Annotated in this window: 49 protein-coding genes and 1 rRNA gene (2 of these 50 running past the window's edge); 34 read left to right on the top strand and 16 right to left on the bottom strand. The window is 74.1% G+C overall.

Annotated features, from left to right (window positions below; genetic code table 11):
- The 3 genes in view from mnmA to AAG742_RS07525 are tightly spaced (at most 10 nt apart) and all read left to right on the top strand, a layout consistent with a single transcriptional unit that may run on beyond the window.
- On the top strand, positions 1–817 hold the 3' portion of the coding sequence (gene mnmA / locus AAG742_RS07535; RefSeq protein ID WP_248117201.1) for a tRNA 2-thiouridine(34) synthase MnmA. The gene continues 320 nt to the left of window position 1, outside the view; the window shows 817 of its 1,137 coding nt (coding positions 321–1,137); its start codon lies beyond the left edge, outside the window; it ends in the stop codon at positions 815–817.
- A gap of 10 nt (positions 818–827) precedes the next feature.
- Positions 828–1,244 carry a chorismate mutase gene (locus tag AAG742_RS07530; protein ID WP_248117199.1) on the top strand — a complete coding sequence of 139 codons (417 nt, stop codon included), beginning with the start codon at positions 828–830 and terminating at the stop codon, positions 1,242–1,244.
- Positions 1,237–2,343 (top strand): hypothetical protein, encoded by a 1,107-nt coding sequence (locus AAG742_RS07525; RefSeq protein WP_248117197.1) that lies wholly within the window; start codon positions 1,237–1,239, stop codon positions 2,341–2,343. Before AAG742_RS07530 ends, AAG742_RS07525 begins: the two co-directional genes overlap by 8 nt.
- A 20-nt stretch (positions 2,344–2,363) precedes the next feature.
- On the opposite strand, the gene AAG742_RS07520 is transcribed toward AAG742_RS07525, so the two are convergent.
- Positions 2,364–2,951, bottom strand: coding sequence for a hypothetical protein (locus AAG742_RS07520; protein ID WP_248117195.1), 588 nt, complete (start codon positions 2,949–2,951; stop codon positions 2,364–2,366).
- A 310-nt stretch (positions 2,952–3,261) separates the two neighbouring features.
- The gene (locus AAG742_RS07515) at positions 3,262–3,978 is read right to left on the bottom strand and encodes an RNA polymerase sigma factor (protein WP_248117193.1); all 717 of its coding nucleotides are present in this window, start codon (positions 3,976–3,978) and stop codon (positions 3,262–3,264) included.
- Positions 3,979–4,146: 168 nt separating this feature from the next.
- Here AAG742_RS07515 and mtrA point away from each other — a divergent pair, with 168 nt between their 5' ends.
- From mtrA to secA, 6 genes are all read left to right on the top strand, one after another.
- Entirely contained in the window at positions 4,147–4,827 is a 681-nt protein-coding gene (gene mtrA / locus AAG742_RS07510; protein WP_248117191.1) for an MtrAB system response regulator MtrA, read from the top strand.
- Positions 4,824–6,584, top strand: a complete 1,761-nt coding sequence (mtrB, locus tag AAG742_RS07505) for an MtrAB system histidine kinase MtrB (protein ID WP_343282422.1) — start codon at positions 4,824–4,826, stop codon at positions 6,582–6,584. The genes mtrA and mtrB overlap by 4 nt, the downstream gene beginning before the upstream one ends.
- Positions 6,581–8,365: an LpqB family beta-propeller domain-containing protein gene (locus AAG742_RS07500; protein ID WP_248117175.1), complete on the top strand. Its 1,785-nt coding sequence runs from the start codon at positions 6,581–6,583 to the stop codon at positions 8,363–8,365. The genes mtrB and AAG742_RS07500 overlap by 4 nt, the downstream gene beginning before the upstream one ends.
- 98 nt (positions 8,366–8,463) lie before the next feature.
- The gene (locus tag AAG742_RS07495) at positions 8,464–9,255 is read left to right on the top strand and encodes a ComF family protein (protein WP_298713783.1); all 792 of its coding nucleotides are present in this window, start codon (positions 8,464–8,466) and stop codon (positions 9,253–9,255) included.
- A 209-nt stretch (positions 9,256–9,464) separates the two neighbouring features.
- On the top strand, positions 9,465–10,154 hold the full coding sequence (raiA, locus tag AAG742_RS07490) for a ribosome-associated translation inhibitor RaiA (RefSeq protein WP_298713780.1): 690 nt from the start codon (positions 9,465–9,467) through the stop codon (positions 10,152–10,154).
- 200 nt (positions 10,155–10,354) lie between these two features.
- On the top strand, positions 10,355–13,090 hold the full coding sequence (gene secA / locus AAG742_RS07485) for a preprotein translocase subunit SecA (RefSeq protein WP_298713777.1): 2,736 nt from the start codon (positions 10,355–10,357) through the stop codon (positions 13,088–13,090).
- Positions 13,091–13,105: 15 nt separating this feature from the next.
- Here secA and AAG742_RS07480 read toward each other — a convergent pair whose 3' ends face one another.
- Together AAG742_RS07480 and AAG742_RS07475 are read right to left on the bottom strand one after the other, a co-directional pair.
- Positions 13,106–13,624, bottom strand: a complete 519-nt coding sequence (locus AAG742_RS07480; RefSeq protein WP_298713775.1) for an Rv3235 family protein — start codon at positions 13,622–13,624, stop codon at positions 13,106–13,108.
- 83 nt (positions 13,625–13,707) lie between these two features.
- Entirely contained in the window at positions 13,708–14,481 is a 774-nt protein-coding gene (locus tag AAG742_RS07475) for a hypothetical protein (protein WP_298713773.1), read from the bottom strand.
- A gap of 187 nt (positions 14,482–14,668) precedes the next feature.
- On the opposite strand from AAG742_RS07475, the gene AAG742_RS07470 reads away from it, so the two are divergent.
- A complete protein-coding gene (locus AAG742_RS07470; RefSeq protein ID WP_298713771.1) occupies positions 14,669–15,232 on the top strand; it encodes a hypothetical protein in 564 nt (187 codons plus the stop codon).
- A gap of 21 nt (positions 15,233–15,253) precedes the next feature.
- Here the strand turns inward: AAG742_RS07470 and AAG742_RS07465 are convergent, their stop codons facing one another.
- Positions 15,254–15,490 (bottom strand): helix-turn-helix domain-containing protein, encoded by a 237-nt coding sequence (locus AAG742_RS07465; protein WP_248117160.1) that lies wholly within the window; start codon positions 15,488–15,490, stop codon positions 15,254–15,256.
- A 257-nt stretch (positions 15,491–15,747) separates the two neighbouring features.
- Between AAG742_RS07465 and AAG742_RS07460 the strand changes: the two genes are divergently transcribed.
- The 3 genes from AAG742_RS07460 to AAG742_RS07450 are packed head-to-tail and all read left to right on the top strand — an operon-like array spanning position 15,748 to position 19,495.
- Entirely contained in the window at positions 15,748–16,389 is a 642-nt protein-coding gene (locus tag AAG742_RS07460; RefSeq protein ID WP_248117267.1) for a flagellar biosynthesis protein FlgA, read from the top strand.
- A gap of 2 nt (positions 16,390–16,391) precedes the next feature.
- Positions 16,392–18,017 (top strand): ATPase, encoded by a 1,626-nt coding sequence (locus tag AAG742_RS07455; protein ID WP_298713768.1) that lies wholly within the window; start codon positions 16,392–16,394, stop codon positions 18,015–18,017.
- Entirely contained in the window at positions 17,987–19,495 is a 1,509-nt protein-coding gene (locus AAG742_RS07450; protein ID WP_298713765.1) for a sensor histidine kinase, read from the top strand. The genes AAG742_RS07455 and AAG742_RS07450 overlap by 31 nt, the downstream gene beginning before the upstream one ends.
- A 15-nt stretch (positions 19,496–19,510) precedes the next feature.
- Here the strand turns inward: AAG742_RS07450 and AAG742_RS07445 are convergent, their stop codons facing one another.
- Entirely contained in the window at positions 19,511–19,759 is a 249-nt protein-coding gene (locus AAG742_RS07445; RefSeq protein ID WP_248117155.1) for a WhiB family transcriptional regulator, read from the bottom strand.
- A gap of 369 nt (positions 19,760–20,128) precedes the next feature.
- Here AAG742_RS07445 and AAG742_RS07440 point away from each other — a divergent pair, with 369 nt between their 5' ends.
- A complete protein-coding gene (locus tag AAG742_RS07440; protein ID WP_298713762.1) occupies positions 20,129–20,548 on the top strand; it encodes a hypothetical protein in 420 nt (139 codons plus the stop codon).
- Between the two features lie 87 nt (positions 20,549–20,635).
- On the opposite strand, the gene AAG742_RS07435 is transcribed toward AAG742_RS07440, so the two are convergent.
- Positions 20,636–21,007, bottom strand: coding sequence for a DUF1844 domain-containing protein (locus AAG742_RS07435; protein WP_248117151.1), 372 nt, complete (start codon positions 21,005–21,007; stop codon positions 20,636–20,638).
- A gap of 285 nt (positions 21,008–21,292) precedes the next feature.
- Here AAG742_RS07435 and infC point away from each other — a divergent pair, with 285 nt between their 5' ends.
- The 4 genes from infC to AAG742_RS07415 all read left to right on the top strand — a co-directional run bounded on the left by infC (position 21,293) and on the right by AAG742_RS07415 (position 24,242).
- Complete coding sequence (gene infC, locus AAG742_RS07430; protein WP_298713845.1) at positions 21,293–22,471, top strand: translation initiation factor IF-3; 1,179 nt, start codon at positions 21,293–21,295, stop codon at positions 22,469–22,471.
- Positions 22,472–22,588: 117 nt separating this feature from the next.
- The gene (gene rpmI, locus AAG742_RS07425; RefSeq protein WP_248117147.1) at positions 22,589–22,783 is read left to right on the top strand and encodes a 50S ribosomal protein L35; all 195 of its coding nucleotides are present in this window, start codon (positions 22,589–22,591) and stop codon (positions 22,781–22,783) included.
- An 86-nt stretch (positions 22,784–22,869) separates the two neighbouring features.
- Entirely contained in the window at positions 22,870–23,256 is a 387-nt protein-coding gene (gene rplT, locus AAG742_RS07420) for a 50S ribosomal protein L20 (RefSeq protein WP_298713759.1), read from the top strand.
- Positions 23,257–23,375: 119 nt separating this feature from the next.
- Positions 23,376–24,242, top strand: a complete 867-nt coding sequence (locus AAG742_RS07415; protein ID WP_298713756.1) for an RNA methyltransferase — start codon at positions 23,376–23,378, stop codon at positions 24,240–24,242.
- A gap of 97 nt (positions 24,243–24,339) precedes the next feature.
- Here the strand turns inward: AAG742_RS07415 and AAG742_RS07410 are convergent, their stop codons facing one another.
- Positions 24,340–24,618 carry a GlsB/YeaQ/YmgE family stress response membrane protein gene (locus AAG742_RS07410; RefSeq protein ID WP_248117141.1) on the bottom strand — a complete coding sequence of 93 codons (279 nt, stop codon included), beginning with the start codon at positions 24,616–24,618 and terminating at the stop codon, positions 24,340–24,342.
- Between the two features lie 119 nt (positions 24,619–24,737).
- A complete protein-coding gene (locus AAG742_RS07405) occupies positions 24,738–25,967 on the bottom strand; it encodes an MFS transporter (RefSeq protein ID WP_298713753.1) in 1,230 nt (409 codons plus the stop codon).
- Positions 25,968–26,023: 56 nt separating this feature from the next.
- Here AAG742_RS07405 and AAG742_RS07400 point away from each other — a divergent pair, with 56 nt between their 5' ends.
- Positions 26,024–26,506, top strand: coding sequence for an NUDIX domain-containing protein (locus AAG742_RS07400; protein WP_298713750.1), 483 nt, complete (start codon positions 26,024–26,026; stop codon positions 26,504–26,506).
- A gap of 18 nt (positions 26,507–26,524) precedes the next feature.
- On the opposite strand, the gene AAG742_RS07395 is transcribed toward AAG742_RS07400, so the two are convergent.
- A complete protein-coding gene (locus tag AAG742_RS07395; protein WP_298713747.1) occupies positions 26,525–27,637 on the bottom strand; it encodes an Rv2578c family radical SAM protein in 1,113 nt (370 codons plus the stop codon).
- A 72-nt stretch (positions 27,638–27,709) separates the two neighbouring features.
- On the opposite strand from AAG742_RS07395, the gene AAG742_RS07390 reads away from it, so the two are divergent.
- Positions 27,710–28,366 carry a pyroglutamyl-peptidase I gene (locus AAG742_RS07390; RefSeq protein WP_298713745.1) on the top strand — a complete coding sequence of 219 codons (657 nt, stop codon included), beginning with the start codon at positions 27,710–27,712 and terminating at the stop codon, positions 28,364–28,366.
- A gap of 56 nt (positions 28,367–28,422) precedes the next feature.
- Here AAG742_RS07390 and AAG742_RS07385 read toward each other — a convergent pair whose 3' ends face one another.
- Positions 28,423–28,857 carry a hypothetical protein gene (locus AAG742_RS07385; protein WP_298713742.1) on the bottom strand — a complete coding sequence of 145 codons (435 nt, stop codon included), beginning with the start codon at positions 28,855–28,857 and terminating at the stop codon, positions 28,423–28,425.
- Complete coding sequence (locus tag AAG742_RS07380) at positions 28,854–29,276, bottom strand: CHY zinc finger protein (RefSeq protein ID WP_298713739.1); 423 nt, start codon at positions 29,274–29,276, stop codon at positions 28,854–28,856. Before AAG742_RS07380 ends, AAG742_RS07385 begins: the two co-directional genes overlap by 4 nt.
- 86 nt (positions 29,277–29,362) lie before the next feature.
- On the opposite strand from AAG742_RS07380, the gene pheS reads away from it, so the two are divergent.
- Genes pheS through AAG742_RS07365 form a run of 3 tightly spaced genes read left to right on the top strand, consistent with a single transcriptional unit; the run spans position 29,363 to position 33,691 of the window.
- Entirely contained in the window at positions 29,363–30,445 is a 1,083-nt protein-coding gene (pheS, locus tag AAG742_RS07375; protein WP_298713736.1) for a phenylalanine--tRNA ligase subunit alpha, read from the top strand.
- A gap of 4 nt (positions 30,446–30,449) precedes the next feature.
- Complete coding sequence (gene pheT, locus AAG742_RS07370) at positions 30,450–33,026, top strand: phenylalanine--tRNA ligase subunit beta (RefSeq protein WP_298713733.1); 2,577 nt, start codon at positions 30,450–30,452, stop codon at positions 33,024–33,026.
- An 11-nt stretch (positions 33,027–33,037) separates the two neighbouring features.
- Positions 33,038–33,691 (top strand): 4'-phosphopantetheinyl transferase superfamily protein, encoded by a 654-nt coding sequence (locus tag AAG742_RS07365; RefSeq protein ID WP_298713730.1) that lies wholly within the window; start codon positions 33,038–33,040, stop codon positions 33,689–33,691.
- Between the two features lie 28 nt (positions 33,692–33,719).
- On the opposite strand, the gene AAG742_RS07360 is transcribed toward AAG742_RS07365, so the two are convergent.
- The 3 genes from AAG742_RS07360 to AAG742_RS07350 form a co-directional block, all read right to left on the bottom strand.
- The gene (locus AAG742_RS07360; RefSeq protein WP_298713725.1) at positions 33,720–35,120 is read right to left on the bottom strand and encodes a M1 family metallopeptidase; all 1,401 of its coding nucleotides are present in this window, start codon (positions 35,118–35,120) and stop codon (positions 33,720–33,722) included.
- Complete coding sequence (locus AAG742_RS07355) at positions 35,117–39,118, bottom strand: Pls/PosA family non-ribosomal peptide synthetase (RefSeq protein ID WP_298713723.1); 4,002 nt, start codon at positions 39,116–39,118, stop codon at positions 35,117–35,119. Before AAG742_RS07355 ends, AAG742_RS07360 begins: the two co-directional genes overlap by 4 nt.
- A 196-nt stretch (positions 39,119–39,314) precedes the next feature.
- Entirely contained in the window at positions 39,315–40,319 is a 1,005-nt protein-coding gene (locus AAG742_RS07350) for a quinone oxidoreductase (RefSeq protein WP_298713720.1), read from the bottom strand.
- A gap of 62 nt (positions 40,320–40,381) precedes the next feature.
- Between AAG742_RS07350 and argC the strand changes: the two genes are divergently transcribed.
- The 6 genes from argC (at position 40,382) to argR (ending at position 46,366) form a co-directional block, all read left to right on the top strand.
- Positions 40,382–41,422 carry an N-acetyl-gamma-glutamyl-phosphate reductase gene (argC, locus tag AAG742_RS07345; protein ID WP_298713717.1) on the top strand — a complete coding sequence of 347 codons (1,041 nt, stop codon included), beginning with the start codon at positions 40,382–40,384 and terminating at the stop codon, positions 41,420–41,422.
- Positions 41,419–42,579, top strand: coding sequence for a bifunctional glutamate N-acetyltransferase/amino-acid acetyltransferase ArgJ (argJ, locus tag AAG742_RS07340; protein WP_343281968.1), 1,161 nt, complete (start codon positions 41,419–41,421; stop codon positions 42,577–42,579). Before argC ends, argJ begins: the two co-directional genes overlap by 4 nt.
- An 11-nt stretch (positions 42,580–42,590) precedes the next feature.
- Positions 42,591–43,562 (top strand): acetylglutamate kinase, encoded by a 972-nt coding sequence (gene argB / locus AAG742_RS07335; protein ID WP_298713712.1) that lies wholly within the window; start codon positions 42,591–42,593, stop codon positions 43,560–43,562.
- A complete protein-coding gene (locus AAG742_RS07330; protein ID WP_343281967.1) occupies positions 43,559–44,818 on the top strand; it encodes an acetylornithine transaminase in 1,260 nt (419 codons plus the stop codon). The genes argB and AAG742_RS07330 overlap by 4 nt, the downstream gene beginning before the upstream one ends.
- A gap of 73 nt (positions 44,819–44,891) precedes the next feature.
- Positions 44,892–45,878, top strand: a complete 987-nt coding sequence (gene argF / locus AAG742_RS07325; protein WP_298713707.1) for an ornithine carbamoyltransferase — start codon at positions 44,892–44,894, stop codon at positions 45,876–45,878.
- The gene (gene argR / locus AAG742_RS07320) at positions 45,878–46,366 is read left to right on the top strand and encodes an arginine repressor (protein WP_298987419.1); all 489 of its coding nucleotides are present in this window, start codon (positions 45,878–45,880) and stop codon (positions 46,364–46,366) included. Before argF ends, argR begins: the two co-directional genes overlap by 1 nt.
- A 135-nt stretch (positions 46,367–46,501) precedes the next feature.
- Here the strand turns inward: argR and AAG742_RS07315 are convergent, their stop codons facing one another.
- The gene (locus tag AAG742_RS07315) at positions 46,502–47,464 is read right to left on the bottom strand and encodes a transglycosylase family protein (RefSeq protein WP_298987422.1); all 963 of its coding nucleotides are present in this window, start codon (positions 47,462–47,464) and stop codon (positions 46,502–46,504) included.
- Positions 47,465–48,039: 575 nt separating this feature from the next.
- Here AAG742_RS07315 and AAG742_RS07310 point away from each other — a divergent pair.
- The 5 genes from AAG742_RS07310 to AAG742_RS07290 form a co-directional block, all read left to right on the top strand.
- Positions 48,040–49,281 carry an argininosuccinate synthase gene (locus tag AAG742_RS07310; RefSeq protein WP_248117101.1) on the top strand — a complete coding sequence of 414 codons (1,242 nt, stop codon included), beginning with the start codon at positions 48,040–48,042 and terminating at the stop codon, positions 49,279–49,281.
- Positions 49,282–49,297: 16 nt separating this feature from the next.
- Positions 49,298–50,758 (top strand): argininosuccinate lyase, encoded by a 1,461-nt coding sequence (gene argH / locus AAG742_RS07305; protein ID WP_343281966.1) that lies wholly within the window; start codon positions 49,298–49,300, stop codon positions 50,756–50,758.
- A 186-nt stretch (positions 50,759–50,944) separates the two neighbouring features.
- Positions 50,945–53,233 (top strand): UvrD-helicase domain-containing protein, encoded by a 2,289-nt coding sequence (locus tag AAG742_RS07300; protein ID WP_298713702.1) that lies wholly within the window; start codon positions 50,945–50,947, stop codon positions 53,231–53,233.
- Between the two features lie 77 nt (positions 53,234–53,310).
- Positions 53,311–54,654 (top strand): tyrosine--tRNA ligase, encoded by a 1,344-nt coding sequence (tyrS, locus tag AAG742_RS07295; RefSeq protein WP_298713699.1) that lies wholly within the window; start codon positions 53,311–53,313, stop codon positions 54,652–54,654.
- Positions 54,655–55,380: 726 nt separating this feature from the next.
- A 16S ribosomal RNA gene (locus tag AAG742_RS07290) occupies positions 55,381–56,460 on the top strand (it continues 441 nt past the right edge of the window).

Genomic DNA, 56,460 nt, shown 5'->3' with positions numbered 1-56,460 from the left:
CGCGGCCCTGCTCGAGCGTGCCCTCGAGCTCGGCTTCGACGCCGTCTGCACGGGCCACTACGCCGCCGTGCGCCCCGGCGCGGACGGGGCGCTCGAGCTCCACCGCGCCGCCGACGACGCGAAGGACCAGTCGTATGTCCTCGGCGTGCTGACCGCGGACCAGGTGGCCCACTGCCTCTTCCCGCTGGCGGACACCCCGTCCAAGGCGCTCGTGCGCGCCGAGGCGGCCGAGCGCGGCCTCACGGTCGCCCAGAAGCCGGACTCCCACGACATCTGCTTCATCCCTGACGGGGACACGCGCGGCTGGCTCGCCGAGCGCATCGAGCTCGAGCCCGGCCCCATCGTCGGCCCCGACGGCGAGCGCCTCGGCACCCACGCCGGCGCCCAGGCCTACACCGTGGGCCAGCGCAAGGGGCTGGCCATCGGCCGCCCGGCCGCCGACGGCCGGCCCCGCTTCGTCCTGGAGGTGCGCCCGAAGGACAACACGGTGGTGGTCGGCGGCCGCGACCTGCTGGACGTGGACCGCATCACCGGCATCCGCCCGACGTGGGCGGGGTCGCCGCTGCCGGAGGCCGCCGCCGGGCACTGGTTCGACTGCGAGCTGCAGTTCCGCGCCCACGGCGAGATCGTCCCGGCCCGCGCCCGCCAGGCCGCCGGCGACGACGGCGCCCCCCGTTGGGAGATCGAGCCCGCCGCGGCACTGCGCGGGGTCGCCCCCGGACAGTCCGCCGTGCTCTACCGGGGCACGCGCGTGCTCGGCCAGGCCACCATCGACGCCGCGCGCAACGCCCGCCTCGCCGCTCCCGCGGGTGCGTAGTCTTCCCGTCATGAGCGCCGACTACGACCCGCATGCCAGCTCCCTCGACGCGTCCACCGACCCGGCCGTCCTCGACGAGCTCTTCGCGATCCGCGGAAGCATCGACAACATCGACGCCTCGCTCGTCTACCTCCTCGCCGAGCGCTTCAAGTTCACGCAGCGCGTCGGCCGGCTGAAGGCCGAGCACGACCTCCCTCCCTCGGATCCGGGACGAGAGGCCGCGCAGATCGAGCGCCTCCAGCGCCTCGCCCACGACGCCGAGCTCGAGCCCGCGTTCGCCCAGAAGTTCCTGAACTTCGTCATCGCCGAGGTCATCCGCCACCACCGCGCCATCGCGGCGGGCGAGGACGTCGGCCCCCGCACCGGAACGGTCCCCGTGGTCCGGCAGGACGCCGCCCGTGATGCTGACGGAGGGGCCCGTGCCTGAGCCGGTCGCCACTGAGCCACCGTCGGCGACGTCGGTGCGCGCCCTCGGCGGGTCCCCGTGGTCCGGGTCCGATGCCGCGGAGGCCCACCGCGCGACCCACGGGGAGCTCGAGGGCCAGCACTGGCCCGTGCTCCCCGAGCTGCCGGACCGCGGCCCCGGCGCGGACGACGTGGGACGCTCGGCCGCCCTCCTGCACGAGCTCCCCGTGGACCTGCAGCCCCACGGCTGGCGGGTGAGCCCGCCCGGTGTCGTCGGCTCCGGCATGGACCGGCGGCGGGCGGTGTCCTTCTGGCGCGAGGACGCCCACCGCTGGGCAGACACGGCCGGCGCCGAGGGGGTCTCCACCGAGCGCCTCGCGGTGCGCGTGCGCGGGCCGCTGAGTCTGCTCGGGGCGCTGTGGCTGCCCGGCGGTGAACGCGTGCTCATCGACGCCGGTGCACGCCGCGACGTCGCCGAGTCCTACCGGGAAGGGCTCATCGAGGCGCTCGGGCGCCTGCGGGAGACCACCGGGGCGCGCCGCCTCGGCGTCGTGCTGGACGAGCCGTGGGCCGCCGCGGTGCTCGCCGGAGCCCTGCCCACCGCGAGCGGATACCGCACCGTGCGCTCGATGCCCCGAGACGAGGCGCGGCACGTGTGGCGCGAGCTGCTCACCGGGCTCATGGCGCGCGGGGGGATCGAGGATGCGTGGCTCGCTCCGGGCCGGGCGGGCGTGGGGTCCGAGGACGGCGCGCCGGACCACGCCGCGCTGGCTGCGCTCGCGGCCGAGGCGCTCCCGGACGCGCCGCCCCCGTCGGAGTCGGGGACGACGCGGCAGCCGGTGTCCCTCGTGCTCCCCGTGGGCGCGCTCGAGGGGCCGGGCGCCACGCCTGAGGAGTGGGGCGTCGTCGCGGGCTGGGCCGACGCCGGCCGCCGCGTCACCCTGCGCACCGCCGAGCGGCCCGCGACGATCGTCCGGACGTGGGACCGGATGGGCATGGACCCCGCCCTGCTGCGCCGCGTGACGCTGACGGTCGGCGGGCGGCACGACGCAGCCGTGCTGCGCCGGCTGCGCACCGACGCCGAGGAGCTCGACGCGCGGGTCGGCGAGCTCCTCGGCTGAGACGACGGGTGTCCCGGGGTTCAGGGGAGGTGGGTGATGTCCTCCCCGTTCGGTCCCCTGTGGTCGTCGATGTGCACCTGGGCCCTCGGGGCCTCGTCGACGATCGAGAGCCGGGTGGTCGACTCCGAGACGACCTCCGTCGTCCCGAACTCCCCGACGCCGAATCCGACGAGATCGCGCTCGCCGATCACCTGCCCCGTGGTCGGGTCCAGCACCATCTGCTCGACGGCGCCCATCCGCAGGACTTCGGCGCGGCTCACGCCGACGCCCGTGCGCCCATCGGACAGCGTGACCGCCTCCTCCACCCGGACCCCGGGTGCCTGGGCCAGGGCCGCGACGAGGCCTCGACGCAGGTCGGCGGGGAGGCCGGGCTCGCGCAGCGTGTCGGTCAGCTGCACGAACAGGTTCTCGTCCCTCGAGGCGGAGCCGCCGTGATACCGGTCCCGGAAGAACCGGATCAGCTGGTCGGGATCCCGGGGCACCTCCTCGAGACTGTCGACCTCGAGCCTCTGCGGCAGGCTGCCCGGCCCCATCGCGTCCGCCCGGTAGGAGGTCGAGGGCTCCTGGGAGAGCACGCTGCCGTCCGCCGCGAGCGTCGGATCGGGCACGTCGACGGCGTCGCGGCCGTGTCGGCGAGGACCTGGCTCGCCTCCGCCTCCGCGACGTCACCCGGCACCACGCCGAGGCCCGTGACGACGACGGCGCCGACGGCGGCCGCGGCGAGCCACCGCTGAGCGCGGGGACGGCGCGAGGAGTCGGTCTCCGAGGCCGGGAGGACCGCCTCCGACGAGGCGTCCTCCAGGATGCGATCCCGCAGCGCCGCGACCCGATCGGGGGAGGGGGAGCGGTCTGCGCGGCCGAGCAGTGCGGAGTCGAGGGCGGGGCCGAGCGCGTCGGCAGGGGGCTGGTGACGGGTGCTCACGGACATGAGGCGGTCCTCTCGGTGAGGGTGGGCGACGCGGGGCGGGTGACGATGCGAGGCGTGTCGGAATGGCGGGCAGGGACGGGGCCGGCGGCCGGCACCGAGGGGAGGGCGGTGACGGGGGCGTCCGGTGCGGTGTCCTCGAGGGCCCGGCGCAGGCTGCGCCGGGCCCGGTTCAGCCGTGACTTCACGGTGCCGACGGGACAGCCGAGCACCTCGGCCGCAGCGGCCATCGGGTGGTCCTCCAGCACGCAGAGGGTCAGGACGTCCTGGGCGATCGGGTCGAGCCGCGCGAACGCCCGCCGGACGGTGTCGGCGCGCCGCTCGGCGTCGACGAGCTCGGCGACGTCGTCCGCGTGGTCGGGGGCCGACATCGCGCTGCGGCGGCGCAGCCGCTCCATGGCACGGCTGCCGCGCACGGCGGAGCGGGCACGATTGCGCTGGACGTTGTTGGCGGCGGCGAGGAGCCAGGGGAGGACGGATCCGTCCACGACGCTCACGTCCTCCCGGCGGCGCCATGCCTCCAGGACCACTGCGGCCACGAGGTCGTCGGCGTCGTGCGGCGTGACCGTCCAGCGCCGGGCGTGACGGTGCACTCGCGCCTGATGGCGATCGAAGACGGCGGCGAAGGCGCCGGCGTCGTCGCCCCGCACGCGGGCCCAGAGGGCGTCGTCGCCGAGGTCCGTCAGCGGCGGAGTCGAGGAGGTGTCCATGCCCCATCATGTCCGCGGGCGGCGCAGGGTTCCCACCGGGGTCGGCCGTCGTCACGAATCGGTGACGTTCCGGGCGGCGGTGACGGCCGAGGGCGCCCGGCGTCCGCCCGGGGCGCTACGATCCGAAGTGTCGGGGACGCCCGGACGTGAAGCGGACGAGGAGGAACGATGAGCAGGGCCAAGATCCTGGTGGTGGACGACGACGAGGCGCTCGCGGAGATGATCGGCATCGTCCTGACCAACGACGGCTTCGAGCCCGCGTTCGCCGCCGACGGCACGTCCGCTCTGCCGACGTTCCGCGCCGAGCGCCCGGACCTCGTGCTGCTGGACCTCATGCTGCCCGGCATCGACGGGATCGAGGTCTGCAAGCTGATCCGCGCCGAGTCGGACGTGCCGATCGTGATGCTCACGGCCAAGTCCGACACCGCGGACGTGGTCCGCGGGCTGGAGTCCGGCGCGGACGACTACGTGCCCAAGCCCTTCAAGCCGGCCGAGCTCGTGGCCCGGGTGCGCGCGCGCCTGCGCGAGGGCGAGACCCGCCCCGCGGAGCTGCTGCGCATCGGGGACGTGGAGATCGACGTGGCCGGCCACCAGGTCACCCGCGGCGGCACCGCCCTCTCGCTCACGCCCCTTGAGTTCGACCTCCTCGTGGCGCTGGCCCGCAAGCCGCGTCAGGCCTTCACGCGCGAGATGCTGCTCGAGGAGGTCTGGGGCTACCGTCATCAGGCGGACACCCGCCTCGTCAACGTCCACGTCCAGCGCCTGCGCTCGAAGGTGGAGCGTGACCCCGAGAACCCGTCCGTGGTGCTGACCGTCCGCGGCGTGGGGTACAAGGCGGGCCAGTCCTGACGCGCGCGTGGACGGCACTGCGCCACCGCTGGGCCCAGTCCCTCCGGCTGCGCAGCGCTGTGCTCGCCGCCCTGCTGACACTCGTGGCCGGCCTGGCCCTCTCCGGGCTCCTCACGCAGCAGATCACCCAGGCCCTCTTCCAGTCCCGGTACCAGCAGGTGGAGGCCGAGGCCCGGCGCGGTCTGAGCCGGGTGCACGAGACCTTCGCGGGCTCCACCGCCTCGGACGACCAGAGCACGGACGCGCTCGTGAGCCAGACGCTGCGTGCGCTCGAGGGGGACACCGGCACCACGATCCGCCGTCGCTTCCACCTGACGCCGCTGCCCGAGTCCGAGTCCGCCTATGTCGGCACCATCTCCTCCGCGCAGTTCGATCCGTCCGTGATCCCGGAGGACCTGCAACGGGCCGTGGCCCAGGGCCCCGGGGTGTACGACGCGAGCATCTCCCTGCCCGACGCCGCCGGCGTCCCGCGGCCCGCGCTCGCCTTCGGCACCCAGGTGGTGCTGCCCCCGGGGGCCGGCTACGCGCTGTACCTCGTCTACGACCTCTCCGACGTCCAGGAGTCCCTCGACTCCGTGCTGCGGGTCCTGCTCGTGTTCGGCGCGGGCTTCATCGTCCTCAACGTGGTGCTGTCCACGTGGGCGGCGGGCCGTCTCGTTCGCCCGGTCCAGGAGGCCGCCAGCGCCGCCGAGGCGATCTCCGGCGGGAACCTGGCCGTGCGGATGCCCGTGCGCGGCGAGGACGAGCTGGCGCGTCTGGGGACCTCGTTCAACCGGATGGCGGACAGCATCCAGGATCAGATCACCCAGCTGGCCCAGCTCTCCCAGACGCAGCAGCGGTTCGTCTCCGACGTCTCCCACGAGCTGCGCACCCCGCTCACCACGGTGCGGATGGCCGCCGACGTGCTCTACGGCTCCCGCGAGGACTTCGACCCCGTGAACCGACGCTCCACCGAGCTGCTGCACCACCAGGTGGACCGCTTCCAGGCCATGCTCGCGGACCTGCTGGAGATCACCCGCTTCGACGCCGGCGCGGCCTCGCTCGCGCTCGAGCGCACCGATCTGCTGGAGCTGGCGCGTGACGTGGTGCTCACCGCCCAGCCCCTCGCCGAGCAGGCGGAGGTGCCCGTCTACCTCGTGCCGCTCGGCCGGGCGGAGGGGCAGACCTTCGAGGCCCAGGTGGACCCTCGACGCATCGAGCGGATCCTGCGCAACCTCGTCAACAACGCGATCGAGCACGCGGACGGCGCGCCCGTCGACGTCGTGGTGGGCGCCGACGTCAAAGTGGTCACGGTGGCGGTCGTGGACCACGGCGTCGGGATGAGCCCCGAGCAGGTCCAGCGCGTGTTCGACCGCTTCTGGCGGGCCGACCCGTCGCGCAAGCGCACGACGGGCGGCTCCGGTCTGGGCCTCTCCATCGCGACGGAGGACACCCGGCTGCACGGCGGCCGCCTCGAGGCGTGGGGCGAGCTGGGCGTGGGATCATGCTTCATGCTCTCCCTGCCCCGCCGGCGGTCCGCCACCCCGGCCGGGATGGAGGCGCCCGAGCCGCTCGTGCGCGCCGCGATGAGCACCCCGCCCCAGTACTCCGAGTCCGGCCGGCGGCGCGCCGACGACCTGGACCGCCCGCTGCCCGAGACGCGCTGGAACGCCGTGATCGCCGCGGCGGCCGCGGACGGCCGGAGTCCGGGGGGCGACCCCTCGGGGGCCGGATCCCACCCGATCCCCGCCCCGCCCCTGTCCGAGGAGGAATCGTGAGCGATCCACATCGAGCCGAGCCGCGCCGCCGAGCCCCGCTCCGCCCGCCCACCTCCCGCGGGCGACACACGGCCGCCCTGTCCGCGACCCTCGCGGCCTGCCTGGTGCTGGCGGGCTGCACGCAGATCCCCCAGTCCTCCCCGGTGCGCACCGGAGAGCCCCTCGCGGACAACCGTGCCTCCGCCGACACCCCGCAGTTCCGTCCGCCCGGCCCCGCCGACGGGGCGGACGCCGAGGAGGTGATCCGCGGGTTCATCCTGGCGGGCACGAGCCCGCAGGACGACTACGAGATCGCCCGCGAGCACCTCACCGGTCCCGCCACGCGGCAGTGGAACCCGGCCCAGCGCACGGTCGTCTACTCGGCGCAGCCCACCATCACGCGGGTGGCCGAGGACTCCTACCAGATCCAGGTGGAGGTGGACTCCGAGGTGGACGAGTACGGGCTGCGCACCATGGCCCCGCCCGGCAGCACACGCGCCTGGGAGATCACCCTCGACGAGACCGAGCAGGGCCCGCGGATCTCGGCGGTCGACGACGGCACACTGCTCTCCCTCTCCCAGTTCACCCAGGTCTACGCTCCGCACGACCTGGTGTTCTTCGACCAGACCATGACCTACGCCGTCGCGGACGTGCGGTGGTTCGTCAATCGCGGGACCACGGTGACGGCCGCGACGCGCGCGCTGCTCCACGGCCCCGCGCCCTACCTCACGGGGGCCACGGTGTCCGCGTTCCCCGTGCGCTCCGGGACCGACCTGACCCACCCCGCGGTCCCCGTGGACGAAGCCGGCGTGGCCCGCGTGGACCTCGTGGACGCCGCCGTCGAGGGCGCGGACGCGGAGGCGCGCTACCGCATGGAGGAGCAGCTGCGGCTCACGCTCACGGGCCTGGCCTCCGTGAACCGGGTGGAGGTCTCGGTGGAGGGCGCCCCCCTGGCCTCGAGCGGCGGCGACGCCACCCCCGTCCCGGTCCAGGTCGACCCGCCCGCCGAGTCGGTGCAGGTGGGCGTCGCCCCCTCCACCGGCGGACTCGCGTTCTTCCAGGGTCTGAGCGTGACGCCCGTGGGCGGGGTCCCGAACGTCGCCGACCTGCACCCCGCGGTCCCCGCGATGAGCCGTGACCGCACCCGGTTCGCGTTCCTCACTCAGGACCGGACCTCCCTCTACCTCGCCACCGCGGAGGGCAGGCTGGAGCAGGCCGTGAGGGGCACCGGCCTGACCCCGCCGAGCATCGACGCGCTCGGCTGGGCCTGGACGGTCGACGCCGGCGGGTCCGCGCGGATCCAGGCGAGCCCCCTCGAGCCAGGAGGAGACGGCTCCGGGCGCGTGGTCACCGCCCCGTGGCTGGAGGACGGCGAGCGCATCGTCGCCCTGCGGATCTCCCGCGGCGGCGCCCGGGCCGCGCTCGTGGTGGACGACGGCGAGCGGCGCACCGTGCGGGTGGCCGGCGTCGTGCGAGGCTCCGACGGCGTGCCCGCCTCCCTGACCGAGCCGCTGCTGCTGCCGAGCCAGGAGGATCCGGACCTGGTGGAGTGGGTGGGGGACACCAGCCTGATCGCCAGCGCGACAGCCAGGGACGAGGACGACCGGGTGACCCCGGAGATCATCGACCTCGACGGCACGACGCGTCAGCTCAACCCGCTCTCCGGGCTCACCGGCGTCTCGGCCGGGGACCGCGGCACACTGTACGCCGAGACGCAGGACACCGTGTTCATGCTGGTCGGGTCCTCGTGGCGGGCACAGGAGCTCAGCCGGCCCGTGCGCGATCTGGCCTTCCCCGGCTGAGCCGCGAGGCCCCTGCACAGGAGTCACCGGGGGCGCCCTCGTCCCCAGCGGGGGCACGCGCGGGGGCGGGCCGTCCACGGCGGTGCTTGCCTGGTCCCATGCGGGGGAGTGAGAGCCGGCACGGGGGCGGTGCCGGAGGAGTCGGCGCGATCGTCGAGGGGCTGGTGGACCTGGTCCTGCCCGCGGAGTGCGTCGTGTGCGGGGAGCCGGCCACCCGGCTGTGCCCGGTGTGCCGCCGTGACCTGGAGGCGGCGCTCGCACGGCCGCGGCGCGTGGAGGAGGGGGCGCTGGCGCTCCCGCTCGGCCCCGGCGGCGCACCCCTGCCCGTGATGGCCGCCGGGGTGTACGAGCCGCCGTTGTCCACCGCGCTCCTGGCCTTCAAGGACCACCACGCCCTGCACCTGCGTGCGCCGCTGGGGGAGGCCCTCGCCCTGGCTGCGGCGGCCCTGCGGTGCGACCCCGGCGTGCCGGACGCCGCTGCCGCCCTCCTCCTCCCCGTGCCGGGCAGCGCGGCCGGATTCCGCCGGCGCGGCTACGACCCGGTGGCGGAGCTCGCCCGTGGTCTCCCGCCGGAGTGGGTGCGCTCCGACCTCGTGATGGCGCCCCGGGGCGCGGTCGCGGCCCTGCCGAGCTGGGCGGGCGGTGCGCCGCAGCATGCGGGATCCGGCGCCACGCAGCGCCGCCGCCGTTCCCGTCGCTGGCGGCCGATGCCCGGTCGCGTGCCCGCGGGGACGCCGGTGCTCCTGGTGGACGACGTGGTCACCACCGGAGCCACCCTCAGGGCGCTCGCCGCGGCCGCGTGGGAGGCCGGCGCCCGGCCCGTGGGGGCGGTGGTGGTGGCCGGGGTGGAGCCGGGGCGGCGGGGGACCACGACGAGACCTGGACCGTGAGGCGCGTCACGAAACCACTGGAATGCGGGAGCCCCGCGGCGTAGGGTGGCGGGCACGGAACCGGTTCCCCGGTTCCCGTCCCGCCGGCGGCTGGAAGGAGGTCTCCCCTCTGACCGGTCGCCGACCTGCAGGGTCGGGAGGCGGTCCGAGAGGTCGTCCACCCCTTCTGCGCGGCGGGGCGTCTGTGACCGTCGGACCAGGAGGACGCCATGACCATGGATGTCAGCTACATCGCCCACGACCTCAAGCTCACGGACGGGTTCCGCGAGCATGTGGCGGAGCGAGCGGCACGGCTGGAGCCGCTGGCCGGCGACGCCACCCAGCTCGAGGTGAAGGTCACCAAATGCTCGCACCACCGACACTCCGAGGAGTCCGTGACCGTGGAGCTCACCGTGCGCGGGCCGCGGGACGTGATCCGGGCCGAGTCCTCGGCGGACGACAAGCTGGCCGCCTTTGACCTGGCCTGCGGGCGACTCGCCGAGCGCCTGCGCCGCCTGCGTGACCGTCGCAAGGACCGCCGGACGGGCCGCGGCGCGGCGTCCTCCCGCGGTGCCGGGGAGGTGGCCTTCGTCCCGCCGCTGCCCGCGACCGGAGCGGACCTTCCGACCGCCGGCGAGGACGCCGCCGACGACGGCGAGCCCCAGCCCGGCACGCCCGTGCGGATCCGCGAGAAGGCGTTCCCCGCCACCCCGATGGGCGTGGACGAGGCGGTGGACGCCATGGAGCTGGTGGGCCACGACTTCTACCTCTTCCAGAACGCGGAGACCGGCGTCCCCTCCGTGGTCTACCGCCGCCGCGGGTGGAGCTACGGCGTCATCCGCCTCGACGAGTCCCTGCCGGCCGACCACGTGGCCGGCCAGAGGGTCCAGGAGCGGGAGTACCAGGCCTCCGCCGACTGAGCACGGGCACCCCGGCGGCAGGCACGTCGTCGCCGGGGTGCTCCGCGGACTGCCCCGTGCGCCGCGGCACCCGCGCCACCGAGCGGGCGCCGCGGCGCGTCCGGGCTCGGACCGTAGACTGTCGCAGAAGACCGCGCATCGGCCGGCCGAGGGTGCGCTCCCCGCGTGCTCGGCCACACCGCTAGGGAGCAGAGGAACCAGTGCCTTCGATCATCGACCGCGTCCTGAAGATCTCCGACAACCGTGTGCTCTCGCGCATGAGGGGGACGGTGGACGCCGTGAACCTGCTCGAGGAGGACTTCCGAGCGCTCAGCGATGCCGAGCTGCGCGCCGAGACGGACGCGCTCAAGGCGCGGCACGCGGACGGCGAGTCCCTGGACCTGCTGCTGCCGGAGGCGTTCGCCGCCGTCCGGGAGGCCTCGGGACGCACCCTCGGCCAGCGGCACTACGACGTGCAGCTCCTCGGCGGCGTCGCCCTGCACCGCGGCAACATCGCGGAGATGAAGACCGGCGAGGGCAAGACCCTCGTGGCCACCGCGCCGGCCTTCCTGAACGCCCTGACCGGCAAGGGCGTCCACGTCATCACCGTGAACGACTTCCTGGCGTCCTACCAGGCGGACCTCATGGGCCGCGTGTTCCGCTTCCTCGGCATGGAGACCGGCGTGATCCTCTCCGGCCAGGACCCGGCCACGCGCCGCGCGCAGTACAACGCGGACATCACGTACGGCACGAACAACGAGTTCGGGTTCGACTACCTGCGGGACAACATGGCCTGGTCCCTCGACGAGCTGGTCCAGCGCGGCCACCACTACGCGATCGTGGACGAGGTGGACTCGATCCTCATCGACGAGGCCCGCACGCCGCTGATCATCTCCGGGCCCGCCCAGGGCGAGGCCAACCGGTGGTACGCGGAGTTCGCCCGCGTGGTGCGGCGCCTCGAGGAGGGCACCCACTACGAGGTGGACCACAAGAAGAAGACGGTGGGCATCCTCGAGCCGGGCATCGAGGCCGTGGAAGACCACCTCGGCATCGTGAACCTCTACGAGTCCCAGAACACCACCCTCATCCAGTTCCTGAACAACGCCGTGAAGGCCAAGGAGCTGTTCAAGCGGGACAAGGACTACGTGGTGCTGGACGGCGAGGTCCAGATCGTCGACGAGCACACCGGCCGCGTGCTCGCGGGCCGACGCTACAACGAGGGCGTCCACCAGGCGATCGAGGCCAAGGAGGGCGTGGAGGTCAAGCCCGAGAACCAGACGCTGGCCACCGTGACGCTGCAGAACTACTTTCGCGGCTACGACAAGCTCTCCGGCATGACCGGCACCGCGGAGACCGAGGCCGCCGAGTTCACGTCCACCTACGGCCTGGGCGTCGTGGTGATCCCCCCGAACAGGCCGAAGCAGCGCGTTGACCGCAACGATCTCGTGTACAAGAACGAGAAGGTCAAGTTCGACGCCGTCGTCAAGGACATCGTCGAGCGCCACGCCGCCCGGCAGCCCGTGCTCGTGGGCACCACGTCCGTGGAGAAGTCCGAGTACCTCTCCACGCTCCTGGCCAAGGAGGGCATCCGCCATGAGGTGCTCAACGCGAAGAACCACGCGCGCGAGGCCGCGATCGTCGCGCAGGCCGGCCGCCCGGGCGCGGTCACCGTGGCCACCAACATGGCCGGCCGCGGCACCGACATCATGCTCGGCGGCAACGCCGAGTTCGCGGCCGTGGCCCGCATGCAGGAGCTCGGCCTCGACGCCACCGAGCATCCGGAGGAGTACGAGGCCCGCTGGCCCGCCGTGCTCGAGGAGGCGACGGCGGCCGTCCGGGAGGACCACGACGCCGTGATCGAGGCCGGGGGCCTCTACGTGCTCGGGACCGAGCGCCACGACTCCCGCCGCATCGACAACCAGCTGCGCGGCCGCTCCGGCCGCCAGGGCGACCCGGGCGAGTCCCGCTTCTACCTGTCCCTGACGGACGAGCTGATGCGCAACTTCAACCCGGGCGCGGCGCAGCGGATCATGAACAGCTCCTCCATCCCGGACGACATGGCCCTCGAGTTCAAGATGGTCTCCGCGGCCATCCAGAACGCGCAGACCCAGGTGGAGGGCCGCAACGCGGAGCAGCGCAAGAACGTCCTCAAGTACGACGACGTGATGAACCGCCAGCGTGAGGCCATCTACGCGGACCGCCGCTCCATCCTCGAGGGCGAGGACCTCGCGGCGCGGGTGCGCCAGTTCGTGGAGGACGCCGTCGGCGGCATCGTGGACGCCGCCACCCAGCACGGCCACCCCACGGAGTGGGACCTGGACGCCCTGTGGGCGGACCTCGCCCAGCTCTACCCGGTGGGCATCAGCCAGGAGGACGTGCTCGCCGAGACCGGCGGACGGGGCCGCCTCAAGGCCACGACCCTGCGCCGCGAGCTGGTCTCCGACGCCCTGCTGGCCTACGAGGATCGCGAGGCGCAGGTGGGCTCCGAGGCGCTGCGCGAGGCCGAGCGGCGCGTCGTACTCTCCGTGATCGGGCGCAAGTGGCAGGAGCACCTCTACGAGATGGACTACCTCAAGGAGGGCATCGGCCTGCGCGCGATGGCCCAGCGAGAGCCGCTGGTGGAGTACCAGCGCGAGGGCTACACCCTGTTCCAGGCGATGCTCGCCGCGATCCGCGAGGAGTCCGTCCGCACCCTCTTCCAGGCGCAGATCTCCGCCGCCCCGGCCCCGACGAGCCTGCCGGGGATCAAGGACGCCCGCGCGGCCACCATGACGCCGCAGATCAGCGTGGAGGGCGTGGACGCCCCGCGGCAGCCCGCGCAGCTGCGCCTGAGCGGTCCCTCGGAGGACGGCACGGCCACGGCCACCCAGGTGACCACGGAGTCCGGGGCCACTGTGGAGGCCGGCACGAACCGCCGGTCCCGCCGCGCCGCCCAGCGACGCGAACGCCGCGACTGACGGGGCGGGCCGGCGTCAGCCCATCTCGACCGTGGTCACCTTCCACCGGCTGAGACGGCGCTCGAGACGAAGGGCGAAGGCCCGGGCGCGCCCGTCGGTGAACACCGTGGCGCTGGCCTCGATCCGGCCGGGGGCGACCTCGCACACCCGTGCGCCCACCGGTCGGGGCGGCGGCGTGCCGGTGCCGCGCGTCGCCGGAGACGAGGCGAGCAGCTCCAGCCGCCGTGCGACCTTGTCGTAGACCTCCGGGGAGAGCCAGCCGGCGAGGTCGCGCAGCGGACGCCGACCCGCCTCCACCTCGACGCACGCGACGGCGACGACCGCGACGAGCGACCTGGCGCGACGCAGCTCCTCACGTCCCTGCTCCGCGGCGGCCCGCCGCGCCAGCTCCTCCGTGCCGGGCAGTGCGGAGGGCCGGCGGGCAGGGCCGTGCAGCAGGCTCTCCTGGCCAGGGCGGCCCTGCCCTCGGACGGGTGGTGCGGACGACGGGCGGGACATGGCGACGGGCGGGCGGGCGGCGGCGAGAGCGGTCATGGGATCCTCCGGGAGGCTGAGGGCAGGGGGACGGCGGGCGGAATGGTCGAGACGGGTGCCGGGGTCGGAGTGGACCGTGCGTGTCATCGGCGGGCTCCGCCGGCCTCGGGGACATGGGGGGAGAAGACCGGGGCCACCAGCACGGTGCCCGGCAGGATCAGGTGGGGGTCCTCGCCGATGACCGCCCGATTGGCCCGGTACCACTCACGCCAGCGCAGGTCGACCTCGCGCAGCGTCGCGTCCGGGCCGAGCTCCTCCTCGGCGATGTCCCACAGGCAGTCCCCGGACCGCACGGTCACCGTGGGCCGATCCTGCGTCGGCCGCTCCGCGGAGCCGGGCGGGGCAGGGGCGGGGGAGCGCGGCATCCAGCCAGCGTCGGGCAGCGGTCCGGGGACCGTGCCGATTCGAGGCGTGGGGCTCGGTGCGGCTGTCCACGACGCATCGGCGAGCGCCGCCGCCGTGGCGGGGGCCGGCGCGGGTGCGGCCCAGGCGGCGGGGGCACCGATGAGGTGGAGCCCCAGGACGGCGCAGGCCGCCCGCCGCATCACGGCGGGGGCCATGCGGGAGCCGATCCGGGTGAGCCCGCGGTGGCCCGCGCGCTCACCGAACGCCATGAGGGCGATGCCGAGCGCGCCGAGACACCACCACAGGAGGAGGAGGGCACCGGCGCCCCCGGCCGCGAGGCCGAGGGCGTGCGTCAGCTGAGGGCCGGGGCCGTGCGGAGCGGACGCCGTCAACGTGGCGGCCGAGAGGAGCAGGACGGGCCCCGAGAGGGTCAGCAGGACGGTCCCCGCCACGTCGGTGCGCGTCGCGGACCCCGCTGTGTGGGCGGCGTGATGGTCAAGGATGTGCGGCATGGTCCCCTCCAGGCCTGGTGCGGTGCCGGCCCCGTGGCCGGTGTCGCTTGACGATCCATAGTCAAACCTGGTCCCGTTCGATTGTCAATGGTGTCCTTTGATGTCGTTTGCTGTCGTTCGGTGACGTGGCGACGTCGGACGGACGGCGCACCTCATCCCGCCGCTGCCGCACCCCTAGGCTGGCGGCATGCGGTGGGACGGACTGTTCGAGGACATCGAGGCGCGCTGGGCAGACCTCGGGTGGCAGGGCACGGTAGCCGAGGCCGCCGAGCTCACGCGCGCGGAGTGGGCCGGGATCACGCTGGCGGACCGGCTCCGCGGCGCCCGCGGCGCGGACCTCCGCGTGCACCTCGTGGAGGGACAGGCCCTCCACGTCCGGGTGCGGACCGTGGGGCGGACGTGGTTCGGCGTCGACCTGACCGGAGGCGGCTCCGCCGTCGTGCGGACGGCCGCGGTGGCGGCCGTCGAGGGGTCGCTGGGCGCCGCCGTCCCCGAGCCTGCCGGCGTGGCCGGCGAGATCGGGCTGGCGGCGGTGCTGCGCGGCGTGGCGCGTTCGCGTGCCGCCGTCACGGTGGTCGGCCTGCGGGGCGATGTGATCGTGGAGGGGACGGTGGACCGGGTCGGCGCGGACCACCTGGACATCGCCCGCCACGCCCGCGACGAGGCGCGCCGCCGCGGAGCGGTGCGGGGCGTGCTCGTGGTGCCGTTCTCCGCGGTCGGGCTCGTGCGGGGCGCGGAGGGGCTGGAGTGAGGACGGGACCGACGGGCCGGCTCAGCGCACGTCCGCGTCCATGTCCGTCCCGGACTCCGCCCACTCCCGCACGCGGGCCTGCGTGCGCTCCATCTGGCGCTGGATGAACTCGTCCAGCCAGGACTGCTCGATCCGCCACTGGCCGCGGCCTCCGACCTGGATGGCCTGGAGCTCTCCGCTGCGCACGAGCGCGCGAGCCTGCCCGGCCGAGACGTTGAGGACCTCGGCCACGTCCGTCAGGGTCAGAAAGCGCTGCACGATGCTCCTCCACGGGTCGTCGCCCCGGAGCTCCGAGGCGGGCGGACGCGGTCGGGGTCGCGACCGCGTCGTCGTCCCCCATTGAATCGTGACCGGGACGGTTCCGGACACTTTTCCACACCCAGGCGCCAGGCATGGGATCCCGCGCCGTCGGTGGATACCCTGGTGCCAGCGCGGAGCGGGGGAGGCACCGACGGGGTGCTCAGGCCCGCGCGGCCCCTCGCCGGGCCCGTCCTGAAGGGGGACCCACCGTGTCCATGCACGTCAACGCGCCGGCCGAGGGCACGCGACTGCGTCGTCCGCGGTGGCGGGATCCGCGTCTGATCGTCGGGCTCGTGCTGGTGCTCGCCTCGGTCGCGGGGGTCGTCGCCCTGGTCTCCGCCTCCCAGCGCACCCACTCGTACTGGGCGGCCACGCGGGACATCGTCCCCGGAGCCCCCGTCGAGGCGGAGCAGTTCGCGCCCGCGGAGGCCAACCTCGGCGACGCCGGGCACCTCTACCTGCGCGCGGACGGGCCGCCGCCCGCGGGCCGCGTGGCGTCGGGGACCGTGCGGGCGGGCGAGCTGGTGCCGCTGCGCCTGCTCGGAGAGGTCGACCCCCAGCGTCGCCGGCCCGTCGGGGTGGAGCTCGACGAGCCGCTGCCAGACGGCGTCGGGGTCGGTGACCGGGTGGACGTGTGGGTCGCCGCGCCGGTGGAGGGCGGCCGCGGTCACGCGGACCCGCAGCGGCTCGCGGAGGGGATCGAGATCATCGAGCTCGCCGAGGACCAGGGCGCCCTGGGGGGAGGACCCGCCGCACGCGTGCAGCTCATGGTGGACGAGGACGTGCTGCCTCGCCTGCTTGACGCGAAGGTCACGGACGCCCGCATCACGGTGGTCCCTGCCCTCGGGGCGGCCTGACCGTGCGGATCTCCCTGGCCGTCACCGTGGCGCCCGGCACGGACCTCATCGGGGTCCTCGAACGCAGTCAGAGGGAGGTCACGGTCCTGCGTCGCGCCGCCGACCTCGCCGAGCTGATCGCGGCCGCACGCTCCGGCATGGTGGACGCCGTGCTGGTGGCCGGTGGATCGGACGAGCTGACCCGCGCGTTCCTGGACGAGCTCGAGGCGGCCCCGCGGCCCGTGGGCATCGTGGCCCTGAGCGACATCCGCTCCGAGCGGGTCCGCCTCCGCGGGCTCGGCGTGCCGTGCCTGCGCGCCGACGCCGCGCCCCTCGAGCTGGCCCGCGCGATCCAGGACGCGGCGCGCGCCGCCGCACTGGGGGTGCAGCCCACGGCCGGCCTGGCCGAGGAGGAGCCGGATGGAGTGGAGGCCCTCGTGGACTCCGTGGACGCCGTCCCCGGCACCGTGGAGGTCGACACCGGATCCCTCCCGGTGGGCGTCGATCCCACGGCGCGCTGGGATCTCGCAGGGCAGCCCGTGCCGGACTCCGCGTTCTCCGAGGTGTGGGGCGGCCCCGCGCCGGATATCGGCGAGGGTGCCGCCACGACGGACGGCGGTGCGGCCCCCACGGTGCTGACCGAGGACGTGGGGGACGATGCGCCGAAGGCGGCGACGGACGACGGCGGCCCGGGCGACGGTGCCTCGGGACGGGGGCCGAGTCGGGTCGTCGTGGTCTGGGGGCCCACGGGCGCCCCGGGCCGCACCACCGTCGCGGTGAACGTGGCGGCCGAGCTGGCGCTCACGGGGCTGGCCACCCTCCTGGTGGACCTGGACACCTACGGACCGGCCGTCGGCGCACATCTGGGCCTGGCCGACGAGACGGCGGGCGTGTCCCGGGCAGCACGACGGGCGGACCGTGAGCGCATCACGGCCGCCGACCTCGTGGAGGCCGCCGTGCGCGTCCGTGTGGCCGGCGCGGAGATGGACGTGCTCACGGGCCTGTCCCGGCCGGACCGCTGGCCGGAGGTGCGGGGCTCGGCCGTCGAGCGCATCCTGGCCGCGGCACGCGAGCACTGGGACCGCGTGGTCGTGGACGTGGGCTTCAGCCTCGAGGAGGACGAGGAGCTCTCCTTCGACGTCCCCGCCCCACAGCGCAACGCCGCCACGCTCGCCGCGCTCGGCGCCGCGGACCGGGTGCTGGCGGTGGGGACGGCGGACGCCGTGGGCCTCCCGCGCCTCATCCGAGGGGTCGAGGCCCTCGGCCGCGCGGTGACCGCCGAGGGCGTCGGCGTGGTGGTGAATCGCACGCGGGCCGGGGCGTCCGGGGTGTCGCCGCGGGCCCAGGTGAGCTCGGTCTGGGCGCGCTACGGACCTCCCGTGCCCGTGGCCGCGTTCCTTCCGTGGGACCCGGGCGCCGCGGACCGTGCACTGCTGGGCGGGCAGGTGCTCGCCGAGGCGGCCCCGTCCAGCCCCCTGCGCCGGGCCGTCGCGTCCCTCGCGCGCAGGGAGGGGGCCGTGCCGCCGGGGGACGGGCGCCGTCGGCGGCGGGCGACGCGGTCGGGCACGGAGGACGACGCTGCCGCAGGGCGGCGGGGGAGCGGCCGTAGGCTGGTCCCATGGTCAGCACTCTCGCGTCGGACCCCCTGAACTCGCACCCCGACCTGGGGGAGCAGGAGCGCTCCTGGCTGCAGATGCTCGTGGGGGACTGGCAGCTCGTGGCCGATCTCGGCCTCGCCGACCTCGTCCTCTGGTACCCCGTGCCGCACACCGAGCCGGCCGGCGGCTACGTGGCCGTGGCCCAGGTGCGTCCCTTCACGGCCCCCACGCTGTTCCAGCGCGACATCGTCGGCTCTCGGGTCCGCGCCGACCTGCGTGCCCTCGTGGACCGGGTGTGGTGGGCCGACGCCCCGGGCGAGGGCGTGGAGCCCGTGGTCGCTCCTGGCGGCACCCTCCAGGTGCGGCTGTGGCCCGTGGTCCGCGAGGGGCGGGTGATCGGCGTGGTCAGCGCCCACGCGGACCCGAACAGCCGGCCCGCCCGCTCGGCGATCGAGGAGAACTACGGCGCTGCCGCGGACCAGCTGCTCGACATGATGCAGCATGGCCGCTGGCCCGACCCGGAGGATCCGCCGGCCTTCTGGATCGGGGGGACCCCGCGCGTCGGCGACGGGCTCGTGGTGCTGGGCGCGGACTCGCGGGCGCGCTTCACGAGCCCGAACGCGGTCTCGGCCCTGCGACGCCTCGGCGTGACCGCACCGCTGCTCGGTCGTGCGCTCACGGACATCCTGCTGAGCACCGCCGCGGCTCGGCGTCCCGTGGAGGAGGGCGCGTGGTCCATCCTCGGCGGCCGGCGGGCCGGGCGCACCGAGGTGCAGGCGGGCGGCGCCACCCTGACGGTGCGCAGTGTCCCCCTGCGTGGCGGTGACGGCTGGACGGGCGCGCTCCTCATGCTCCGCGACGTCACTGAGCTCCGCCGTCAGGAGCAGCGTCTCGTGAGCAAGGACGCCACGATCCGCGAGATCCACCACCGCGTGAAGAACAACCTGCAGACCGTGGGCTCGCTGCTGCGGATCCAGGCCAGGCGGATGGACTCCACTGAGGCCGGGCGTGCACTGCGTCAGGCGATGCAGCGCGTGGACACCATCGCGCTCGTGCATCAGACGCTCAGCGAGGAGATCGACGGCCACATCCCCGTGGACGGCCTCCTGCAGCGGCAGTTCCGGCTCGCGGTGGAGGTGGCGGGCGACGGCCGGCCGCTCGCCACGGAGGTGACGGGGGAGTTCGGCGAGCTCCCGACGCACGTGGCCACGCCGCTGGCCCTCGTGCTCAACGAGCTGGCCACGAACGCGGTGGAGCATGGGACCGGGCCGGGCGGGGGGCACGTCGCGCTGCGCGCGCGTCAGGAGGACACGCCCTCGGGCCGTGTCCTGGTGGTCACGGTGGAGGACGGCGGAACAGGGGCTCCCCTCGAGGGGGAGGCGGGCGACTTCCAGCCGGCGCCGACGTCGTCGGGGCTCGGGCTGCGGATCGTGCAGACGCTGGTGGAGGGGGACCTGCGGGGCGCCATCCGCTGGGAGCGGCGCCCCGACGGCGGCACGCGTGTCAGCGTGCGGGTGCCAGCGTCCTGACGCCGCGTCGGCGGGTCAGGACGCGCGGCGCGCGCGGGCGGCCCGGCGCTTCATGGCCCGGCGCTCGTCCTCGCTCATGCCGCCCCAGACGCCGGAGTCCTGGCCGGACTCCATGGCCCACTTGAGGCACGTGTCGATCACGTCGCACGTGCGGCACACGGCCTTGGCCTCCTCGATCTGGAGGAGGGCCGGGCCGGTGTTGCCCACCGGGAAGAAGAGCTCCGGGTCCTTGTCGAGACACGCGGCCTTGCTGCGCCAATCCATGGGGATGCTCGCTTTCTGTCTAGTGTCCCGGGTCCGTCGTGGGTCCCCGGGGAGTCGTGGCCGCGGCCTGAAGTGGGCGCTCGGGGCTCCACGGGCTCTGGGCCGGGCCCCGGGGCGTGCACGACCCGGTCATCAGAACGGGGACCGAGTCTTGGCGATTCGGCCCCCGTCGATTGCATTGGGAACAATCCTCGCACGGGGCCCCAGTGTGAACAAGAGGTGAATGACAACGATCACAGGCCGCGAGGGTGAGTCGTTCGTCACCTCGGTGACCGGCATCCGCGGCCGGGAGCGCGTAGCGTGGAGCCGGCCGCGCGCACCGCTGCCGACCGCCCATCGTCGTCTCGACCACCCGAAGGGGAGTCCGCCATGGCCCCGTCCCGTCGCCGCCCGCCCGCGGCCGTCCTGCTGGTGGCGGGCGTGCTCGCCGCCCAGTCGATCGCCCTGCTGTGGCTCGCCGTGGACGCCCTGGCCCACGTGGGCGGCGGCGTCCTGCCGTCCGGAGCCCAGGTGTTCCTCGCGGTGCTCTACCTGCTGCTCGGGGTGTGGGTCGGCGCCGCCGCCGTGGCCATGGTGCGCGGGCGTGCCTGGAGTCGGGGCGCCACCACCGCGGTGCAGCTGTTCGCCGTGCTGCTCTCGTGGTGGCTCATCAGCATGGGCGCCGCACCGCTGGGGGCGGGGCTGCTGGTGCTCTCCGGCGCCGCCCTCATCGCGCTGTTCACGGGTCCGGTCACCCGGCACCTCTCACCCGCCTCCGATGGGACGCCCGCCGGCGCGGACCGCCGCTGAGGCGTCAGCCGGCACGGACCCGGGCTCCGGGACGACGACGGGCCGCCGCCTCCGAGGGAGGCGGCGGCCCGTCTGTGGTGGGCGCGGTCAGTTGACCGGGCCGGTGAGCTTCTCGCCCGGGCCCTTGCCCGGCGCGTCCGGGAAGGGGGAGGCCTCGCGGAAGGCGAGCTGCAGGGAGCGCAGGCCGTCGCGGAGCGGGCCGGCGTGCTGGCTGCCGATCTCGGGGGCGGCGGACACCACGAGGCCGGCGAGGGCTGTGATGAGCTTGCGGGCCTCGTCGAGGTCGATGAGCTCTCGCGCGTCCGGGCTGTCGGCGAGTCCCACCTTCACGGCGGCGGCGGTCATGAGGTGCACGGCCGTGGTGGTGATGACCTCCACGGCGGGGACCTCGTGGATGTCGCGGATCTCGGCCGGCGCGCCGGCGTCCTGCGGGGCCTGGGGGTGACGTTCATCGGTCATGGTGGTAAGCTTCCCACAGACCACTCCCGGTCTGTGCACGCAGCAGTCTGGCCCACGGGCCCGGTGCCGCGGCGCCAGCCCCGGGAGGACAAGTGGAGGCCTCCTCCCACCCGCGTCAGCAGCATGTCCGGCACCGCCGGGCCGAGTTGCCGGGTCACCGATCGGTCCGCCGGGCGCGTCTCGCCCGTCGCGTCCCGTTGTCGAGGGTCCCGTCCGTCGGGATCGCGTCGAGGCCTCCGTCTGCGTCACCGCAGGGGAGGCCTTCTCTGGTTTCAGAGGCCCGTCCTGTCGCGCCGCGCGGAGTCCACCCCGTCGTCTCAACACAGGAGTAGCGCCATCAGCGATCCCCGCATCAACGAGCGTATTCGCGTTCCGGAAGTCCGCCTCGTCGGCCCGAACGGCGAGCAGGCCGGCATCGTCCGCATCGAGGACGCACTGCGGCTCGCGGCCGAGGCCGACCTCGACCTCGTGGAGGTGGCCCCCACGGCCAAGCCTCCGGTGTGCAAGCTGATGGACTTCGGCAAGTACAAGTACGAGGCCGCCGTGAAGGCCCGTGAATCGCGCAAGAACCAGGTGAACACGGTCCTCAAGGAGGTCCGCTTCCGCCTGAAGATCGACACGCACGACTACGAGACGAAGACCGGCCACGCCAAGAAGTTCCTGGGCCAGGGTGACAAGGTGAAGGCCATCATCCAGTTCCGCGGCCGCGAGCAGCAGCGCCCGGAGCTCGGCATCAAGCTCCTGCACAAGTTCGCGGAGGACGTTGCGGACCTGGGCAGCGTCGAGTCGCAGCCGCGCCAGGACGGTCGCAACATGGTCATGGTCATCGGCCCGCACAAGACCAAGGCGGAGGCCCGCGCCGAGCAGCGCAAGGACTCCGGCGAGGGTCATCGCGAGCGTGCCGACGGCGGCTCGCGCCGTGACCAGGCCGCCCGTGAGGCGCGTGCCGCCGCGGAGAAGAAGGCCAAGGAGAACGCCGCGCCCGTCTCGAACTCGGTGGGCGACGCGTTCCCGGAGGAGCTGCGCCGTCTCGCGGCCGAGCCGCGCACCACCCCGTCGGCTCCTGCGGTGGAGGCCCCCGAGGCCCCGGCGTCGCAGGCGCCCTCCGAGTCCGTGAAGGCCCCCGCGCCGCAGGCGCGCCCGGCGGCCCAGGAGCGGCCCGCCCGCCCGCAGGCGGCTCCGCGTCCGCAGTCCGCGCCCCGCTCGGCCGCGCCCCGCTCGGCCGAGCCGCGCCGCGGCGCCGCGCCGACGTCGGAGTCCGCTCCGCGCCCCGCGGCCCAGCCGAGCGCCCCGGCACCGGTCACCCAGCCGGCGTCGGCGCCGAAGCCCGCCGCCGCCCCCAAGCCCGTCGCGGCCCCGAAGCCCGGTGCCCCCAAGCCGGGCGCCGTTCGGCCGATGCCCACCCCGCCCAAGCCCGGCGTCCCGCGTGGCGGTGCGCCGAAGCCGGGCGCCAAGGGGGCCTGAGCGTCGACGTCGGCCCTCGGGCCGCCCCAGTCCAGCCCATCCCGCACGGGATGGGTGAGCACAGCACTGCCGCACCACCCGTGTCCGGCAGCTGAAGAACGAAGGAGAACGGCAGCCATGCCGAAGATGAAGACCCACAGCGGTGCCAAGAAGCGCTTCCGCGTGACCGGCTCCGGCAAGATCATGCGCCAGCAGGCCAACCGCCGCCACTACCTGGAGCACAAGTCCTCGCGCCTGACCCGCCGCCTCGCCGGCGACAAGGTCGTCTCCAAGGGCAGCATCAAGACCATCAAGCGGATGCTCGGCATCTGATCACCCCCGTCCGGCCCTGTGCCGGGCACCCTCCCGCCGACGTGCTCTCGGACGCACCGGCGGGGCATCACAGATAGGAGTCGCACGTGGCACGTGTGAAGCGGGCAGTGAACGCCCACAAGAAGCGTCGGACCATGCTGGACCGCGCGTCCGGCTACCGCGGTCAGCGGTCTCGCCTGTACCGCAAGGCGAAGGAGCAGCTGCTCCACTCGTTCACCTACAACTACCAGCACCGTCACAAGCGCAAGGGCGACTTCCGCCGCCTGTGGATCACCCGCATCAACGCGGCCGCCCGCGCCAACGGCATGACCTACAACCGCTTCATGCAGGGCCTGAAGCTGGCCGGCGTCGAGGTCGACCGCCGCATGCTGGCCGAGATCGCCGTCTCGGACGCCGCCACCTTCACCGCCCTGGTGAAGACCGCGCGCGCCGCGCTGCCCGAGGACGTGAACGCTCCGGCCGCCGGCCGCTGAGCCGACGCCGCCGCGCGAGCGACGACACCACGCCGTAGGGGGCGGGCCGACCGGCCTGCCCCCTTCGTCGTCCCCGCCGCCGGGTGATCCCACCCGTCCTTCCCTCCAAGGAGCCCCGCATGACCGCCGAGTCCGCCCTCATGGACAACCCGCGCGCGGACCGCGTCCGCGCGGTCGCCGCCCTGGCCACCCGGCCCGCCCGACGCCGGACGGGCACCTTCCTCGTGGAGGGTCCCCAGGGCTGCCGGGAGGCGCTGCGGGCCCACCTGGGCGAGGGACCGAAGGCAGCGGCGCGCGCCTGGCCCGCCGGGCGCGTGCTCACGCAGGTCTTCGTGTCCGAGGCCCTGGCGGGGCGGGACCCGGAGCTCGCCCGCCTCGTGGAGCGCCTCCGGGACGTCCCGGTGCGGACGGCCACGGAGGAGGTGCTGGGCGCGATGTCGGACGCGGTCACGGCCCAGGGGATCGTTGCCGTGGCGCGGATCCCCGGGGAGGGCGCCGGTCTGCGCGTGCTCGAGAGCGCCCGGCTCGCCGCGGTCCTGTGCCGGGTGCAGGACCCGGGCAACGCCGGCACCATCCTGCGCGCCGCGGATGCCGCCGGCGCCGGCGCCGTGGTGCTGACCGCCGGCTCCGTGGACCCGTTCAACCCGAAGGTGGTCCGCTCCACCGCCGGCTCCCTCTTCCACGTGCCCCTGGTGCTTGGGGAGGAGCCCGCCGCCACCGCCGGCGCGGCGCGCGCGGCCGGGCTGCGGGTCTGGGCCGCGGACGGCTACGCGCCCGACCGGCTGGACACGATGGGTGCCGAGGAGCTCGGCGCCCCCACCGCGTGGCTGTTCGGCAATGAGGCGCAGGGGCTCTCCGCCGCGGAGCTCGCCTGCGCGGACCGCAGGGTCGCGGTGCCGCTCTACGGGGCGGCGGAGTCCTTGAACGTGGCAACGGCCGCCACGGTCTGCCTCTACGCCTCGGCCATGGCGGCGCCCCGGGACTGAGCGCGGCGCGCCCGGGGCGGCCCGGGCATGCGAAAGGGGCGGGAGACCGGATGTCCGGTCTCCCGCCCCTCAGGCGGTGCGTGTCAGATCCGAGGGATCAGACGCGGGTGCCGCGGCCCATGCGGCGGGAAACGGCCTGCCAGATGGCGGCCACGATGACGCCGCCGAGGATGGCCCAGAACCAGGTGCCGAGGTCGAAGAACTTCTCGTTCACGTTGACGTGGAAGAGCGCAGAGGCGATCCAGCCGCCCAGCATGGCGCCGAGGACGCCGGTGATGAGCGCGCCGATCCAGCCCGAGCCCTGCGAGCCGGGGAGGATCATGCGGGCGATGGCGCCGGCGATGAGGCCGAGGATGATCCAAGCAATGAAGCCCATGATGAAGACCTTTCGATGGTGGGGCGTGCACTTGTGTGACGCCGTTACGCCTGCGACTGTATCAACCCCTATGGGGGTATGTCACCCGCTGACAACCGATCAATGCGGTGACCCGACTCTCATTTTCCCGACGCGGAAATCCGTCTGCGGCTCACCAGGATCAGGGAAAGTGCCAGTCCGAGCGCCGCGATCCCCGCGCCGATCGTGGGCGGGACCTGCAGGGATGCCCCCGCGCCGATCGCCGTCGCCCCCACCCAGGCGCCCATCGCGTTGGCCATGTTCAGCGCGGAGTGATTGAGGGACCCGGCCAGCTGCGGGGCGGACGGCGCGGAGTCCACCAGCAGCACCTGGAGGGCCGGGGCGATGCCGGAGCCGGTCACCGCCACCAGGAAGAGGAACACGATCATGACGGGCAGCCACGAGGCGGTGAGGCCGACACCGAGCAGCGCCACCGCGCTCGCCGCGAAGCTCACGCGCAGGGTCAGCACGGGGTCGCGGTCGGTGAGGGCGCCGCCCACGAGCGTCCCGACCACCATGCCCACGCCGTAGAGCGCCAGGACGGCGGGGACCCACCGCGGATCCAGCCCCGCAACCCGGGTCAGGAGCGGCGTGATGTAGGTGTAGAGGGCGAACATCCCCGCGAACCCGATCACCCCGACGGCGACGGTCGCCCACAGCCGCGGGGAGGCGAGGCCACGGACCTCGTTCGCCACGGACGAGCCCGGCGGGGCGGGCACCGGAGGCACGAGGAACGCGGTCGCCGCGATGCAGCCGACGGCGCAGATCGCCACGATCACGAACATCCAGCGCCAGCCGGACGCCTGGCCCACGGCCGTGGCCAGGGGCACCCCGATCACGTTGGCCACCGAGAGCCCCGCCATGACCCACGCGATCGCCTGGCCGCGCCGGGCGGGGCCGGCGAGGTCCGCGGCCGCGAGGGCGGCGGCGGAGAAGAACGCACCGTGGGGCAGGCCCGAGACGAAGCGCGCGAGCATCATGGTGGTGACGTCCGGGGCCAGCAGGGAGGCCGCGTGGCCGATCGCGAAGAGGGCCATGAGCAGCATGCTCGTGAGCCGGCGGTCCATGCGCGCGCACGCGGCGGCGAGGACGGGGGCGCCCACGACCACACCGAGGGCGTACATGGAGATGAGCACGCCGCCGGTCTCCAATCCCACGCCGAGGTCGTCGACCGCCTGCGGCAGGAGCCCCATCATCGCGAACTCGGTGGTGCCGATCGCGAAGCTGCCGAGGGCGAGCGCCAGGATCGCGGGGAGCAGGCGGGCGGGGCGGCGCCGCACGAGGGCGTCGGGCCCGGAGGGGGTGGGAGAGTCGGGAGAGGGGGTCAGCACCGCTCAAGCCTACGGAGTGCACCGGGCGGGTCGCCGCCGCTGGCTAGGGTGGCCACATGACCTCCGACACATCGCACGCCACGCCCACCGTGCCGCCCCCGCCGCCGAGGCGGACGGTGGTGGGTGTCGCCCTCCTCGACGACGCCGCGGCCCCGCGCGTCCTCCTGGCGGCCCGCCGCAGCGCACCCGCGTCCCTGGCCGGGCTGTGGGAGTTCCCGGGCGGCAAGGTCGAGCCGGGGGAGTCGGACCGCGAGGCGCTGCTGCGCGAGGTCCGGGAGGAGCTCGGCGCGCGCGTGCGGCTGGGCGCGGAGGTGGCGGCTCCGGAGACGATCGGATGGAAGCTGGCCGACGGCGCCCGGATGCGCGTGTTCTACGGCGTCCTCGAGCAGGGATCGGCCGAACCGGCGGCCCTGCAGGACCATGACCGGCTCGCGTGGACGCCCCTGACCGCCGAGGACCTCCACGCCCACCCGTGGATCCCCGCCGACCGGCCGATCGTGGACGCCGTGCTGGCGCAGCTGGAGGACGCCTTCGCCTGAGCGCGGCGACCGCCGCGCTCAGAAGAGCGCGGGCTGCGCCTTCGCGAGGTCCGAGCGACCCGCCGTCGGCCCGGGACGCCCCGTCCGCCGCGGCGCGGGAGCGGGGGAGCCGTCCGGGCGCGGGCCGTCGTCGCGCCGCACGCCGTGCGCGCCGTGGCGGCCGAGCCCGTGCCGCCGGGCGGCCTCGGCCGCGGACCGCGCGAGCGTGCGGCGGTAGGCGGCCGGGGCATACGAGGACCGGGCGTACATCTGGCGGTACCCCTCCAGCAGATGGGGATGGTCCCGCCCGATCCACGCGAGGTACCACTCCCGGGCGCCGGGACGCAGGTGGAGGGCGCCGGCCAGCGCGTGGGCGGCGCCAGCTCCGGCGACCGCCCGCATGAGCGCGTCGATCTGCCCCTCCGAGTCCGTCAGCCACGGCAGCAGGGGCATGGCCATGACGGTGACCTCGGCCCCGGCGGAGGCGAGCTGCTCGATGAGGCGCAGCCGCGCGGCCGGGGACGGCGTCCCCGGCTCCACCGCTGCCGCCACGGCCGGGTCAAGGACCGCCAGGGAGAGGGAGACCTGCACGGGCACGGACCGGGAGGCGGCACGCAGCAGCGGGACGTCCCGAGCGAGCAGGGTGCCCTTGGTGAGCACGGAGAACGGGGTGCCCGAGTCCGCGAGGGCGGTGATGATCCCGGGCATGAGCCGGTACCGGCCCTCGGCGCGCTGGTAGGGGTCCGTGTTGGTGCCCAGCGCCACGCTCTGGCGGCCCCACGTGGGCCGCGCGAGCTCCCGGCGCAGCACCTCGGGGGCGTTCACCTTCACGACGATCTGCCGGTCGAAGTCCGCCCCGGCGTCCAGGTTCAGGAACGAGTGCGTGCTGCGGGCGTAGCAGTACCGGCACGCGTGGGTGCAGCCGCGGTACGGGTTCACGGTCCAGCGGAACGGCATCGCCGAGGACTCCGGGACGGAGTTCAGCACGCTCTTGGCCAGGACCTCATGGAACGTGATGCCTGCAAACTCGGGCGTGGTGATGCTCCGCTGCAGGTCCGAGAGCGGGAGCAGAGCGGGGGCTCCGGCCGGTGTGCCGTCCTCCGCCTGCTCGGATCCGCCCTCGGACCGCAGGGTCTGCGCTTCCCATCGCATGACCTCAGTAGAACACATGTTCGAATGACATCGCAAGCATGTTCGAGTCCTCTTCGCGCCTACCCTGGGCGCATGACCGTCCACGCCACCCCCGTCCGCGTCCTCCTCACGGGCTTCGAGCCCTTCGGCGGGGACGCCCACAACCCCTCGATCGCCGCCGCGCGCGCCGCCGTCGGCCTCCTTTCGACGCAGGGGGTGAGCGCGCACGCCGTCGAGCTGCCGTGCGTGTTCGCCGCGGCCGGGCCCGCGCTGGCCGCCGCACTGGGGGAGACGCACCCGGAGGCCGTGGTCGCCGTCGGGCTGGCGGGCGGCACCGGGTCCGTGCGCGTGGAGCGCGTGGCCGTGAACCTGCAGGACGCCCGCATTCCGGACAACGCGGGGGACCAGCCGGTGGACCGGCCCGTGCGGCTCGGCGGCCCGGCCGCGCACTTCGCCACGCTGCCCGTCAAGCGCGCCGTCGCCCGCATCCGCGCGGCCGGCGTGCCCGCAGAGCCCTCGCTCTCGGCGGGCGCCTTCGTGTGCAACCACGTCATGTACGCGCTGCTCGACGCTCCGGGGACGGCGCGCGCCGCCGGGTTCGTGCACGTGCCGTGGGACATCGAGCACCGGCCGACGGCGGACGCGCCCGGGCTGCCGGCCGCCGACCTCGCACGCGCCGTGGCGGAGACCGCGTTGGCCGCGCTCGACGGCGGCGCGGACCTGACCGTCCCCGGCGGCACCCTGCACTGAGGGACGCTCCGCCCGCGCCCGCGCCCGCGCCCCGTTCCGCCCGACCCGGCCGCCGCTCAGCCGCGTCGCCGGAGCGGCCGAAGCGAGAGCGTGCGGATCACGGGCCGCTCCACGTAGCCGCCGCGCACCAGCCCGGCGCCACGCTCGAACGCGTTGCGGGAGGCCGGGTCGCCCGTGCGCCAGGAGGACCACGCCGCCGCGAGCGCGTAGGCCGGCAGGAACGGCAGCCCGAGGCACGCCGCGTACTGCGCCGCGTGGGCGCCCTCGTGCCGCCACAGTTCCGGCGTCATCCGCAGCCCGGGCCGGGTGAACACCACGTCGCCCACCGTGAACGCGGCCCCACCCGGGAAGGGGGCCGTCCACCCGCGCGCCTCGATGAGGCCCAGGGGACCCGGCCGCAGCTCGCAGCGCGCGACGACGGCGCCCACGAGTCCCAGGGGCGTGGACAGGTTCACGAGGTTCCACAGGCCGCGGGTCCGGGCGGCCCTCATCGGTCGGACCCCTCGGCCGCGGCCCGGCCGGGCTCCGGCACCGCGAAGTACAGGAGCGCGTGGGCCGAGCAGCCGGGGTTGAAGCCCGCCCCGCACGAGGGGCACGCCGGCGAGGCGGGCGAGGCGCCGCCGTCGCCGTCCGGGGAGGCGGCCATGGCCGCGCGATACGCGTGGACACTCAGCTCGGCGCGGCACACTCCGCACAGGACGTGCGGCCGGGCGAAGTCCGTGGCCGGCACGGGGACGGCCGGGTGGCCGGCGAGCTCGGCGTGGCACCGGTGGCAGGGCCAGTAGGCGTCGCAGCACGCGAAGCGCATCGCGACGACGTCGCGGGGGCTCTGGTAGTGGGCGCACCGGGTCTGCCCGTCCACGGCGACCCCGCGGACGGGCACGGACGGCGGGACGGGGGCGTCGGTCATGCCGCTCAGCGTAGAGGTGTCCGTCCCCACCCGGACACTAGACTGGGCCCGCCCCCATCAGCCAGCACGCGAAGGTCGTTGCCCCCATGACACCCAGCACCGAGCCCGGCGCGGAGTCCGCCGCGCCCGCTCCGGAGATCTCCCCCGTGGACGCCGAGGCGGTGGACGCGGCCGTGCAGGCCGCCCTCGCCGCCTTCGCGTCCGCGGACGACCTGGACGAGCTCAAGGCCGCCCGCCTGGCCCACACCGGCGACCGCGCCCCGCTCACCCTGGCCAACAAGGGGATCGGTGCCCTGCCCAAGGAGCGCAAGGCCGAGGCCGGCAAGGTCATGGGCGCCGCGCGCGGCCGCATGAACAAGGCGCTCGCGGCCCGCACCGCGGTGCTGGAGGCCGAGCACGCCGAGCGGATCCTGCGCGAGGAGACCGTGGACGTGACGGCCGCCGTCCGGCGCCGCCGCCCGGGCGCCCGCCATCCGCTGTCCCTGACCATGGACCGGGTCTCCGAGATCTTCGTCGGCATGGGCTGGGAGATCGCGGAGGGCCCCGAGCTGGAGTCCGAGTGGTTCAACTTCGACGCGCTCAACTTCGCCCCGGACCACCCGGCGCGCGAGATGCAGGACACCTTCTTCGTGGAGCCCGCCGAGGCCCATCTGCTCCTGCGCACCCACACCTCCCCCGTGCAGATGCGCTCCCTCCTGGAGCGCGGCGCGCCCACCTACGTGCTCTGCCCGGGCCGCACGTTCCGCACGGATGAGCTGGACGCCACCCACACCCCGGTGTTCCACCAGTTCGAGGGCCTGGCCGTGGACCGCGGCCTCACCATGGCCCACCTGCGCGGCACGCTCGAGTACTTCGCGCGGCAGATGTTCGGCGCGGAGGCGGCCATCCGCCTGCGTCCCAACTTCTTCCCCTTCACCGAGCCCTCCGCCGAGCTGGACATCTGGCATCCCGGCGCCAAGGGCGGCCCCCGCTGGATCGAGTGGGGCGGCTGCGGCATGGTCCACCCGAACGTGCTGCGCGCCGCCGGCCTGGACCCGGACGAGTTCTCCGGCTTCGCGTTCGGCATGGGCGTGGAGCGCACGCTCATGTTCCGCAACGAGGTCCCGGACATGCGGGACATGATCGAGGGCGACGTCCGCTTCTCCCAGCACTTCGGCATGGAGGTCTGATCCAATGCGCATCCCCCTGAACTGGCTCCGGGAGTTCGTCCCCGTCCCCGCCGACCACCGCGCGGAGGACGTCATGGCGGACCTCGTCCGCGTCGGCCTCGAGGAGGAGGACGTCCACCGTCCCGCCGCCGAGCTCGAGGGCCCCATCGTGGTGGGCCAGGTGCTCACCAAGGAGCCCGAGCCCCAGAAGAACGGCAAGACCATCAACTGGTGCTCCGTCCGCGTGGTGCCCGACGGCGCCGAGCAGACCCTCACGGGCGAGGGTGTCGACCCCTCCGGCGTGCAGGGCATCGTGTGCGGCGCGCAGAACTTCGAGGTCGGGGACAAGGTGGCCGTGTGCCTGCCCGGCGCCGTCCTGCCCGGCGACTTCCGCATCAGCCCCCGCCAGACCTACGGCCATGTCTCGGCCGGCATGATGGCCTCCGTCCGCGAGCTCGGCCTGGGCGAGGACCACGAGGGCATCCTGGTGCTCTCCACCCTCGGCCTGGATCCGGAGCTCGGCGCCGACGTGCGCGACGTCCTGGACCTGCGGGACGAGGCCGCCGAGATCAACGTGACGCCGGACCGTGGCTACGTGTTCTCGATGCGCGGTGTGGCCCGCGAGTACGCGCACGCCACGGGCAGGCCGTTCACGGACCCGGCGGAGGCCGTCGCCCCGCCCGCGGCCGACGACGCCGGCGTGCCCGTCACGCTCGACGACGACGCGCCCATCTACGGGAACCCGGGCTGCACGCGCTTCGTGGCCCGCACCGTGACCGGCGTGGACGCCTCCCGTCCGACGCCGCCGTGGCTGGCCTCACGGCTGCGCCTTGCCGGGATCCGCTCCATCTCCCTGCCGGTGGACGTCTCCAACTACGTCATGTGGGAGCTGGGCCAGCCGCTGCACTTCTACGACGCGGACAAGCTCCAGGGCGGCATCACCGTGCGCCGGGCCGCCCCGGGGGAGACCCTCACCACGCTCGACGGCAAGGAGCGCACCCTCGACGCCGAGGACCTGGTCATCGCGGACGAGGTCGGCGCCGTGGGCCTGGCGGGCGTCATGGGCGGGGAGCGCACCGAGGTCTCGGACGCCACCACGGCCGTCGTGATCGAGTCGGCCAACTTCGATCCGGTCTCCATCGCCCGCACCCGCCGCCGCCACCGCCTGCCCTCCGAGGCCTCGAAGCGCAACGAGCGCGGCGTGGACTGGGAGGTCGCGGACGAGGCCGCCGAGCGCGCCGTGCAGCTGCTCGTCGAGCTGGCCGGCGGCGTGGCCGCCGAGGGCGTCACGGACGTCGGCGAGCGCCCGGCCCCCGCCGTCGTCGAGATGGCGGCGGACTACCCGACCGCCCGCGTGGGCGTGGAGTACACCGCGGACGAGGTCGTGGAGACCCTGCGCTCCCTCGGCGCCGAGGTGGAGGTCGGCGAGACCGGCGACGGCGGTGCGCCGCTGCTGCGCGTCACCGCTCCGTCCTGGCGCACGGACCTGCAGATCCCCGAGGACCTGGTCGAGGAGGTCGCGCGCCTGCGCGGCTACGACCAGATCCCCTCCGTGGTCCCGGTCGCGCCCCCGGGCCGCGGCTTCACGCGCGCCCAGGCCCAGCGCCGCCGCGTCGCCGCCGCGCTCGCGGCCGGCGGGCACACCGAGGTCCTGACGTACCCGTTCGTCTCCGAGGAGCAGAACCGCCGGTTCGGCGCCGCGACGGATGCGGCCGCCGACGCGCTCGCGACGGTCTCGCTCGCCAACCCGATCTCCTCCCAGTTCCGGTTCCTGCGCACCTCGCTGCTGCCGGGCCTCGTGGAGACCGCGCGCCGCAACCTGGGCCGCGGCTTCCGTGACCTCGCGCTGGCCGAGGTGGGCCGAGTGTTCCTGCCCTCGGGCGCGCTCGGCTCGCCCGAGGTGCCGCCGCGCGGCGTGCACCCCTCCGCCGAGGTGCTCGAGGGACTGACCTCCGGCGTGCCCGCGCAGCCGTGGCACGTGGGCGGTGTCCTCGTCGGGCACGAGGCCCCCGTGGGCCCCGGCGCCGCCGGGCGCGCCGTGGACTGGCAGGACGCCGTGTCCGCCGCGCTGGACGTCGCGGACCTGCTCGGGGTCGAGCTCACGGTCCGGCAGGGCGCGCACCACGCGTTCCACCCCGGGCGCGCCGCCGAGCTCGTCGTGGCCGTCGCGGACGGCGAGGCCGTCGTCGGCGTGGCCGGCGAGCTCCACCCCCAGTGGCTCGAGGCGGAGGACCTGCCCGCGCGCCTGAGCGCGTGGGAGCTGGACCTGGACGCGCTGTCCGCGGCGGCGCCCGAGGCCGTCGTCGCCGAGGCCATCTCCACGTACCCGCCCAGCACGCAGGACGTCGCCCTCGTCGTCGACGTCGCCGTGGTGGCCGGGGACGTGCGCGCGACCCTCGCCGAGGGGGCGGGCGAGCTGCTCGAGGACGTCGCGCTGTTCGACGTGTACGAGGGGCCGGGGGTGCCCGAGGGCACGAAGTCGCTGGCGTTCTCCCTGCGCTTCCGGGCCCCGGACCGCACGCTCACCGCGGACGAGGCCTCCGCGGCCCGCGCCGCGGCCACCGAGCTCGCGGCCCGGCGCCACGGCGCGGTGCAGCGCTGAACGGTCCTCCCGTGGGCGCGCGCCACGCTCCCGCCCCGGGTGGCCTTCCGGGCCGCTGGGGTCTGACGACGGCCGTCTCCGCACCCGCGGGGGCGGCCGTCGCCGCCACCGCCGCCCTCCTGGAGGAGATCGCGTCGGCGCTCGCCGACGTGTGGGGGGAGCCGGTGGGCCCGCTGGGGCTGGGGCACGCGTGCCCGGCCTGCGGGGGGACGGACCACGGGGCGCCCTCCCTCACGGGGCTGCCGACCGGCCGCTGCGCGCTCGTCTCGTTCACGCACGTGGCGGTGCCCGGGGCGCCGGGCATGCGCGTCCGGCTCGGCGCGTGGTGGGCCGGAGCGGGGCGGGGGGCCGGCCTCGGGCTGGACCTGGAGCGGGAGGACGCGCCGGCCTTCGCGACGGACGCCGCGCTCGGGGACGTCGCCTTCTCGCCTCGGGAGCGCGGCTGGCTCGCAGATCACGACGAGGCCGCCCGCCCGGCCGCCCGCGCGGTGCTGTGGACCCGCAAGGAGGCTGTCGTGAAGGCCGCCGGGACGGGCTTCACCGGTGATCCGACCGACGTCCCCGCCCTGCGGCCTCCCGCGGGCATGCGCGTGGTCGACCTCGACGACACGGTCGTCCCCGGCGCCGTCGGGGCGCTGGCCTTCCGGGTGCGACGCGGACGATGACCGCGCGCGGGCGCAACCGCCGCCGGCGTCAGCCCGGGAACGCCGGCAGCGGCGCCCTCGCGGTCCACGCCTCGAACAGCGCGTCGACGTCCGATCCCTCCACGCCCTCCGCCTCGGCCCACGCGTGGACGTGGGCGCGCAGCGCGGCGGTGTCCACCGTGCCGAAGCGGTGCTGCGCCACCCAGGCCCGGACCATGTCGCGGAAGGCGCGCGGGCCGAGGAGCTCGCGCAGCGCGAACACGGTGAGGGCGCCGCGCTTGTACACGCGGTCGTCGAACATGTCCCGCGGCCCGGGGTCCACGAGCACGAGGTCCTCCGGCTCCTCGCGCAGCCGGTGCCACGCGCGGCGGGCCATCGAGGCGATGCTGGAACGGCCCGACGCCTCGGCCCACAGCCACTCCGAGTAGCACGCGAAGCCCTCGTGCAGCCACAGGTCCGACCAGCGGCCCAGCGTCACGGCATTGCCGAACCACTGGTGGGACATCTCGTGGGCGATCAGCCGCTCCGACTCCCACGAGCCGTCCAGGTGGTTGGTGCCGAACAGGGACATGCCGGCCGCCTCGAGCGGGATCTCGAGGACCTCGTCCGCCACGACGGCGGTGTACTCCTCGAACGGGTAGGCGCCGTAGGCGTCCACGAACGCGGACATCATCCGCGCCTGGGGCGCCAGCGCGGCGCGGGCGCGCTGCTCCTGGCGGGGCGAGACCACGAGCCTCAGCGGCGGCAGGCTCGCGTCGGCGTCGGCGGCCACACGGGAGGCGGCCGCGTGCGCCCCGCGGCCGGCCGGGACGGGCACGGCCGTCGGTGCGTCCACGCGGCGGTACCGCCCGATCTGCACGGTGAGCAGGTACGCGGGAACGGGCCGGTCCATGCGCCACTGCCACGTCACGCGGGAGCCGCGGGTGCGCACGGGCCGGCCGATCCCGTTGGCCACGGGGAGGTAGCCGGCGTCGCAGGTCAGGGTGATCTGTGCCGTCGAGCGGACCGCGGGGGAGTCGATGCACGGCAGCCACGTGGACGCGCCGTGCGGCTGCCCGGCCACGAGGACGCCGTCGGTGAGCTCCTCCCAGCCGATGGTGCCCCACGGGCTGCGGCGCGGCGCGGGGGTGCCCGCGTACGTCACCGTCAGCTCCACGAGGGCGCCCTCGGGGAGGCTCTCGCCCAGCTGCACCACGAGGCGGTGCGGCGTGCGGCGCGGCTGGGAGTGCCGGACCTTCAGCGTGCGCCCGTCCACCGTTCCGGTCACGGACTGCGCCGCGAGGCGGTGCAGGTCCAGCTCGACGCTCGAGGTCTGGCGCCGCAGCCGCACGCGCAGCACGGCCACGCCGGCCACGCGGTTGGCGGCCAGCCGGACGTCGAGCGTCAGGTCGATGTGCTCGATGGTCGCCACGTCCGTGCCGACTCCGGGGATGTAGGGGTCCGTGCTCATGATTCCTCTGCGGTGGTGGCGGGGGCGGCGGTGCTTCCGTGCTCGACGACGGCGACCGGTCCGTCCGGCATGCGCCACGGCGCGACGGGGTTGCCGAGCCACCAGGTGCCGGCGGGCAGGTCCTCGCCGCGCATGACGAGCGAGCCGGCGCCGACGGTGGTGCCCGCGCCCAGGCGCGCCGCGGGCAGGACCACGGAGTTGGGGCCCAGCGTGGCGCCGTCGCCCAGGGTGACCTCGTCGAGGGCCATGACGCGGTCGTGGAAGAGGTGCGTCTGCACCACGCATCCGCGGTTCACGGTGGCGCCGTCGCCGAGGGTGACGAGGTCGGCCTCGGGCAGCCAGTAGGACTCGACCCACGCGCCGTGCCCGATCCGCGCGCCCATCGCCCGCAGGAACCACACGAGTGCGGGCGTGCCGGCGGCGGCACGGGCGAACCACGGGGCGGCGAGGAACTCGGTGAACGTGTCGGCCACTTCGTTGCGCCAGATGAACGAGGACCACAGCGGGTGCTCCGAGGTGCGGATGCGCCCCACGAACAGCTTCTTCGCCAGCACGGTGATGCCGGCCGCCACCGCGCCCGCGGCCAGCAGCACGACCCCGCCCAGCACGGCGGCCAGGAGCCAGCCCCCGACGGCGGCCAGCGCGGCGAGTGCCGCACCGACGGCGATGGTGAGGGCGACGTGGAGCCACACGGGGATGGCGCGCAGCAGCTCCCACGCGGTGCGCGCGGCCTTGAGCCGGGCCGGCGGGTCGTAGGTCAGGGCCGCGTCCGCGGCGACCTCGGTGCGGCGCAGGCGCACGGGCGGGGAGCCCATCCAGGAGGAGCCGGCCTTCGTCTTGGCCGGCGTCGTGGAGAGCACGGCCACGAGCGAGTCTCGGCGCAGGGTGCGCCCGCCCGGGACCATGCCCGAGTTGCCCACGAAGGAGCGCTTGCCCACCTTCGCCGGGCCCACGTGCATCCAGCCGCCCTGCAGGGTGTAGGAGGAGACCATGGTGTCGTCGGCGAGGAACGCGCCGTCGCCCACGCGGGTGAACTTCGGCAGCAGGACCACGGTGGAGGCCTCCACGTCGCGGCCGATCTCCGCGCCGAGCCAGCGCAGCCACACGGGCGTGAAGCGCGAGGCGTAGAGGGGGAAGAGCTGGTCTCGCGCGGCGTCGAGGACACGCTCGGTGGCCCAGATCTGCCAGCCCACCCGAGAGCGGACGGGGTGGTGGCCCTCCGTGATGCCCACGGAGAGCACGCGCACGGTCAGCAGGACCAGCAGCATCTGCGTGCCGAACCACACCGCCGCCATGAGCGGCGAGGCGGCCAGCAGGCGCAGGGCGGTCTGCCCGACGGCGGCCAGCGGGGTGGCCGCGGCGCCCGCCTCCGGCCACCACGCCAGGGACCACGCGCCCACGGCGAGCGCGGCGGCGGCCGCCACGAGCGGCAGCAGGGCCAGCACGGTGGAGCCCACGGTGGAGGCGATGCGCCAGCCCGTGGCCCGGGGTGGCGCCACGTTGGGCCCGTCCGCCTTGACCTTGCCCACCTTGGCGGCGGGAGATCCGGCGTGGCGCTGGCCGCCGCGCAGGCGGCCGGCCACGGTCGAGCCGGCCTCCACGTGCGCGCCGGCGCCCACGCGGGCCCCCGGCATCAGCGTCGAGCGGGCGCCGACCACGGCGCCGGCGCCCACGTGCATCCGGCCGATCCGGACGACGTCGCCGTCCACCCAGTAGCCCGAGAGGTCGACCTCCGGCTCGATGGACGCGCCCTCGCCGATCTCGAGCAGGCCGGTCACGGGGGGCACCGAGTGCAGGTCCACGTCCGGGCCGATCTTCGCGCCGAGCAGGCGGGCGTAGGCCGGGACCCACGCGGCGCCGGCGAGCGAGTACGGGTCCACGAGGTCCGTGACGTGCTGGGCCAGCCACAGGCGCAGGTGGACGCGGCCGCCGCGCGGATAGGAGCCGGGCTCCACGCCGCGCAGCAGCAGCCGCGCCGCGAGGCCGGCGATGAGCATGCGACCCGGCGCGGTGACGACGAGCAGGGCCGCCACGCCGAGCACCCACCACGACACGGTCGGCAGCCCGGGGGCCAGGCCGGTCAGGGCGAGGACGTTGAGCACGAGGCCCGTCCACACGCCCAGGCGGAGCGCGGGCAGCACGAACACGGGCAGGCCCACGAGGGTCTGCGCCCACTGCGTGCGGTGCCGGGTGCGGGCCACGTGGCGGTCGTGCACCTCGATGCCCGGGGCGTCGCCCTCCTCACCCACGACGGCGGCGACGAGCGCGCCGGCCTTGGAGTGGCGGTACACGTCCTGTACCGTGACCGCGGGGTGGCGCTGGCGCAGGCGTGCCACGAGCTGCGCCGCGGCGAGGGAGCCGCCGCCGGCGGCGAAGAAGTCGGTCTTCGGCCCGGCGGGGGCCTGGCCGAGGATGTCCGCCCACTGCCGCAGGACCCAGCCCGCGGGGGTGGACTCGTCGATCTCGGGGGCGCCCTCGTCCGCGGCCTCGGCGCCCGGCAGGGGCCAGGGCAGGGCGTGGCGGTCCACCTTGCCGGAGGTCTTGGTGGGCAGGGACTCCACGAGGGCGAGGCGCGGGACGAGGGCGGCCGGCAGCTCCTCGGTGAGGCGCTCGCGGGCGTCCGCGAGGTCGAAGTCCTCGAGCGGACCGCCGGGCTTGAGGTAGCCCACCAGGATCTGGTGCCCGGCGGGGGTGGAGCGCACCGCGGCCGCGCCGCCGTGCACCCCGGGCAGTGCCTGGAGGGCGGCGTCGACCTCGCCGAGCTCGATGCGACGGCCGCCGAGCTTCACCTGGTCGTCGGCGCGGCCCACGAACAGCAGGCCCGCGGGGTCGAAGACCACGAGGTCGCCCGAGCGGTAGGCGCGCTCCCAGCCCAGCGAGGGCAGGGGGGCGTACTTCTCGGCGTCCTTCGCGGGATCCAGGTAGCGGGCCAGCCCCACGCCGCCGATGATCAGCTCGCCCGTCTCGCCCGCGGCCACGGGGACCCCCGTGGCGGGATCGACGACGGCGAGGTCCCAGCCGTCCAGCGGCAGCCCGATGCGCACGGGCCCCTCGCCCGTGAGAGGGGCAGCGCTGGCCACCACGGTCGCCTCGGTGGGGCCGTAGGTGTTCCACACCTCGCGGCCCTCCACCGCCAGGCGCGCGGCGAGCTCCGGCGGGCAGGCCTCGCCGCCGAAGATGAGCAGACGCACGTTGTCCATGGCCTCGGTCGGCCACATCGCGGCGAGGGTGGGCACCGTGGAGACGGCGGTGATCCGGCGCTCGGCCAGCCACGGGCCGAGGTCCATGCCCGAGCGCACGAGGGCGCGGGGGGCCGGCACGAGGCATGCGCCGTGGCGCCAGGCCAGCCACATCTCCTCGCAGGAGGCGTCGAAGGCCACGGAGAGCCCCGCCAGCACGCGGTCGCCGGGGCCGAGCGGGTCCTGCTGGAGGAAGATCCGCGCCTCAGCGTCCACGAATGCGGCGGCGGAGCGGTGCGAGACGGCCACGCCCTTCGGGGTGCCCGTGGAGCCGGAGGTGAAGATGATCCACGCGTCGTCGCCCAGGCCCGGGCGCACGGGCTCGCCCGTCCCGACGTCGGCGGCGGGCTCGCGGGAGGCGCTCAGCACGCGCTCGTCCGTGAGGATCCCGGCCACGCGGGCCTCGCCGAACACGAGGCGGGCGCGCTCCTCCGGGTCGTCCGCGTCCACGGGGACATAGGCGGCGGCGGCGGCCAGCACGGCGAGGATGGAGACGTAGAGGCCGACGGTGCCGGACGCGATCCGCACGCCGATCCGGTCCCCGGGTCGCACGCCGCGCTCCGCGAGGAAGCGGGCGGACTCCAGCACGCGCTCGTGCAGCTCCGCGTAGGTCAGCTGCTCGCGGCCGTCGTCGAGGGCGGGGGAGTCGGGATGCTCACGCACCGTGGCCTCGAAGAGGTCGAGGAGGGTCCGTGGGGGCGGGGTGCGGTCGGATCCGGGGAGCTGCGGCGGGTGGACGCGGGCGGTCGGCTCGGTCATGGGACCTCCGATGAAGGGTCAGTCGATGGGTGGGCGGCGCGGCGTCGGGAGATTCACGACGGGCCGCCGAACCAGCCCAGTGTAGTTCACCTGTTGTTAACCTGACGACTCGTGCGCGGTGTCCTCCCTCCCCGGGCGGCGGCGGAGGCTCTTCCGCGCCGCCCCGCGAGGACGTCGTGACACCGTCACGGCGGGGTCACGGAAGCGTCAGGAGCACCTTGCCGGTCGTCGCGCGGGACTCGAGCAGCTGGTGCGCGCGTCCGGCGTCGGAGAGCGGGATGCGGGCGCCGATCCGCACGTCGAGGGAGCCCTGAGTCCACGCGGAGAAGAGCTCTGCGCCGCGCTGCCGGGTCTCCTCGGCGGTGCGTGTGTAGGCCGCCAGGGACGGCCGGGTCACGTAGAGCGAGCCGCCGGAGTTCAGGCGCTGCAGGTCGAACGGGGGGACCTGGCCGGAGGCGCCCCCGAAGAGCACCAGCAGGCCGCGCACGCGCAGCATCGTCAGCGAGGCCTCGAAGGTGTCCCGGCCGACGCCGTCGTAGACGACGTGCGCCCCCTCTCCGCCGGTGGCCTCGAGGACCGCGTCCCTCAGCTCCGCATAGCCGACGGCGGCGTGTGCCCCGGCGGCCCGCGAGAGCTCGCGCTTCTCCTCGGTGGAGGCGGCGGCGATCACGCGCGCCCCGCGGGCCGACGCCAGCTGGGTCAGGAGCAGGCCCACGCCGCCCGCGCCGGCGGTGAGCGCCACCGTCTGCCCCTCGGACACCTCGAAGGTCGAGCGGCACAGGTAGTGCGCCGTCATGCCCTGCAGGGGCAGGGCCGCCGCGTCGGCCAGGTCCATGGCGTCCGGCACGTCGAGGAGCTGGTCGGCGGGGGCTGTGAAGTGCTCGGCGTACGTGGCGTGCCCGGCGGCCGTCGCCACGCGGCGCCCCACGAGGGAGCCGTCGACGCCGTCGCCCACGGCCACGACCTCGCCCGCACCCTCGGTGCCGGGGGTGAAGGGGACGTCCACGGCGTACACGCCGGAGCGCTGGTACGTCTCGATGAAGTTCAGGCCCGCCGCCGCCGTGCGCACGAGGACCTGCCCGGCGGCCGGCGTCGGCACGGGGACCTCGGTCCACGCCAGTGCCTCGGGTCCGCCCGCGGAGGCGACGACGACGGCGTGGTGGGTGGAGGGGTGGGCGGGGGAGGCGTGTTCGAGGCTCATGCCGTCCACTGTACGATCGCATACATATTCCGAATCTCGCATACACCAGGTAGGGTGGGCCCATGACTCACACCGTCGCCGTCTCCGGCGCCAGCGGCTATGCCGGGGGAGAGGCCCTGCGCCTGCTCGCGGACCACCCCGAGGTCAGCATCGGCGCCATCACGGCGCACTCGAACGCGGGGGAGCGCCTCGGCGCCCTCCAGCCGCATCTGCACACCCTCGCGGACCGCGTGCTGCAGGAGACCACCGCGGACGTGCTCGCCGGGCACGACGTCGTCCTCCTCGCCCTGCCCCACGGCGCCTCGGGCGCGCTCGCCGCGCAGATCGCGGAGCGCTCCCCGGACACGCTCGTCATCGACGCCGGCGCGGACCACCGCCTCGAGTCCGCCGAGGACTGGGAGGCCTTCTACGGATCTGAGCACGCGGGCACGTGGCCCTACGGCCTGCCCGAGTTGCCGGGCCAGCGCGCGAGGCTGGCCGGCGCCCGCCGCATCGCCGTCCCCGGGTGCTATCCCACGACGTCGATCCTGGCCCTGGCCCCCGGGTTCGCGGCGGGCCTGCTCGAGACCTCCGACGTCGTGATCGTGGCCGCGTCCGGCACCTCGGGCGCGGGCAAGGCCGCCAAGCCGCACCTGCTCGGCTCCGAGGTCATGGGAGGCATGAGCCCCTACGGCGTGGGCGGCGGGCACCGGCACACCCCCGAGATCGAGCAGGGCCTGTCCCAGGCGGCCGGGGAGCGCGTGCAGATCAGCTTCACGCCGACCCTCGCCCCCATGCCCCGCGGCATCCTCGCGACGGCGACCGCGCGCCTGCGCCCCGGGGTCGCGCCGGACGCGGTGCGCGCGGCGTGGGAGGCCGCCTACGCGGGCGAGCGCTTCGTCCACGTGCTTCCCCAGGGGCAGTGGCCGGCCACCAAGGCCGTGCTGGGCTCCAACCACGTGCAGCTGCAGCTGGCCGTGGACGGGCGCGCCGGGCGCGTGATCGTCACCGCCGCCCTCGACAACCTCACCAAGGGCACGGCCGGCGGCGCCGTGCAGTCCATGAACATCGCCCTGGGACTGCCGGAGCAGACCGGGCTCGAGCACCAGGGGGTCGCGCCGTGAGCGTCACCGCAGCACAGGGGTTCCGCGCGTCCGGCGTCACGGCCGGGCTCAAGCCGTCGGGGAGGCCGGACGTCGCCGTCGTCGTGAACGACGGGCCGCAGCACGCCGCCGCCGGCGTGTTCACGACGAACCGCGTGGCGGCCGCCCCCGTGCGCCTCTCCCGCGCGGCGCTCGCGGACGGGCGCGCCGCCGCCGTCGTGCTCAACTCGGGCGGGGCCAACGCGGCCACGGGCGCGGCCGGCCTCGAGGACGCCCGGCGCACGGTGGAGCACACGGCAGCGGCCCTGTCCGTGGACCCCGCCGACGTCGTGGTCTGCTCCACGGGTCTGATCGGCGAGCGCCTCGCGATGCCGCTCCTGCTCGAGGGCGTCTCTGCGGCGGCGGGCTCGCTCTCCGCCGACGGCGGCGGGGACGCCGCCGTCGCGATCATGACGACGGACACCGTGCCCAAGCAGGCGCTGGCGACGGGCGAGGGCCACGTCATCGGCGGCATGGCCAAGGGCGCCGGCATGCTCGCGCCCGGACTGGCGACCATGCTGTGCGTCCTCACCACGGATGCGCTGCTGCCCTCCGCCGTGCTCGACGCCGCGCTGCGGGAGGCCGTGCGCACCACGTTCGACCGCGCCGACTCCGACGGCTGCATGTCCACGAACGACACCGTGGTGCTGCTGTCCTCCGGCGCCTCGGGCGCCACGCCGGATCCGGGCGAGTTCACCGAGCTGCTGCGCGGGGTGTGCGCGGACCTCGCCCGCCAGCTCATCGGCGACGCCGAGGGCGCGTCGCACGAGATCGCGATCCGCGTGGTGGGAGCGAGCACCGAAGCGGCCGCCGAGGCGGTGGCCCGCGCGGTCTCCCGGTCCAACCTCTTCAAGGCCGCCGTGTTCGGCCAGGACCCGAACTGGGGACGCGTCATCTCGGCCGTCGGCACCGTGCCGGAGGCCCTCGCGCCCTTCGACGCGGACGCCCTGGACGTCTCCTTCAACGGCGTGCAGGTGTGCCGCGCCTCCGGCGTGGGGGAGGACCGTTCCCTCGTGGACCTGGGCGCCCGGGAGGTGCGCGTGGAGATCGACCTGCACGCCGGCTCCGCGGAGGCCACCGTGTGGACCAATGACCTCACCCACGACTACGTGCACGAGAACTCCGCCTACTCCACGTGAGGAGACCCGACATGAGCGAGAACCCCACCGCCGCCCCGCCCGTGCTCTCCACGGCGGACCGCCTCGAGCAGGCCGCCTCGAAGGCCGAGGTCCTCGTGGAGGCGCTCCCGTGGATCCGCCGCTTCGCCGGCACCACCATGGTCATCAAGTACGGCGGCAACGCCATGGTCTCGGAGGAGCTGCGGGCGGCGTTCGCCGAGGACGTGGTGTTCCTGCACCACGTGGGTGTGCACCCCGTGGTGGTGCACGGAGGCGGTCCGCAGATCAACGCGATGCTCGACCGCCTCGGGATCTCCTCCGAGTTCCGGGGCGGACTGCGCGTCACCACGCCGGAGGCCATGGAGGTGGTGCGCATGGTCCTCACCGGCCAGGTCGGCCGCGAGCTCGTGGGACTGATCAACTCGCACGGGCCGTACGCGGTGGGGTCCTCGGGGGAGGACGCCGGCCTGTTCCGCGCCCGCCGGACCGGCGCCGTCGTGGACGGCGTCGAGGTGGACCTCGGGCTGGTGGGCGAGGTGACGGGGGTGAACCCCGCCGCCATCCGGGACGTGATCGACGCTGGGCGCATCCCCGTCGTCTCCTCCGTCGCCCCCGAGATCGGGCCGGACGGCGACCCCACCGGCCACGTGCTCAACGTCAACGCCGACACGGCCGCCGCCGCGCTCGCGGCCGCCCTGGGGGCCACGAAGCTCGTCCTCCTCACGGACGTCGAGGGACTCTATGCGGACTGGCCCGACCGCGGATCCCTCATCAGCTCCCTCACCGCCGGCCAGCTGCGCGCCCTGCTGCCCTCCCTGGCCTCGGGCATGATCCCGAAGATGGCCGCGTGCCTGGACGCCGTGGAGGCCGGCGTGCAGCGCGCCCACGTGGTGGACGGCCGCCGGCCCCACTCCATGCTGCTGGAGGTGTTCACGTCGGCGGGCGTGGGCACCCAGGTGGTCCCCGACGACGACGCACCGGCCCCGGGCCAGGAGGACGCATGAGCACCACCCAGTCCCAGCTGCTCCAGCGCTACGGCGCCTCCCTGACCGGCGTGTTCGGGCCCCCCTCGCGCGTCCTGGTGCGCGGGGAGGGCAGCCGCGTGTGGGACGCGGACGGGAAGGAGTACACGGACCTGCTGGCCGGGATCGCCGTGAACTCGCTCGGCCACGCCCACCCGGCGATCGTGCGCGCGGTGACCGAGCAGGTCGGCACGCTCGGGCACGTCTCCAACCTCTTCACCTCGGAGCCGCAGGTCCGGCTCGCGGAGGAGCTGCTCGCGGCGGCCGGCGCACCCGAGGGCTCCACCGTCTTCTTCGCCAACTCCGGCACCGAGGCCAACGAGGCCGCCTTCAAGCTGGCCCGCCGCCACGGCGGCGAGGACCCCTCGGGGAGGCGCACCCGGGTGATCGCCCTCGAGCGGGCCTTCCACGGCCGCACCATGGGCGCCCTCGCCCTCACCCACAAGCAGGCCTACCGCGCCCCCTTCGAGCCGCTGCCCGGCGGCGTCGAGCACGTCCCGGGCGGGGATCTTCCCGCGCTGCGCGCCGCGCTCGCCCCGGACGCGGACGGGGCCACCGTGGCGGCCGTGCTGCTGGAGCCCGTGCAGGGCGAGGCAGGCGTGCACGGCTGGCCCGCCGGCTACCTGTCCGGGGTCCGCGAGGCCACCCGTGAGGCCGGAGCCCTCATGATCCTCGACGAGGTGCAGTCCGGCATGGGCCGCACCGGGGCGTGGTTCGGCTTCCAGAGCCCGGAGGTCACCGGCTCGGACGTGCCCGTCCTCCCGGACGCGTTCACCCTTGCGAAGGGCCTGGGCGGCTGCGTGCCGATCGGCGCGCTCGTGTGCGTGGGCGAGCGAGCCTCCGGCCTGCTCACCGCGGGCCAGCACGGCACCACGTTCGGCGGCAATCCACTCGCAACGGCGGCCGGCCTGGCCGTCGTCGAGACGATCCGCGCCGAGGGGCTGCTGGAGCGTGTCCGCGCGGAGGGCGTGCGCCTGGCCGCCCGCCTGTCGGCGCTGCCGGAGGTGAGCGCCGTGCGCGCCTACGGCCTGTGGATCGGCGTGGACCTCGCCGAGAGGGCGGGCGCGGACCCGGAGGGCGGGCTCGCCCCCGGCGTCGTGCGGGCCGGCCTCGACGCCGGATGGATCCTCAACGCCACCGGTCCCGCCACCCTGCGCCTGGCCCCGCCCCTGACCATCGGGCGGGCCGACCTCGACCGCTTCACGGACTCGCTGCCGGCCCTCGTGGCCGCCGCCTGAGCGACCTCGCGCCACCGACCTGGCGGGCCCGCCCGCCCCACCCGTCCGCCCCACCTCTCCGGGAGGAGACCCCATGAGCACCGCCCCCCACCCCCCGACCCGCCACTTCCTGGTGGACACGGACCTGAGCCCCGCGGAGCAGGCCGAGGTCCTCGACCTGGCCCTGGAGATGAAGGAGGACCGCTTCCTGCACCGCCCGCTGGCGGGTCCCCGCACCGGCGTGGTCTTCTTCGACAAGACCTCCACGCGCACCCGCGTGTCCTTCTCCGCCGGGATCGCGGAGCTCGGCGGCAGCCCGCTGATCGTCAACCCGGGGGAGTCGCAGCTGGGCCACAAGGAGTCCGTCGCGGACACGGCCCAGGTCCTGGAGCGCATGGTCGGGATCATCGTGTGGCGCACGTTCGCGCAGGCCGGTCTCGAGGAGATGGCCGCCCACTCCCGGGTCCCCGTGGTCAACGCGCTCTCCGACGACTACCACCCGTGCCAGCTGCTCGCCGACCTCCTCACGGTGCGGGAGCACAAGGGCCGCACCGCGGGCCTGACCCTGGCGTACGTGGGGGACGCGGCCAACAACATGGCCAACTCCTACCTCCTGGCCGGCGTCACGGCGGGCATGCACGTGCGGATCGCCGGCCCCGCCGGCTTCCTCCCCGCCGACGACGTCGTGGCGGCCGCTCGGGAGCGTGCCCTCGAGACCGGCGGCTCGGTGCTCATCACCTCGGATCCGGGCGAGGCCCTGGACGGCGCCGACGTGGTCGTGACGGACACCTGGATCTCCATGGGCCAGGAGGACGAGAAGGAGGAGCGGCTCACCCTCTTCCGCGCCTACCAGGTGGACGGGGCCGCGATGGCCCGGGCCGCCGAGGACGCGATCTTCCTGCACTGCCTGCCGGCCTACCGCGGCTACGAGGTGAGCGCCGACGTCATTGACGGCCCGGCCTCGGTGGTCTTCGACGAGGCGGAGAACCGCCTGCACGCGCAGAAGGCCCTCATGGCCTGGCTCCTGTACCGCTCCGGGCTGGCGGAGGATCCGCGCGCGACGGCGGAGGGGGCGCGCTGATGGCCGTGCCGACCACCAAGACCGCCCGGCAGGCCGCGATCCGCGAGCTGCTGGCCACGCGCGAGGTCCGTTCGCAGGCCGAGCTCTCCGCCGCCCTGGGGGATCGCGGCCTCTCCGTCACCCAGGGCACCCTCTCCCGCGACCTCGTGGACCTGGGCGCCGTCCGGGTGCGCGGCGCCGCGGGGATGGTCTACGCGGTGCCGGCCGAGGGCGAGGAGTCCGCGGTCCCGCCGCGCAGCTCGGAGTCCCAGCAGGGCCGCCTGGCGAGCATGGCCCGCGAGCTGCTGATCTCCGCCGAGCCGAGCGAGAACCTGGTCGTGCTGCGCACCCCGCCGGGGGCCGCCCAGTTCCTGGCCAGCGTGATCGACCACGCCCGGGTGGAGCACGTGCTCGGCACGATCGCCGGCGACGACACCATCCTGCTGATCACGGCCGGCTCGGAGAACGCACCCGTCGTGGCCTCCCGGCTGCTGGGCCTCGCCGGCTGACCGGGACCGGCGCCCCGGGGCGTCCACCTGCCGGCCGCCGGCGTGGGCGCCACCGCTCCGGACACGCAAGAAGGCCCCCACCGGACGGCGGGGGCCTTCTTGTGGTGCGTGACGCTGAGGGTCACGCGAGGCTCATCAGGCCTGGGGGAGGACGAACTCCTGGCCGATGAAGATGAGGTTCGGATCCTCGATGAGGTCCTTGTTGGCCTCGTAGATGGCCTTCCAGCCACCGTCGACACCGTGCTCGGCGGCCAGCTTGTTCAGGGTGTCGCCCTTGGCGACCACGACGGTCTGCTCGGCCTTGACGGCGGGAGCGGCCTTCGCAGCCTTGGCGGCGGGGGCGGCCTTGGCTGCGGGAGCCGCAGCCTTCACCGGAGCGGACTTCGCGGCAGCGGCCTTCTTGGCCTCGGCGCGCTCAGCAGTGGCCTGCTTGGCCTCGGCGCGCTCGGCGGCTGCGGCACGCTTGGCCTCGGCGCGCTCGGCGGCTGCCGCACGCTGGGCCTCGGCACGCTCCGCGGCGGCACGCTGGGCCTCGGCGCGCTCGGCGCGCTCGGCGCGCTCGGCGGCTGCGGCACGCTGGGCCTCGGCGCGCTCGGCGGCTGCGGCACGCTGGGCCTCGGCACGCTCGGCGGCGGCGCGCTCAGCAGCGGCACGCTCGGCGGCAGCGGCATCCTGACGCTGCACGGTGGCGGTGCGCTCGACGGCAACGGACGGGGTGCCCGCGGCATCGGAGGCGGTCAGGCCCAGCTTCTTGGAGCAGGCGGGCCAGGCGCGCCAGCCCTGCATGTCGAGGAGCATCTCGCCGCGCTTGATCTGCTCGGCCTTCGAGGCCTGGTGCGGGTAGCCCGAGCCACCGACCATGCGCCAGGAGGAGTAGGTGAACTGGATGCCACCGTAGAAGCCGTTGCCGGTGTTGATGGACCAGTCGCCGCCGGACTCGCACTGGGCCAGGCGGTCCCAGGTGGCCACCGAGGCGGCCTGGGCGGGAACGGCGCCGCCGACAGCGGCAGCACCGGCCAGGGTCATGCCGGCGACGACGGTCGCGGTCGCACGGCGGGAGCGGGTGGCGGAAGAAGCGAAGAGAGTCATGATGTCCATGTGTCGAGTCCTCGCTGTTCGGCGGGCCGGGGCGCACCGGGGTCGTCTACTCCTTGGTCGGGTCAAAGACTCCGTCGGCTCGGGACGACCCCACAGCGGGCGACCGACGAAGCATTTCGATCACGAGATCATCGCGTCATCCGCTCAGGCAGATAACGGTGAGATCACGAATCGGCTACGAACGAGTCAACGCCCTTCGGGGGCGGCCCGTCAAATCGGGCACCCGTGGCGACGGCCGGGAGGGACCGAGGGGCTGTATGCGAGGACGATCCGCTCCGTATCGCCCATCCCGGTCGGACAATCCGGCATGAAGCGGCTCGTTGCCGCGCGATCCGTCCACCCAGGGGTGTGGACAACGGTGGAGGGGGCGTGCCCCCGGGGAATGTCCCCCCGTGCATCGAGGGGGTCCGGACGCGCTCGATGTGTGGCAGACGTCATCCCTGCGCCGCGGGGGTTCCATATGCGACGCATTGAATATTTATGCAAATGCTGGGTACGATCGGTCAGCAGTGCGGGGCCAACCGGGCCCGCGCGCCCGCCCCGGACGCAGCACACAGGAGACAGAGGAGTTCATCGTGAAGGAACGCATCATCCTTGCCTACTCAGGAGGCCTGGACACCTCCGTGGCCATCGGCTGGATCGCGGAGGCCACGGGTGCCGAGGTCGTCGCCGTCGCCGTGGACGTGGGCCAGGGCGGCGAGTCCCTCGAGACCATCCGCCAGCGCGCCCTCGACTGCGGCGCGGTGGAGGCCTACGTCGCGGACGCGCGCGACGAGTTCGCGGAGCAGTACTGCATGCCCACCTTGAAGGCGAACGCCCTGTACATGGACGCGTACCCGCTGGTGTCCGCGATCTCGCGCCCCGTGATCTCCCGCCACCTCGTGGCGGCTGCCCGCCAGTTCGGCGCCTCGACCGTGGCCCACGGCTGCACGGGCAAGGGCAACGACCAGGTGCGCTTCGAGGTGTCCATCCAGACCCTCGGCCCGGACCTGAAGTGCATCGCCCCCGTGCGCGACCTCGCGCTCACCCGCGACAAGGCGATCGACTACGCGGAGCGCAACGGGCTGCCGATCGCCACCACGAAGAAGAACCCCTTCTCGATCGACCAGAACGTCTGGGGCCGCGCGGTCGAGACCGGCTTCCTCGAGGACATCTGGAACGGGCCCACGAAGGACGTCTACGACTACACCGACGACCCCGCCTTCCCGCCGGCGCCGGACGTGGTCACGATCGCGTTCGAGAAGGGCGTCCCCACCGCCCTCGACGGCCGCGCGCTCTCGCCGCTGCAGATCGTCGAGGAGCTCAACCGCCGCGCCGGCGCCCAGGGCGTGGGCCGGATCGACATCGTGGAGGACCGCCTCGTGGGCATCAAGTCCCGCGAGATCTACGAGGCCCCGGGCGCGATGGCGCTGATCGCCGCCCACCGCGAGCTCGAACACGTCACCCTCGAGCGCGAGCAGGCCCGCTTCAAGCGCCAGGCGGAGCAGCGCTGGACCGAGCTGGTCTACGACGGCCAGTGGTTCTCCCCCCTGAAGCGCAACCTCGACACCTTCATCGACGCGACTCAGGAGCACGTGAACGGCGAGATCCGCCTCGAGCTCCACGGCGGCCGCGCCACGGTGCAGGGCCGCCGCTCCGAGACGGGCCTCTACGACTTCAACCTCGCCACCTACGACGAGGGCGACGCGTTCGACCAGTCCTCGGCCCGCGGCTTCATCGACATCTTCGGGCTCTCGGCCAAGACCGCGTCCGAGCGCGAGCAGCGCCTGGCCGGCACCGCCGACCTCGCCGACGTCGCCCGCCTGAGCAACGACTGATCGCGAGGGGAGACACGTGACGGAGCAGTCCACGCCGCGGCACGGCACGAATGAGGGTGCCCTGTGGGGCGGCCGCTTCGCCGGGGGACCCTCGGAGGCCCTCGCCGCGCTCAGCAAGTCCACGCACTTCGACTGGCGGCTCGCGCCCTACGACATCGCGGGCTCGCGGGCCCACGCCCGCGTCCTCCACGCGGCCGGCCTGCTCACGGCGGATCAGCTGGGGGACATGCTCGCGGCACTGGACCGCCTGGAGGAGGACGTGCGCTCGGGCGCGTACGCGCCCTCGGCCTCGGACGAGGACGTGCACGGCTCCCTCGAACGCGGTCTCATCGAGCGCGCCGGGCCGGAGCTGGGCGGGCGCCTGCGTGCGGGCCGCTCGCGCAACGACCAGGTGGCCACGCTCGGGCGCATGTTCCTCCGGGACCACGCCCGGATCGTGGCGCGGGGGGTCCTCGACACGATCGACGCCCTCCTGGCCCAGGCCGAGGCCCGCCCCTACGCGCCCATGCCGGGGCGCACCCACCTCCAGCACGCCCAGCCGGTGCTGCTGTCCCACCACCTGCTGGCCCACGCGTGGGCCTTCGCCCGGGACCTGCAGCGCCTCGCGGACTGGGACGCCCGCGCCGCGGTCTCTCCGTACGGCTCGGGGGCCCTGGCCGGATCCTCCCTCGGCCTGGACCCGAACGCGGTGGCCGCGGAGCTCGGCTTCGACTCGGCCGTGTGGAACTCCATCGACGGCACGGCCTCCCGCGACGTCTACGCCGAGTTCGCCTGGGTGGCGGCCATGATCGGCGTGGACCTCTCGCGCATCTCCGAGGAGGTCATCTTCTGGGCCACGAAGGAGGCCGGGTTCGTGGCCCTGCACGACTCCTTCTCCACGGGGTCCTCGATCATGCCGCAGAAGAAGAATCCGGACGTGGCGGAGCTGGCGCGCGGCAAGTCCGGACGTCTGATCGGCGACCTCACAGGCCTGCTGGCCACGCTCAAGGCGATGCCCCTGGCCTACAACCGGGACCTCCAGGAGGACAAGGAGCCCGTGTTCGACGCCGCGGACACCCTCGAGCTGCTGCTCCCCGCGGTCTCCGGGATGATCGCGACGCTGACCTTCCGCACCGAGCGGATGGCGGAGCTGGCCCCCCAGGGCTTCGCGCTCGCCACGGACGTCGCCGAGTGGCTCGTCCGTCAGGGCGTGCCCTTCCGCGAGGCGCATGAGCTCTCGGGGGAGGCCGTCCAGGCGGCCGAGGCCCGCGGCGTCGAGCTGTGGGACCTCTCCGACGAGGAGTACGCGCGGATCTCCCCGCACCTGACGCCGGCGGTGCGCGAGGTGCTCAGCACCGAGGGCTCCCTGGCCGCGCGCAGCGGGCAGGGCGGCACGGCCCCCTCGGCCGTCGCCGCGCAGATCGAGGCGTTGGCCGCAGCCCTGGAGCCCCTCCGGGCGTTCGCGGCCAGCCGGGGCTCGGTGGTCGACGCGCGGTGAGGCGCGCCGGTGCCCTCGCGGGGGCGCCGAGGCCCGGATGGGACGGGGATGGCCGTGCGGGGAGGTCCACCGCGCGGCCATCTGTCGTTCATCTGTGTCGCTGTAGCATGGGTGGTCACTTTTCCACCGGGTGCGCGGCGCGCCGAGCCCGCCCACCCCCGACCGCCCCTGTGAAGGACCACCGCGATGACCGACGTCGTGTCCGCCCGCCAGACGGAGCTCGAACTCGAACAGGGGCGGGTGTCCGAGCGCTACGCCCGGCTGGACGCCCTGCGCGTCGAGAAGGAGGAGCAGCTCGCCCGCGTGCGCCGCACCGGGCTCGAGGGATCGCTCCAGAACCACTCCGAGCGGGACGCCTTCGCCACGCTCTACGAGGACCGCCTCGCCCAGCTCTACGCCGTCGATGAGCGGCTCGTGTTCGGCCGCCTCGACCTGGACCCGGACGAGGACGGCGTGTCGGAGCAGCGCTACATCGGGCGCATCGGCCTCACCGACCCCCAGCAGGAGCGGCTCCTCGTGGACTGGCGCGCCGCCGAGGCCGGTGCCTTCTACCAGGCGACGGCGGCCCGTCGCCAGCACGTGCGCCGCCGGCGTCACCTCATGCTGCGCGGCCGCGAGGTGCGGGACCTGGACGACGAGATCCTGGACCCGGGCCTGCTCGCGGACGACGACCACATCAGCCCGGACTCCCAGGGCGCCCTGCTGGCCGCCGTCACGGCGCGCCGCACGGGCCGCATGGGGGACATCGTCGCCACGATCCAGGCGGAGCAGGACGAGATCATCCGCGCCGGTGTCTCGGGCGCGCTGGTCGTCCAGGGCGGGCCGGGCACGGGTAAGACCGCCGTCGCCCTCCACCGCGCCGCGTACCTGCTGTATACGCACCGCGACCGGCTGGCCCGCTCCGGCGTGCTCGTGGTGGGCCCCTCGACCGCCTTCATGCGGTACATCGAGCGGGTGCTGCCCTCGCTCGGCGAGACGGGCGTCGTGATGGCCTCGCTCGGCACGCTCATGCCGGGGTTCCAGGCCGGACCAGAGCCGCGGGCTGCCGCCGCGGCGGTGAAGGGCCGCCTCGAGATGGCAGAGGTGGTGGCGAACGCCGTCGCGCAGCGCCAGCGCCTCCTCGTGGAGCCCCGCCGGCTGAACATCGACGGCACGGTGGTCAAGCTCAAGCCGGCCATGGTGCGGCGCGCTCGCGAACGCGCCCGTGCCACGGGCAAGCCGCACAACGAGGCGCGCGCGACCTTCGTGAAGATCCTCGTGAAGGACCTCGCGGAGAAGCTGCGCAAGAAGCTGGAGAAGTCCTCCGGCGCCCCCGTGCAGCGGGACCTCCTCCTGGAGGACGTGCGCACCGCCCGCGACGTGCGGGTGGCGCTCAACCTGTGCTGGATGCCGATGACGCCGGAGTGGCTCATCGGGGACCTCCTCTCCCGCGAGCCCCTGCTGCGCGCGGCTGCCCCGTGGCTCTCCGACGAGGACATCGCCGCGCTGCTGCGGCCCGCCGGCTCCCCGTGGACCGAGGCGGACGTGCCGCTCCTGGACGAGGCCGCGGAGCTGCTCGGCGCCGTGGAGGCCCCGCCGACCGGCCGGGAGTCCGAGGCGCAGCACCGCCGCAACGTGGACAACGCGCGCGCCTCGCTGGAGAACATGCACCAGAGCCTCGAGGACATGGGGATCGACGGCGTGGTGGACGCCGAGCAGCTCGCCGCGGCCAACGAGCCCGGCGGCGTCCGCAGGACGACGGCCGACCAGGCCGCCCACGACCGCTCGTGGACGTACGGCCACGTGGTGGTGGACGAGGCACAGGAGCTCTCCCCGATGCAGTGGCGGCTGCTCGCGCGCCGCTGCCCCATGAAGTCCTTCACGGTGGTGGGGGACATCGCGCAGTCCTCGCGGCTCGACGCGGCCGGCTCGTGGGACGCGGCGCTCACGCCGGTCTTCGGGGACCGCTGGCGGCTGGAGGAGCTGACGGTGAACTACCGCTCGCCGGCCCGGGTGATGCGCTGGGCGGCGCAGGTGGCACAGGCGGCCGGTCTCGCCGTCTCGCAGCCCGAGGCGGTGCGCGAGGGCGACCACGCCCCCGAGCTCGTCGCGGAGCCGGGCGGCACGCTCGCCGGGCTGGTCGGCGACGCCGTCGCCCGCCAGCGCGACCTGGTCCCGGATGCACTCACCGCGGTGATCGTGCCCGAGGCCGAGGTGCCCGCCCAGGTGGCCGCCCTGCGGGAGCGCTGGGGAACGGCGCGCGTGGACCGGGCGCCGCTGCCCGGGGTGGAGGTCGTCGTGGTGAGCCCCCGCGAGACCAAGGGACTGGAGTTCGACACCGTGGTCCTCGCGGCCCCCGAGCGGATCGTGGAGGACGCGCACGGCGTCGTCGGCGACCTCTACGTGGCCATGACGCGGTGCACGCAGGCCCTGACGATCGTCTCCACGGCGGAGGAGGCGCGGCTGCCCGCCGGCCTCAGCGCCGTGCCCCGCTGAGGCCGGCGTCGGCGTGGTCCCCCACGACGGCGGCGCGTCGCCGTCGCGGGGGAGCGGGACGTCGGTAGGGTGGCGGCGTGGCTGAATCGACCGTGAACCGTGCCCAGCGCCTGCGGGAGCAGGCCAACGATCCCTCCTTCGAGAACGTGTGGCAGGAGCTGCGCTGGCGCGGGCTCGTCCACGTCTCCACAGACGAGGCCGCCCTCGAGGAGGCGCTGGCCGGGGAGCCGATCTCGTACTACTGCGGGTTCGACCCCACGGCGGCGTCCCTGCACCTGGGCCACCTGGTCCAGCTGCTGCTCATGCGCCGCCTGCAGCTGGCCGGCCACCGCCCCGTCGCCCTGGTCGGCGGTGCCACCGGCCTCATCGGCGATCCCCGGCAGACCTCCGAGCGCGTGCTGAACACGCGCGAGACAGTGGACGCGTGGGTGGACTCGCTGCGGGCGCAGATCGAGCCCTACCTGTCCTTCGAGGAGGACAACGCCGCCACGATGGTCAACAACCTCGAGTGGACCTCCCAGCTGAGCGCGCTCGACTTCCTGCGCGAGGTGGGCAAGAACTTCCGCGTGGGCACCATGGTCAAGAAGGAGATCGTGGCCAAGCGCCTCCACTCGGAGGAGGGGATCTCCTACACCGAGTTCTCCTACCAGGTGCTCCAGGGCAACGACTTCCTCGAGCTGTACCGCCGCCACGGGGTGCGCCTGCAGTCGGGAGGCTCGGACCAGTGGGGCAACCTCACCTCGGGCACGGAGCTGATCCGCAAGGTGGAGGGTGCGCACGTGCACGCCCTTGGCACCCCGCTGATCACGAACGCGGACGGCACGAAGTTCGGCAAGTCCGAGGGGAACGCCGTGTGGCTGAACCCGGAGATGTGCTCGCCCTACGCGTTCTACCAGTTCTGGCTCAACACCGCAGACGCCGACGTGGTCTCCCGGCTGAAGGTGTTCACCTTCCTCACCCGTGCCGAGATCGAGGAGTACGAGCGGAAGGTGTCCGAGGAGCCGTTCCGCCGGGAGGCGCAGAAGCGGCTCGCGTGGGAGGTCACCGCCCTGGCCCACGGGGAGGACGCGACCCAGAAGGTCATCGACGCGTCCGCGGCCGTGTTCGGGGGAGGGGACCTCTCCACCGTGGACGGGGAGACGCTGGCCGCGGTCCTCTCCGAGCTGCCCCAGGCGGATCCCGCGCAGTGGCAGGGAGAGGCCGGCACGGCGACGGCGGTCGAGCTGCTCGTCTCCACCGGCCTCGCCTCCTCGACGTCCGAGGCACGGCGCACCATCAAGGCGGGCGGCGCGTCCGTGAACAACGTGCGGATGACGGACGCGGAGCAGAGGTTCGGCGCGGCCGACGCCCTCGCGGGTCGCTACCTCCTGGTGCGACGGGGCAAGAAGAACATGGCCGGCGCGGATCTGACCGCGCGGTGAGTGAGGGCGGCGTCACAGCCGCTGCCTCTGCCGCCAGCGTCCTGCCGGCAGAGACCCGAGGCCCCGTCCTCCGCAGGATCCTGCGGAAGACGGGGCCTCTCGCATGCCGATGAACACCCGATTTTGCGTGGGGGTCGTGGTGTGTGTAGAGTTCCATCTCGTGCTGAGGCGCGGTTCGAGGAATCGGACGGCCGGGTGAAGAACATGGAATCCGCGGATTCTTGCCGAGAATGGCAGGTCCAGGGCGGATGTGCTCACACAGTGTGCAGTGTTCCTGTGAGGGGATGCTGGTATTCCTGAAGAGATGATCTGGTTTGACTGCTGGTGATCGTGTGGTAGGCTTTTGTAGCCTTCTTCATGAATTTTCACTGGGTGACGACGTCGAATGACGGAGTTGACAGGAACTGATCGTGTGGTAAGGTTGCGAAGCCGGATCACGTGAACAGCTGCTGAAGACTTCGGAAACGGGGTTGACAGGGTCTGATCGGATGGTCTAGGATGGAGAAGTTGCTCCAGAGCGAAACGTTCCGCGAGGCGGGATGGTGAGTCTGGAAGCGCCTGTTGTTTGAGAACTCAATAGTGTGCCAAGTTTGTTGATGCCAATTGTTTTAACACATTGGTTGACCATACACCCCGCACCCCCGTGTGAGTGGTGGTGGTCTGCCAGCGATTGAATTGATGTCATGACACTTATTTCCGGGTGTTGTGAGGTCGTTCTGTAATTTTTTTACGGAGAGTTTGATCCTGGCTCAGGATGAACGCTGGCGGCGTGCTTAACACATGCAAGTCGAACGATGAAGCCCAGCTTGCTGGGTGGATTAGTGGCGAACGGGTGAGTAACACGTGAGTAACCTGCCCTTGACTCTAGGATAAGCCCGGGAAACTGGGTCTAATACTGGATAGGAACGTCTACCGCATGGTGGATGTTGGAAAGAATTTCGGTCATGGATGGACTCGCGGCCTATCAGCTTGTTGGTGAGGTAATGGCTCACCAAGGCGACGACGGGTAGCCGGCCTGAGAGGGTGACCGGCCACACTGGGACTGAGACACGGCCCAGACTCCTACGGGAGGCAGCAGTGGGGAATATTGCACAATGGGCGAAAGCCTGATGCAGCGACGCCGCGTGAGGGATGACGGCCTTCGGGTTGTAAACCTCTTTCAGTAGGGAAGAAGCGAAAGTGACGGTACCTGCAGAAGAAGCACCGGCTAACTACGTGCCAGCAGCCGCGGTAATACGTAGGGTGCGAGCGTTATCCGGAATTATTGGGCGTAAAGAGCTCGTAGGCGGTTTGTCGCGTCTGTCGTGAAAGTCCGGGGCTTAACCCCGGATCTGCGGTGGGTACGGGCAGACTAGAGTGCAGTAGGGGAGACTGGAATTCCTGGTGTAGCGGTGGAATGCGCAGATATCAGGAGGAACACCGATGGCGAAGGCAGGTCTCTGGGCTGTAACTGACGCTGAGGAGCGAAAGCATGGGGAGCGAACAGGATTAGATACCCTGGTAGTCCATGCCGTAAACGTTGGGCACTAGGTGTGGGGAACATTCCACGTTTTCCGCGCCGCAGCTAACGCATTAAGTGCCCCGCCTGGGGAGTACGGCCGCAAGGCTAAAACTCAAAGGAATTGACGGGGGCCCGCACAAGCGGCGGAGCATGCGGATTAATTCGATGCAACGCGAAGAACCTTACCAAGGCTTGACATGTTCTCGATCGCCGTAGAGATACGGTTTCCCCTTTGGGGCGGGTTCACAGGTGGTGCATGGTTGTCGTCAGCTCGTGTCGTGAGATGTTGGGTTAAGTCCCGCAAC

The organism is Micrococcus sp. 2A (assembly GCF_039519235.1).
GTDB lineage: Bacteria > Actinomycetota > Actinomycetes > Actinomycetales > Micrococcaceae > Micrococcus.
This window is presented reverse-complemented; position numbering and strand designations above follow the sequence as displayed.

Excerpts from the sequence above, each read along its gene's own strand:
- AAG742_RS07410 (WP_248117141.1), bottom strand. The coding sequence starts at position 24,618 with ATGGGCTTCATTGCTTGGATCATCCTCGGCCTCATCGCCGGCGCCATC.
- AAG742_RS07300 (WP_298713702.1), top strand. The coding sequence starts at position 50,945 with ATGACCGACGTCGTGTCCGCCCGCCAGACGGAGCTCGAACTCGAACAG.
- AAG742_RS07390 (WP_298713745.1), top strand. The coding sequence starts at position 27,710 with ATGACCGTCCACGCCACCCCCGTCCGCGTCCTCCTCACGGGCTTCGAG.
- AAG742_RS07385 (WP_298713742.1), bottom strand. The coding sequence starts at position 28,857 with ATGAGGGCCGCCCGGACCCGCGGCCTGTGGAACCTCGTGAACCTGTCC.
- AAG742_RS07400 (WP_298713750.1), top strand. The coding sequence starts at position 26,024 with ATGACCTCCGACACATCGCACGCCACGCCCACCGTGCCGCCCCCGCCG.
- AAG742_RS07460 (WP_248117267.1), top strand. The coding sequence starts at position 15,748 with ATGCACGTCAACGCGCCGGCCGAGGGCACGCGACTGCGTCGTCCGCGG.
- raiA (WP_298713780.1), top strand. The coding sequence starts at position 9,465 with ATGACCATGGATGTCAGCTACATCGCCCACGACCTCAAGCTCACGGAC.
- AAG742_RS07480 (WP_298713775.1), bottom strand. The coding sequence starts at position 13,624 with ATGACCGCTCTCGCCGCCGCCCGCCCGCCCGTCGCCATGTCCCGCCCG.
- rpmI (WP_248117147.1), top strand. The coding sequence starts at position 22,589 with ATGCCGAAGATGAAGACCCACAGCGGTGCCAAGAAGCGCTTCCGCGTG.
- argC (WP_298713717.1), top strand. The coding sequence starts at position 40,382 with ATGACTCACACCGTCGCCGTCTCCGGCGCCAGCGGCTATGCCGGGGGA.
- AAG742_RS07515 (WP_248117193.1), bottom strand. The coding sequence starts at position 3,978 with ATGGACACCTCCTCGACTCCGCCGCTGACGGACCTCGGCGACGACGCC.
- pheT (WP_298713733.1), top strand. The coding sequence starts at position 30,450 with ATGCGCATCCCCCTGAACTGGCTCCGGGAGTTCGTCCCCGTCCCCGCC.
- pheS (WP_298713736.1), top strand. The coding sequence starts at position 29,363 with ATGACACCCAGCACCGAGCCCGGCGCGGAGTCCGCCGCGCCCGCTCCG.
- AAG742_RS07380 (WP_298713739.1), bottom strand. The coding sequence starts at position 29,276 with ATGACCGACGCCCCCGTCCCGCCGTCCGTGCCCGTCCGCGGGGTCGCC.
- AAG742_RS07395 (WP_298713747.1), bottom strand. The coding sequence starts at position 27,637 with ATGCGATGGGAAGCGCAGACCCTGCGGTCCGAGGGCGGATCCGAGCAG.
- AAG742_RS07360 (WP_298713725.1), bottom strand. The coding sequence starts at position 35,120 with ATGAGCACGGACCCCTACATCCCCGGAGTCGGCACGGACGTGGCGACC.
- argB (WP_298713712.1), top strand. The coding sequence starts at position 42,591 with ATGAGCGAGAACCCCACCGCCGCCCCGCCCGTGCTCTCCACGGCGGAC.
- argF (WP_298713707.1), top strand. The coding sequence starts at position 44,892 with ATGAGCACCGCCCCCCACCCCCCGACCCGCCACTTCCTGGTGGACACG.
- AAG742_RS07445 (WP_248117155.1), bottom strand. The coding sequence starts at position 19,759 with ATGGATTGGCGCAGCAAGGCCGCGTGTCTCGACAAGGACCCGGAGCTC.
- mtrA (WP_248117191.1), top strand. The coding sequence starts at position 4,147 with ATGAGCAGGGCCAAGATCCTGGTGGTGGACGACGACGAGGCGCTCGCG.
- AAG742_RS07350 (WP_298713720.1), bottom strand. The coding sequence starts at position 40,319 with ATGAGCCTCGAACACGCCTCCCCCGCCCACCCCTCCACCCACCACGCC.
- AAG742_RS07530 (WP_248117199.1), top strand. The coding sequence starts at position 828 with ATGAGCGCCGACTACGACCCGCATGCCAGCTCCCTCGACGCGTCCACC.
- AAG742_RS07330 (WP_343281967.1), top strand. The coding sequence starts at position 43,559 with ATGAGCACCACCCAGTCCCAGCTGCTCCAGCGCTACGGCGCCTCCCTG.
- AAG742_RS07495 (WP_298713783.1), top strand. The coding sequence starts at position 8,464 with ATGCGGGGGAGTGAGAGCCGGCACGGGGGCGGTGCCGGAGGAGTCGGC.
- AAG742_RS07470 (WP_298713771.1), top strand. The coding sequence starts at position 14,669 with ATGCGGTGGGACGGACTGTTCGAGGACATCGAGGCGCGCTGGGCAGAC.
- AAG742_RS07435 (WP_248117151.1), bottom strand. The coding sequence starts at position 21,007 with ATGACCGATGAACGTCACCCCCAGGCCCCGCAGGACGCCGGCGCGCCG.
- argR (WP_298987419.1), top strand. The coding sequence starts at position 45,878 with ATGGCCGTGCCGACCACCAAGACCGCCCGGCAGGCCGCGATCCGCGAG.
- AAG742_RS07355 (WP_298713723.1), bottom strand. The coding sequence starts at position 39,118 with ATGACCGAGCCGACCGCCCGCGTCCACCCGCCGCAGCTCCCCGGATCC.
- AAG742_RS07415 (WP_298713756.1), top strand. The coding sequence starts at position 23,376 with ATGACCGCCGAGTCCGCCCTCATGGACAACCCGCGCGCGGACCGCGTC.
- AAG742_RS07315 (WP_298987422.1), bottom strand. The coding sequence starts at position 47,464 with ATGGACATCATGACTCTCTTCGCTTCTTCCGCCACCCGCTCCCGCCGT.
- AAG742_RS07475 (WP_298713773.1), bottom strand. The coding sequence starts at position 14,481 with ATGCCGCACATCCTTGACCATCACGCCGCCCACACAGCGGGGTCCGCG.
- AAG742_RS07450 (WP_298713765.1), top strand. The coding sequence starts at position 17,987 with ATGGTCAGCACTCTCGCGTCGGACCCCCTGAACTCGCACCCCGACCTG.
- AAG742_RS07440 (WP_298713762.1), top strand. The coding sequence starts at position 20,129 with ATGGCCCCGTCCCGTCGCCGCCCGCCCGCGGCCGTCCTGCTGGTGGCG.